Origin of the sequence: Janthinobacterium sp. BJB301, assembly GCF_002735685.1 — a bacterium.
In the GTDB taxonomy this organism is placed as follows: domain Bacteria; phylum Pseudomonadota; class Gammaproteobacteria; order Burkholderiales; family Burkholderiaceae_D; genus Janthinobacterium; species Janthinobacterium lividum.
The window spans coordinates 454612-512282 of sequence record NZ_PDZJ01000001.1 but is presented as its reverse complement, the minus strand read 5'-3'; the positions used below and the strand labels follow the sequence as shown (position 1 = coordinate 512282).

At 57.5% G+C, this 57671-nt stretch carries 36 protein-coding genes, 1 tRNA gene and 2 pseudogenes (1 of these 39 running past the window's edge); 20 read left to right on the top strand and 19 right to left on the bottom strand.

Annotation, left to right across the window (positions count from 1 at the left end; all coding sequences use genetic code 11):
* Positions 1–1602 carry the 5' portion of a hypothetical protein gene (locus CSQ91_RS02300; RefSeq protein WP_143450925.1) on the bottom strand. The gene continues 660 nt to the left of window position 1, outside the view, so 1602 of the gene's 2262 nt are visible here — the first part of the coding sequence; the start codon lies at positions 1600–1602; its stop codon lies beyond the left edge, outside the window.
* A gap of 320 nt (positions 1603–1922) precedes the next feature.
* Complete coding sequence (locus tag CSQ91_RS02295) at positions 1923–2627, bottom strand: hypothetical protein (RefSeq protein ID WP_099387257.1); 705 nt, start codon at positions 2625–2627, stop codon at positions 1923–1925.
* A 542-nt stretch (positions 2628–3169) separates the two neighbouring features.
* Here CSQ91_RS02295 and CSQ91_RS02290 point away from each other — a divergent pair.
* Entirely contained in the window at positions 3170–4411 is a 1242-nt protein-coding gene (locus CSQ91_RS02290; protein ID WP_180278318.1) for an RES family NAD+ phosphorylase, read from the top strand.
* Positions 4412–4687: 276 nt separating this feature from the next.
* Positions 4688–5671, top strand: coding sequence for a reverse transcriptase family protein (locus tag CSQ91_RS02285; protein WP_099387255.1), 984 nt, complete (start codon positions 4688–4690; stop codon positions 5669–5671).
* A gap of 169 nt (positions 5672–5840) precedes the next feature.
* On the opposite strand, the gene CSQ91_RS02280 is transcribed toward CSQ91_RS02285, so the two are convergent.
* Positions 5841–7556 carry an ATP-dependent nuclease gene (locus tag CSQ91_RS02280; protein WP_180278317.1) on the bottom strand — a complete coding sequence of 572 codons (1716 nt, stop codon included), beginning with the start codon at positions 7554–7556 and terminating at the stop codon, positions 5841–5843.
* Between the two features lie 250 nt (positions 7557–7806).
* Complete coding sequence (locus CSQ91_RS28485; protein ID WP_143450924.1) at positions 7807–9360, bottom strand: esterase/lipase family protein; 1554 nt, start codon at positions 9358–9360, stop codon at positions 7807–7809.
* A gap of 372 nt (positions 9361–9732) precedes the next feature.
* Here CSQ91_RS28485 and CSQ91_RS28480 point away from each other — a divergent pair, with 372 nt between their 5' ends.
* Positions 9733–11130, top strand: a complete 1398-nt coding sequence (locus CSQ91_RS28480) for an AlbA family DNA-binding domain-containing protein (RefSeq protein WP_143450923.1) — start codon at positions 9733–9735, stop codon at positions 11128–11130.
* 255 nt (positions 11131–11385) lie between these two features.
* On the opposite strand, the pseudogene CSQ91_RS02270 reads toward CSQ91_RS28480, so the two are convergent.
* Positions 11386–11896 (bottom strand): annotated as a pseudogene (locus tag CSQ91_RS02270) (IS66 family transposase); the annotation flags it as partial.
* A gap of 311 nt (positions 11897–12207) precedes the next feature.
* Here CSQ91_RS02270 and CSQ91_RS02260 point away from each other — a divergent pair.
* Complete coding sequence (locus CSQ91_RS02260) at positions 12208–14454, top strand: hypothetical protein (RefSeq protein ID WP_143450922.1); 2247 nt, start codon at positions 12208–12210, stop codon at positions 14452–14454.
* A 376-nt stretch (positions 14455–14830) separates the two neighbouring features.
* On the opposite strand, the gene CSQ91_RS28475 is transcribed toward CSQ91_RS02260, so the two are convergent.
* A complete protein-coding gene (locus CSQ91_RS28475) occupies positions 14831–15766 on the bottom strand; it encodes a hypothetical protein (RefSeq protein ID WP_143450921.1) in 936 nt (311 codons plus the stop codon).
* Positions 15767–16595: 829 nt separating this feature from the next.
* On the opposite strand from CSQ91_RS28475, the gene CSQ91_RS02250 reads away from it, so the two are divergent.
* Genes CSQ91_RS02250 through CSQ91_RS02240 form a run of 3 tightly spaced genes read left to right on the top strand, consistent with a single transcriptional unit; the run spans position 16596 to position 20964 of the window.
* On the top strand, positions 16596–17495 hold the full coding sequence (locus CSQ91_RS02250; protein WP_099387250.1) for a TnsA endonuclease N-terminal domain-containing protein: 900 nt from the start codon (positions 16596–16598) through the stop codon (positions 17493–17495).
* On the top strand, positions 17489–19711 hold the full coding sequence (locus tag CSQ91_RS02245; RefSeq protein WP_257217317.1) for a transposase: 2223 nt from the start codon (positions 17489–17491) through the stop codon (positions 19709–19711). The genes CSQ91_RS02250 and CSQ91_RS02245 overlap by 7 nt, the downstream gene beginning before the upstream one ends.
* Complete coding sequence (locus CSQ91_RS02240; protein ID WP_099387248.1) at positions 19708–20964, top strand: AAA family ATPase; 1257 nt, start codon at positions 19708–19710, stop codon at positions 20962–20964. The genes CSQ91_RS02245 and CSQ91_RS02240 overlap by 4 nt, the downstream gene beginning before the upstream one ends.
* Here the strand turns inward: CSQ91_RS02240 and CSQ91_RS02235 are convergent.
* On the bottom strand, positions 20961–22340 hold the full coding sequence (locus CSQ91_RS02235; protein ID WP_099387247.1) for a TniQ family protein: 1380 nt from the start codon (positions 22338–22340) through the stop codon (positions 20961–20963). The genes CSQ91_RS02240 and CSQ91_RS02235 overlap by 4 nt on opposite strands.
* A gap of 141 nt (positions 22341–22481) precedes the next feature.
* Positions 22482–22709: a helix-turn-helix domain-containing protein gene (locus CSQ91_RS02230; RefSeq protein ID WP_257217195.1), complete on the bottom strand. Its 228-nt coding sequence runs from the start codon at positions 22707–22709 to the stop codon at positions 22482–22484.
* A gap of 418 nt (positions 22710–23127) precedes the next feature.
* Here CSQ91_RS02230 and CSQ91_RS02225 point away from each other — a divergent pair, with 418 nt between their 5' ends.
* Together CSQ91_RS02225 and CSQ91_RS02220 are read left to right on the top strand one after the other, a co-directional pair.
* Positions 23128–23619: a helix-turn-helix transcriptional regulator gene (locus CSQ91_RS02225; RefSeq protein ID WP_099387246.1), complete on the top strand. Its 492-nt coding sequence runs from the start codon at positions 23128–23130 to the stop codon at positions 23617–23619.
* A gap of 373 nt (positions 23620–23992) precedes the next feature.
* A protein-coding gene (locus tag CSQ91_RS02220) for an IS3 family transposase (RefSeq protein WP_099388536.1) occupies positions 23993–25155 on the top strand; the annotation gives its coding sequence in 2 pieces (ribosomal slippage) (positions 23993–24248 and positions 24248–25155; 1164 coding nt in all).
* Between the two features lie 88 nt (positions 25156–25243).
* Here the strand turns inward: CSQ91_RS02220 and CSQ91_RS02215 are convergent.
* From CSQ91_RS02215 to CSQ91_RS02195, 5 genes and pseudogenes are all read right to left on the bottom strand, one after another.
* Positions 25244–29281 (bottom strand): hypothetical protein, encoded by a 4038-nt coding sequence (locus tag CSQ91_RS02215; RefSeq protein WP_099387245.1) that lies wholly within the window; start codon positions 29279–29281, stop codon positions 25244–25246.
* Between the two features lie 13 nt (positions 29282–29294).
* Positions 29295–29666 (bottom strand): DUF6375 family protein, encoded by a 372-nt coding sequence (locus tag CSQ91_RS02210; RefSeq protein WP_218963709.1) that lies wholly within the window; start codon positions 29664–29666, stop codon positions 29295–29297.
* Positions 29667–29698: 32 nt separating this feature from the next.
* On the bottom strand, positions 29699–30616 hold the full coding sequence (locus tag CSQ91_RS02205; protein WP_099387243.1) for a radical SAM protein: 918 nt from the start codon (positions 30614–30616) through the stop codon (positions 29699–29701).
* Between the two features lie 593 nt (positions 30617–31209).
* Positions 31210–31473 (bottom strand): annotated as a pseudogene (locus CSQ91_RS29395) (transposase); the annotation flags it as partial.
* Between the two features lie 39 nt (positions 31474–31512).
* Positions 31513–32574 carry a TniQ family protein gene (locus tag CSQ91_RS02195; RefSeq protein ID WP_099387241.1) on the bottom strand — a complete coding sequence of 354 codons (1062 nt, stop codon included), beginning with the start codon at positions 32572–32574 and terminating at the stop codon, positions 31513–31515.
* A gap of 191 nt (positions 32575–32765) precedes the next feature.
* Here CSQ91_RS02195 and CSQ91_RS02190 point away from each other — a divergent pair, with 191 nt between their 5' ends.
* From CSQ91_RS02190 to CSQ91_RS02155, 7 genes are all read left to right on the top strand, one after another.
* Positions 32766–33146, top strand: coding sequence for a GntR family transcriptional regulator (locus tag CSQ91_RS02190; RefSeq protein ID WP_034784016.1), 381 nt, complete (start codon positions 32766–32768; stop codon positions 33144–33146).
* Positions 33143–34015 (top strand): ABC transporter ATP-binding protein, encoded by an 873-nt coding sequence (locus CSQ91_RS02185; protein WP_099387240.1) that lies wholly within the window; start codon positions 33143–33145, stop codon positions 34013–34015. Before CSQ91_RS02190 ends, CSQ91_RS02185 begins: the two co-directional genes overlap by 4 nt.
* Positions 34012–35013, top strand: coding sequence for a hypothetical protein (locus CSQ91_RS02180; RefSeq protein WP_099387239.1), 1002 nt, complete (start codon positions 34012–34014; stop codon positions 35011–35013). Before CSQ91_RS02185 ends, CSQ91_RS02180 begins: the two co-directional genes overlap by 4 nt.
* 759 nt (positions 35014–35772) lie before the next feature.
* Positions 35773–42867: a hypothetical protein gene (locus CSQ91_RS28835; RefSeq protein ID WP_180278316.1), complete on the top strand. Its 7095-nt coding sequence runs from the start codon at positions 35773–35775 to the stop codon at positions 42865–42867.
* A 179-nt stretch (positions 42868–43046) separates the two neighbouring features.
* The gene (locus tag CSQ91_RS02165; protein ID WP_180278315.1) at positions 43047–44270 is read left to right on the top strand and encodes a TolC family protein; all 1224 of its coding nucleotides are present in this window, start codon (positions 43047–43049) and stop codon (positions 44268–44270) included.
* A gap of 28 nt (positions 44271–44298) precedes the next feature.
* Positions 44299–46443, top strand: a complete 2145-nt coding sequence (locus CSQ91_RS02160) for an ATP-binding cassette domain-containing protein (protein WP_217494300.1) — start codon at positions 44299–44301, stop codon at positions 46441–46443.
* Entirely contained in the window at positions 46440–47609 is a 1170-nt protein-coding gene (locus CSQ91_RS02155; RefSeq protein ID WP_099387237.1) for an HlyD family type I secretion periplasmic adaptor subunit, read from the top strand. The genes CSQ91_RS02160 and CSQ91_RS02155 overlap by 4 nt, the downstream gene beginning before the upstream one ends.
* Positions 47610–47647: 38 nt before the next feature.
* Here the strand turns inward: CSQ91_RS02155 and udk are convergent, their stop codons facing one another.
* Both udk and CSQ91_RS02145 read right to left on the bottom strand, forming a co-directional pair.
* The gene (gene udk, locus CSQ91_RS02150; protein WP_092610270.1) at positions 47648–48292 is read right to left on the bottom strand and encodes a uridine kinase; all 645 of its coding nucleotides are present in this window, start codon (positions 48290–48292) and stop codon (positions 47648–47650) included.
* Between the two features lie 59 nt (positions 48293–48351).
* Entirely contained in the window at positions 48352–48855 is a 504-nt protein-coding gene (locus CSQ91_RS02145; protein WP_099387236.1) for a DUF2199 domain-containing protein, read from the bottom strand.
* A gap of 192 nt (positions 48856–49047) precedes the next feature.
* On the opposite strand from CSQ91_RS02145, the gene CSQ91_RS02140 reads away from it, so the two are divergent.
* A complete protein-coding gene (locus CSQ91_RS02140) occupies positions 49048–49497 on the top strand; it encodes a DUF4240 domain-containing protein (RefSeq protein WP_099387235.1) in 450 nt (149 codons plus the stop codon).
* 7 nt (positions 49498–49504) lie between these two features.
* A complete protein-coding gene (locus CSQ91_RS02135) occupies positions 49505–49873 on the top strand; it encodes a tetratricopeptide repeat protein (protein ID WP_034784007.1) in 369 nt (122 codons plus the stop codon).
* A gap of 15 nt (positions 49874–49888) precedes the next feature.
* On the opposite strand, the gene CSQ91_RS02130 is transcribed toward CSQ91_RS02135, so the two are convergent.
* From CSQ91_RS02130 to rnr, 4 genes are all read right to left on the bottom strand, one after another.
* Positions 49889–50587 carry a YceH family protein gene (locus CSQ91_RS02130; RefSeq protein ID WP_070260269.1) on the bottom strand — a complete coding sequence of 233 codons (699 nt, stop codon included), beginning with the start codon at positions 50585–50587 and terminating at the stop codon, positions 49889–49891.
* A 10-nt stretch (positions 50588–50597) separates the two neighbouring features.
* Positions 50598–51347 (bottom strand): serine O-acetyltransferase, encoded by a 750-nt coding sequence (gene cysE, locus CSQ91_RS02125; protein ID WP_099387234.1) that lies wholly within the window; start codon positions 51345–51347, stop codon positions 50598–50600.
* A 120-nt stretch (positions 51348–51467) separates the two neighbouring features.
* Positions 51468–52211, bottom strand: a complete 744-nt coding sequence (rlmB, locus tag CSQ91_RS02120) for a 23S rRNA (guanosine(2251)-2'-O)-methyltransferase RlmB (RefSeq protein WP_034784003.1) — start codon at positions 52209–52211, stop codon at positions 51468–51470.
* A gap of 15 nt (positions 52212–52226) precedes the next feature.
* Positions 52227–54773 carry a ribonuclease R gene (rnr, locus tag CSQ91_RS02115; protein ID WP_099387233.1) on the bottom strand — a complete coding sequence of 849 codons (2547 nt, stop codon included), beginning with the start codon at positions 54771–54773 and terminating at the stop codon, positions 52227–52229.
* A 387-nt stretch (positions 54774–55160) separates the two neighbouring features.
* On the opposite strand from rnr, the gene CSQ91_RS02110 reads away from it, so the two are divergent.
* Together CSQ91_RS02110 and CSQ91_RS02105 are read left to right on the top strand one after the other, a co-directional pair.
* Positions 55161–55245 (top strand) — tRNA-Leu (locus tag CSQ91_RS02110).
* A 233-nt stretch (positions 55246–55478) separates the two neighbouring features.
* A complete protein-coding gene (locus tag CSQ91_RS02105; protein ID WP_099387232.1) occupies positions 55479–57662 on the top strand; it encodes a heparinase II/III domain-containing protein in 2184 nt (727 codons plus the stop codon).
* Positions 57663–57671 lie beyond the last annotated feature (9 nt).

The following is a 57671-nucleotide window of genomic DNA, read 5'->3' as shown; positions in this document are numbered from 1 at the left end:
GCCGCAAGCGATCGCCGCAGGGTTCTGCATGGTCGCGCTGAGCCGCGGGCCGTCATCGCTGCCGGCGCGACCGGCAATCCCCGCATAGACCTCGAGCTTGCCAGTTGGCGCCAGCCGGCGCAGCACCTTGTTGGCTGCATCGAGCAGATAAGTATTCCCGCTGGGGTCGCTGCACATGGCCGATGCCTTAAGAGTACCCACGCGGGCCACAGCGCCCACGCCGTCCACCTGCCCCGCATCACCCGCCATGGCAGGCACAGTCGAAATCCTGTTCGCGGCATCTACCCGGCTCAAGCGCTGCAGGGTGAAATCATAGACCAGCATACTGCCTGAATCTTCGAGCAATATGTGCGTTAAGTTTTTCCACTCGACATATTTTCCCGTCGCGTCAGGCACGTGCCGCCCTACCACTGTCGTCACTTCACCATCGGGCGTCATGCGGCGGATAGATTCGCGGTCGGCCAGCAACAAATTGCCGCTGCGCTCGAACACCATGCCCCGCACGCGCGTGAAACTGGCATCAGTACCCTTGCCGTCATAGCCTGACGTTATTGGACTTCCCGCGACCGAGGTCGCCACGCCATTGGCAAGGCGATAGACCTTGTTGCCTCTACCATTACTCAAGTAAATGACACCGTTGGCATCAACTGCCATATGGCCCACCGACTCGCCAATCATTTTATTGATGGAACTGACCACGCCGTCTGGCGTCACTCTGCGAATCTGAGCCGGCCCGTCATCGACGAGCAGCAAATCTCCATTTCGGTCCATTGCCATGCTGGTGATCAATCCAAACTGGGCTTGCCCCCCCGTCCCATCAACATACCCGGGTACGCCGTCCGGCCCGGCCTGTGTCGCGCTGCAATTGGCGCGTCGCTGCCCAGCCAAGGTACTGACCACCCCGTCGGGCGTAATTTTTCGCACCAGTCCATTGCAGTTATCGGCCACATACAAGTTCCCCTTGCCATCGATCGCCAGCAGCGCGAGACTGCCCCCCAAGTAAAAAGTCGCGCTGGCGGCAGGCCCGTCAGCGGCACCAGACTTGCCGGGTATGCCAGCATGGATACTGAGACGACCGTCAGGGGCGAGCTTGTGGATCACGTGTGCGGACGCATCGGCGATGTAATAATTGCCCGCGCCATCCCGCACCATGCCATCGACACGCTGGATCTGTTCCTGCACGCCCGCCAGCAAGATGGGCAGGCAACGCACGGCCAGGGTGCTGACATCCGCGCTGCCCATGGTCGCCGCGCCTTGCGCGATGCTGCAGCCCAGACCAGCGGAAGCGCTGTCGACCTTGCCTTGATACGCCGTGCCCGCCGCCAGCTTGCCGGCAAAGCTGAAGGGACCGTTGGCCGTGACGGTCAGCTTTTCCGTGCCGTTCGCCAGCACGACGCTGGCGCCAGGCAGCAAGCCGCTGACCGTGCCGCCCAGCAGATAGCGCGGCGTTTCGACCGGCGCCACCGGTGTCGGAGGCGTGGACGTGCCGCCGCCGGAACCGCCGCCACAGGCGCTCAACAGCGCCAACAGTGCGGCGCCGCAGCCGGCACGCCTGAACAAGTTCTGTACTTCTCCAAAGCAATTTATCATTTCTGCTTTCATGGTTGTGGCGACATGCGCGCCAAAAGTTATCAAGTAAGATTTTTAAACACGCAACATTATAGTTTCCTTATTATTCTCGCCAAATATAGTCGTAAATTGTTCCGGGGCAAGAATCGACATTGCCGCGCCAAACGATTTCCTTAAAGTCGTAAATCGACACCTTGGCAGACTTCAATTTAGCGGAACTTCGTATAATAAAGTCGTAAATAAAGTCGTAAATGACACGTAAATGCAGTTCACCCGGAGCAAGCTCCCCAGCCTTGGACAGCCTTCGCCCCTCCCGGGCACTGCGCTCTTACTAAAGCGCGCTTCAAAGGAGGTCAGTAGTCAGACATCGACATGTGGCCCTGACGGATGCGGCTGCCTGCTCTGCAGTACCTGACGATGTATGTCAGATCGTGCAGTTCAGAAATCAAAGGTATTCCGGCGACGGAAACCTTAGCGTCTTCCACGTCGATTTGCAAACCGTACCGGCCGTTGGACATATGCTTCAACAAGCTCTCTTCTCGCAGCCGCTTCAATTGCGAAGAGTGCAGCCAGAATAAAGTGACATCTGCCGCACTGAAATCGTAAATGGACAGGCGACCCTGGCGTCTGAGAGCCCGTCCCCCGAGAGAGGCGCGGGCCTCCCGGTGCATCATCAGGTCTCGATCCACTGCGATGACTGCATCTGGATCGTCGCCACGCTCATAAGATCCAGGATCGGAGCTTCCGCGCAGGTTTGACAAAAGAACAAAAACGCAATACCGGTGCTCGCCCTTGCATAAAAAGTCAAGCTCGTCGGCATCCATAGCTACAAATGCGCCGGTCTGGTCTAATAACGTGCTCTTTACTTGGATCTCCGCATTCAATGGGTCTTCATTGTTGAATCGGACCCTCGCGGTGTTGGTTAACATCCAGTCAATACCGACGTCGGGTGAGACCTTCTGAGCTTCGTACCCGTAGAAATAGAACAAGCTGCAGACGTGGTGCTCGGCAAACGTACCCTGAAAGAATTTTTCCCAGTTTTCGTGAGTTATTGGCATGTGAAATGAAAATTTAGTTTAGGGCGGCACTGCACGTTGCCTCGACTGGATTTCTGCCACAGGGCTTCAGAGCATCAGTCGTAGTGCCCTTGAAAATGGCCGTCCTCCGGCGCACGGCACCGATCACCGAGAGGTGAATTCTACCCGGAAATTACTCTCAGGAAATTTCATTAATTTACGCTCCCGCGAGTTGGTCTTTTTTACGAGCAGAGACTAACGGACTAGATGAAACGCGGCTCTGGCGCAGGCTTGTAGGCGTACGCGGAGTATCTGCTATCCACATTTCGGTGACAGAGAACCACGGCATTTGGCTTGTTTCCAAAGCGTGGTGCTTGAACAATGTTCCGAACACCAAGCATAACCATGGCCGATAAAACCACCTGCGAACATGGTGCCGTTGTATTTTGTTACCCGTTCGACTGCCGAGCAGACAGCCGAATTTTCGGGCGGAGCTCAAGATGGTGCTGAATTTACGTTTAAGATTTTCCTCCAGCACGTCAGTTGTGTTATGTTGAATGAAACGATTTCACGGTGAGATACGAATGACCAAGGGAATAAAGTCACTACGCGGAATTTTTGGTGAGGCTGATGATACCAATGAGATTATCTGCAGTGAGTGTGTTCAAGAGCCTTTTTTGATCGAGCACATGATCGTTCCTGTATCGGTGCTGCGCGCCTGCATTGGATGTGGAAAGACTGTGAATCGGGCCTTCATTTCGGGAGCTATTGCATCGCTTTGCCGCACAACGCTCGAAACCTATTTCGAAATCGACCACGGAATTTACCCTGGCTACGAGCTCAGCTTGGTGGATGTGCTGAGGCGAGCACTTTATTGCAATAATGTTACCGCATTAGAATCGGTTGCTAGCCTTTTAGAAGTTGAAGGAAGTGGGGATGATGAATCTGATCAGTTCTTCTCATTAGGGCAGGAATACCGCAGAAAAAGCTCTCCCTTTGATGATGAAGAGCATGAACGGTGGTATGTGCTTGGAGATTGGCATACCGTTGCTAACCAACTTACACACGGTCGAAGGTTTTTTAACCAGAGCGCACAAGTGCTTTTCCATGGGATTGTGCGCGAAGCTTTGTCCGCTGAGGACCATATCGTTCCAGGGCTACGTCCTGTCGTGAAGAAGGTGCCTGAAGGGAGCGAATATTTTCGGGCGCGAGTTTCGCGAAATTTCAAAGAACGGCAGAGTTTCTGCAGTTTTCCAACGGAGCACTTGGGGGCTCTACCCAAAGAAGTAGCAGCGAACAACAGGATGAGTGCTGCTGGGATACCACATCTGTATCTTTCAGCGGACTTAAGGACGTGTGTCGCAGAGGTCAGACCCTCAATTGGCGACGAGGTCGTGGTTGGAAAATTCACCACCACGAAGAACCATATAATTTTTGATCTGACTGCATTTTCTAGGCAATTTAACCACAAGCCTATTAGTTTCTTCGATCCGTCACATGAGGAGCGCCATCTTCTTCGTTTACTACTCTCGCACCTTCACGTCGAACTAGGACGACCGGTGAAGATACACGATACTGACTATGTGATGACCCAAGCACTTGCAGAGTACATCCGATTTGAATGCGGCGAAAAATTCGATGGAATCGCCTTTGAATCCGTTCAAAATTCGGGCGGGGTGAACTATATGCTCTTCGATAGTGGTACCGACGAGGAACAGGGGTGGCCCGATTGGAAACCAAAATTCAACGTTCAAATAAGCAGTTCGAATGTGTCGGTCGTCAAGATCAGCGCCCTTTCATATTCGATGACTGATCTAGCACCGTAACCGTGCTGAGTTATCGTTTGCTGTGGTCAAATAATTCCGGACACAACGTTAGATTCACGTGCTCTCCTCATAAGATGGATTTCCCACCTATCGAGGAATACTGGGAAATTAGACCACAGCATTACTGGTGCAAAGATGAATAATGTTGCATCGCAAAGTCGTCCCTGCTATTCTCTTCAGTGGCAACGGTGAGATGACTGGTCACAGAAAACTCTGTGGGTTCGAGTCGAACCCGTCCCTCATGGCCTCCCTTTATCCATCTCGTCGTTGCCTCTCATGACCAAAGCCAAATTGAAAGACCTCACGACGCTGGACGATGTGGCACGCGCCTGTGGTATCGAGCCGGACTTCATTTTGGGTTTTGTAAAAAACACAATCCAAAAGGACTACTTTTATGTTGTGAAGATGGCTAAGCGAGGCCGTCGACGTAAGGGAGAGTATAGAGTTGTATTTCAGGCCCGAGAAAAGCGGCTTTCAGATTTTCATCGATCCATTTCAATGATTGTCTCTAACAGTGCGTGCTTCGGCGATCATGTCCAAGGGTTTCGGAAGAAACATTCCGCGCGTACAAATGCCGAACATCACCTCGGCGCAGCCATTTTATTGCATGCTGACATTAAAGGGTTTTTTGACGCAATCACCACAGCACAAGTGAAAACTGCGCTCATCTCTGAGGGAAGTCCACCTCCAGTTGCAGAGCTAATTGCTAAGGCATGTACCATCGATGGATTCCTACGCCAAGGCACACGGTGCAGCCCAGTTCTGGCAAACTTGGTGTGCGTCGCCATGGATCAGTCTTTTCTGCGTCTGGCCCGTTCCCACACTTGCAACTACACACGATATGCAGATGATTTGACGTTCTCCGGTGAGCGTGTTCCGTGTGATGAGGCCGTACGCGAAATACTGGCGGCAGATGGATTCGCGCTCCGGGATGGTAAGTGTTACCGCCAGTTTCGCGGCAAGACTCAGTACGTCACAGGGCTGACGGTAGCTGACCCAAATCGACCTCGACTCCCCAAGCAACTCAAGCACGACCTACGTACGACAATGTATTTCATTGAGCGTCATGGCTTAGCCGACCATTGGGAGAGGATAGGAGAAGAGCATCCGATGAAGAAGGAGGCTTGGCTCCAGGGGATGCTTCGGTACGCATGGTCAATCGAACCGAACTTGGTGCGACGCTGGCAGTATATCCTCGATAGAGCGTTTACCGAGAGAGCTCCATACATAATAGACATTACCGACGAAGACTACGGCTGAGGAGGTTGCTCACACGCGGCCTAACGCCGGAAGCCCTGAGGCAACTTCAGCATGTCAGGCTGCTGCAGAAGGCGTCATTTTACCAGTCCGATTGGCATCAACGCTGGCCGCAAGCGCAGCGTTTAGCCGCTGGTGACTTAGTTTAACTGTACAGGACGAAATAGCGATGCTATACCAGCAGTGCAGCAAGCTCTGGCGAGCGCAATGCCTCTGAAATCGAGAAAATTCGATCCGGAATTCCACGGTCTCGGAGGACGTCGCGTACTCCCTTCATAAGCAACTTTCCATGAATGGCTTGAGTAAACGCGCCGGTCATGAGGCGAGCGCACTCCACAGCGATATCTCCAGCATTGGGTTGCTGCCCCTCAGCCCTAAGGTTATTGCAACGTGTATTTATGTATTTCTTCATTAGCTCATCGTGACGGACGGCAAAGGCGGTTTCAATAATCGACATAGCCTCTGCCACCTCGATAGCACTGCTTTGCGCTAAATGCTCCGCGGTCATGAAATACGACTCTAAATCGTTTCCAGCGGGGATGAAAAAACGTACATTTAGTGCCGCGAACTTTGCTTGGTACGCATCCAACGCAGGCTCGCTTAGAAAGTCTCTATCCCTATGAAGAATGAAAATCGCATCATTGTGTCGAACTCGAAGCTGACGAATAAGCGCCGCAGCAGTTGCAAGTTGAGTGCAACCTGAATAAGAAATTATATCGCACTCGTCCAAATCGACCCCATTTGCCTCAAGAAAAATCTTAAGTATTCCGTGATCCTCATCTTCTGTAAACACGATGAAGCGTGGATTTCCGAGCCGCTCCCCAACATTTAGAGCCCCAATTTCCAGCAACGCCTTGACTTGATAGTCTTCAACGTTCGGTTGGACATCCCCGTTTTTAAGCCAAACCAAGCGGGCGTTGTCCCACAATGCTTCGACTAAATGGCGGCTATGAGTAGAGATAACAATGTTCAAGCCACCGTGCGACGCATTTATTAATTCGTTCGCCAACTGTTTCTGATTGTTCGGATGAAGATGACTATCGGGTTCGTCTAACAAAAGAATCTTCGGAGCGAAGAGATTAATGTACGAAAATATTTGGATCGCCTGTAGAACACCGGTGCCACAAGCGTCGATCGGATAAGTTACGCCATCTCGAACAACTTTACATTGGATCATTTCGTCCGCATCCGCATCGAAAGAAACATCCAGCTGGTATTCAGGAAAGATTCGCCCAATTTGCGCTTGAAATCGCTGCCATTTACCCTCGTCTGCTTTTAATTGCAAGAGAATGTTTCGAAAAACCCCGTTCGAGTCACCCTTTGCAGCTGCTTTACGAACAACTAGCTTGGTCTCAAACTCTTCCTCCGAAGGGATACCCGCCAAACCCGTAACTAGCGCACTATATGGACTGACAATTGATTGAAGTTGTACCCCCAATGGCTGACCAATCAGCTGAAGACTAACATTCTTGTTACGCCCTTTTCGGACAATTACTTTTGTTTCAAGCTCTCCATCGGTATAAGTAATGTTGATTGCTTCTGCTTCCGGCTCGCGAAGCTTGCCGTTCGGCCCAAGTGAGAGAACATCCTTAATGGGGGAGTAGACAAGGTCGTTTTGGCCGATTGAGGTAGCCAAACGGCCATCGCCCCAAACACCGCCTTGCATGGCCGATGTTTGAGCTACTGAAGCACCAAATTGAATAGCTTGCAGGACTGAGCTTTTCCCAGCGTTGTTCCCACCAACAAGCAAAGTGAGACCATCGATCTCAAGTGGCACGTTCTGTAAGCTCTTGAATCGTTCAATTAAGACCTTCATAAATCCGAAATCCTTTAAAAGTAAAAAATCAAGCGCCATTACTCGTGCTAGAAACAATGGCGGGATACTCATTTCGCCAGCCATCAACGGCCATACCGCCTCACTACTGCTGACAATTGCTGACAATTGCTGGAGAATACCACCTTGCCCAAGCGAAAAAGCGTGAATTATAACTGAGTATGCATATCGCAATTAACGTTCATATTAGGAGACGGCTAAGGCTCGCAAGTCTAAAAGTTTCGGCGCCAGCGACTAGGGGTGTTACTGCGCGTACAAGCCCCCCCATGTGTATCAGATTTAATCCGTCGATGAGACAATCCGGCTAAGGCAACGGATTCGAGTCGCGCGTGTGCTTCTCGCCAGTTGCCACATTCTCGGCATATCGCAAGCGCGTTCGAATTCCCTCAAAACGTTGTGCAGCTTCCTCGCTGCCAAGCCTGCTAAGATGGTCACTTGATAGAAACGCAAGCAAGGCCGCCAACTCTTCTAGAGGGGCATACTTCCGGGCACCCAACACCGGTACGTTGACGTCACGATGAAACTTCGCTCGAATTTCTGCCGCAGCTTGCTTCACATACGGAGATATGTCGAAGTCATTAACATGAACCTGCTCAAATGACTCGCCCAATTTACTGAGTCTATGAACTAAAGGCGATACTATCAGTTTGCGTGTGCAATCCTCCGTCGAGAGTTCGCTAAATGTTCTTTCGGGGCAGAAGTACAAGTAAGCCGAAAAGGACATCGTCGCTAATTCAACAAGAGCTAAAGAGCTTAAAATTGGATTTAGGACTAATTCTCTTACACTGGCGTTTCGAAGGTGATTTTTTGCAGCTGCGCTTATAAGTGGGTTTTGCGCTAGCCGCTTGCAAATGCCTTCAACCTGCTGCCGCAGCCTGTCGGGCGCGTCCGTCACCAGGCATATGCTGGTGTAAACTTGGTCTCGAACATCAGCGTCTTTTATGCCATAACAACGCGCAAACGCAAGATGAACTTTGTGAGGCGGCACTTGGTCTGGGGAAATGGCTTCCATTTGTTGAGAATTTGGCATAACCGATGCAACATCCGATGCCCAACGTTCAAGCGATGCTGTCTCGACTTCGCGAACAAAAGACACCATCGACGAATGTATGGCAGCTGAACGGTCACAGGGCTTCGAAATTGTAAAATGATTCGCCTCAACGGGAATGCCTACTTCTCCCGGAATGTGCGCCTCAGCGCTCGTAGGCGATACAATGGTCACGCCCGGGAGGATTCGACCCAAGGCCCATATACGCAATCTCACCGGCTCTGTTTCAATAAAGACCCGTGTTTTGATCTTTCTATCTGCGAGAAGCTTAAGAAAATATTGATTAAGGGTTTCCAGGTTTGCGTTATCAAGTCGTAAGTCACTCATTTGCGGGTTAGCTCTGGCAAGATGGCTCCATGCTGCCAAAGTGGCCAAGCGAGAACCGAAATGGGGCGTGCCAACGAATGCGATGCCCTTGATGTTACGTACAAGCTTTGCATGACGCTCGACCTCCCGTGACATGCCATGTTGCAGAGCCGTCTTGATGAGTAGGCCACCCAAACTGTGTCCAACAAGTATAAGCGGTCCGTCCATCAATGCAGGTTCGTTGCATAGACGTTCGAGCGCTGCTGTAGCTTGCCGAGGTAGAGCCATGGAGTCAGACTTCCAACGCGTGGCCGCTGCACCATAGCCAAGCACCCATACCGGACAGTTAAGATCCTCACCGATCCATTTCGGCCAAAGCTTGGTGGGGTCGGAGGAGTCGCTCATCCACGTTTTCTTGATATCGCCGTCTAAGCCGTGAATGAAAACCAATCGTGCCCTGCCAGTCGCATCGGTCGGATTGTGAATCTGCAGCAAATCGGCCATTTGTTCCTCTCTCTATATTATGGACAGTGTTACACAAACCACGCCCCCCCGGCAGATTTGAGGTTCATTTTAGAATGGCTAATTCTTGCAACATCCTGTGCGTAACGCCCTCCGTGCCGCCGAGACCTTCGCTTCCTCTGTGCTCCACGCGACCAGCCACGCACGGGCCAGACACCCGTTTTTGCTTGCCAAAACACTTATCGAGAAGGCAGGTATCGCACCAATCTATTTCCACGCGCGACCATCGCATATTCCCCTGCCTCATTCCCCTAACATGGGTGATCGCATGAAGTCTGCAGGCAACTGAAACCGATTATAATTTGTCGTGCATTTGCCAAAAACGAACTACTTTACCGATTTGTGAGAATTCTTATGAATGCCAGTCCGGACCGAATCGACGCTCTCTTGCAACGTCCCGCAGAGAGCCTAAATGTCGAGTTGAAAAACTGGATAGACCCTCGTACTCCAGAGGGACAGGCAAAAATTATCAAGGCTGTTTTCGCGCTCAGAAATCGAAATGGAGGGTTTCTAATTATCGGCTTCAACAACTCATCACTACAGCCTGATCCATATATTTTGGACGAATCCCAGCAAGTCCTTTTCCATCCCGACCGTGTTCAAGAATTGGTATCTAGACACGTTCATGACCCCTTTGAAGTGACTGTCGAAGTTCGATCCGTTGACGGACAGGACCATCCGGTTATTGTTGTGCCAGAAGGCGTAAGAATCCCAGCAAGCGTTAAGACCGCATTGTCCGGCCCAGGGAACAAGCCACTATTGGTATCTGGTGATATTTACTTCCGAACTCTCAGCGCTAACGGCATTCCGAGCAGTGCAAAAATGCATTCTCGAGACCTTCCGGGACTTCTAGAAATCTGCTTCGATAACCGCGAGGCAGACATTGGACGATTTCTGCGGCGGCAACTTGGCACGAGCGAGACTGCTAAGTTGGCGACGATAATTGGCCAAACATTACTGCCTAAGGAAAAATTATTGGACCGCGCATACGCTGTAATTGAAAACGGTAAAAAGGCATTCGAAGCCGCGCTGCAAAGACAGCCAATAACGGAAGATCGCTTGCTAGTACTGAACAACCTCACTATGGCAGTTGGTATGGCGCTTGATCCAAAAAAATTAGGCGCCCTCCCGACCCAGGCGTTTTTGAACAGCGTAGCTGGATCCAACCCTCAATACACGGGCTGGCCGGTGTGGCTCGACGGGCGGTCTATGTCAGTTCAAGACCGGCCCTACGTCGTGGACGGCTGCTGGGATACTTTGATCAATGCGCTTGAAGATCACTGGTCGAACCACCTAGAATTTATGCGCTTTAACCCAGAAGGTGAATTCTTCCTCAGGCGCGCCATGCAGGATGACTTTTCAGACAAGATCGCGGCTGGAACGGCCCTCGATCCAACACTAATGGTCTATCGAGTAGCCGAAGTACTGGCAGTTGGCATTAACATAGCTCGGGCAATCGGTTGGACGGAAGACGACAAGGCCGGCTTTTCCTTCGAATGGTCTGGATTAGATGGCCGAAGGTTAGTTGAATGGGCAGATCCAATGCGATTCTTCGGTGGCGGTGGTAGGGGGAAATCCAATTCCAAGACCGTCAGATCGTTCGTTGATATCCCGTTAGATACCCCCCATTCGGCATTAGCACCACACGTCGCGACGATAGTGGGCCCTCTCTTTGCCGCCTTTGACGGGTACCAAATGGCCGCGAGTCACATCGAAGATTGTGTACAACGCCTCATCGAAAGGAAGATGTAGCGCTCAATGAGCGTATGAAGACCCTGCCCCCCCCGTGGGACGATGCCGACATGCTCGTCTGGGGCCTGCATCGCCGGGATGTGCTGGTGTTCATTCCGATCGGAGCGGAACAGTGGTGCGCCATCTGCCGAGACACGCTCCCATTTACATGCCTTGGTGGCCCAAGCCGAACGTAAGCGTAAAGCCAGCGCCGTCTTGAACCGGGTGTTGATTTGCTTGATGATGGCATCACACCGCTGGGAAGCGGCGTGTTGTTTAGGCTGAAGGGAGCTGCCCGGCGCGGTTCCAGGGCAGCAAGTCGTCAACCCGGTTGACCAGATGGTCGGCGATGTTGGTCAGCATACGGCGCAGCCAGGCCTCAGGGGGCAACACGACCCAGCTTGGCGGTGCTGATCAGCGAGAAGATCGAGGCCGCCCGTTCGCCACCGCTGTCGGCACCGGCGAACCGGTAGTTGCGCCGGCCAATGGCGATACCGCGCGGCGCGCGTTCGGCGGCCGCGTTATTGATCTCGATGGCGCCGTTGTCGAAGTAGCGCGTCAGCGCCGGCCACAGGTTCAGGGCATAGAGGATGGCCGCCGCCGTGTCCGACTTGCGGGACAGCGTTTCCAGAGACGTGCGCAGCCAGCGCACCAGGTTATCGAGCAAGGGGCATTCCTCTGTCTGCCGCACTGACTTGCGCTGGTCCGGCGGTTTGCCACGGATTTCGGCTTCGATCAGATTCAGCTCGGCGATGCGCCGCAGCGCTTCGGTTGTCAGCGGTGTTGGCGCCGACCTAAAACTGACCCACCGGTGGGTCAGTTTTAGGTCGGCGCCAACATCCTAATCACAATATGTCTGCTTTGTCCCTATATAACCAAGCCAGTGTCACCTCAGCTTACTCGAAATATCTTCTTTCTTTTAAGTTGCGTAATGCCGATGTCATCGAATGTGCCTGACACCTTCAGCGATTCCTCATACTTAGGGAAGCTAGACACCATGTCGCAGAAATAGTTGTGGTACGACGCAAGCCAAGTGAACTTCGATAACACCTTACGAGATACAGCATTGGCTAACAATGCTACCTCTATCTGTTCCTTATGCTGACGACGAAGATTCTTAACATCAATGAAATCTCCCTCGTCCCCTTCGATGACGCACTCCGTCAAATAATTTATAAAATAGCAAAATACAGTGTACCTATTTTATTGCTGTACAGGCAAACAATAGTTGGGTTATCCTTGCCAGCAGAAAACAATGCCTACCCATTAACGACAACCCGGCAAGAATCGATTATGACTGAGCGCGAAGAAGTAGTAGAACCAAAAAATCCAATCAAAGAAGCTGTTCGTCAATTGAACTGGAATAAGTTTAAGTCAATCCTTGAAGCATATCCTGCGCCTCAAGATCTCTTTGACGACATGCTTATGATTGTATGGCACGCGGATTCAATGGTAAGACGGCGCCCGGGAGATGATGGAATAAAACGTGACGAATTTTTAGAATCCTTTGGTAGCTATTTCCACAGTCTTGGCGTTGCAAGAGCAGAGAAACTTGTGGCAGAAATGCGTTCCAAACTGCTGAGGATTGATCAAGGCTACGTTGAAATCCATTCAGTTGTTCCCAAGATGAAATCCGCAGAGCTTACTCCGCAGGATAGGATCGCAGGCGCTTTTGCCGCGCTCGACTATGCTACTCGTAGAACCATTGAAGATACGAACAATAAGATTGAAGACGTCGGCCATTTTGGCCCTGAAAGAAACTTAATCGATTCGGACAATAATCAGTACGACCCAAACGCTGTTACGCATGGTCTCACTGTCGCAGCGGGTGATGTAATTATGTTGGAGGCTTACAGGAACAAATGGTTCGACGACACGAAGCGTGTGGTGCTCCCAGACTTCGAGAAAGCAAATGCCGACGCGGCAAACTGGGCTGTTGCCAATTTGTACAATGCCAATATGTGGCGGCTCTGGAAAAACATTGATGAGAGAGTGCGCTTTTTAAATGGTAATCTAGTGGAATTGCCAGAGCTGCGGGCCGACTGGATATCGCATCTAAAATCACTAAATCCCGACGTTGCTATCCAAAAGGCTTTTGAGTTCACCCCTAGTTTCGAGGACGAAAATTTTGAGATTTTTGCAAACGAACGCTTAGATAAATTTTTGGAACAGAATCTCCATTCCATGCTTATGACGACTAATGTTGCAAAGAAAATCGCTCTCGTAAATGAATATGTTCCGTTGCCACCAAAAGGTTTAGTTTCTATTGAGGAGGCACACGCGGGCGCATCGCTTGGGCATCTTACCAAAACAGACTTGTCGAAAACGAGGGCCGGAAAACTGTTGCTGACGGAGAGATTGAGAGGATATGCAGTGTTGAAATTGCTGGTAGAGCAGCTAGAAAAAGAGCAAAAGACTTACTGTGCTCGCGTCCCTAAGTCACGCCTGCTGGATGAATTCAAACGTTGTGGTCTGACAATCGAGTCCGCCACCACTTTCATTGAGTTAGCATCTTTCCGAAGCGGCAGTCGCGATCTATATGATCAACCGCTTGTCAAAACTACCGGAGATGACTACATTCTCTTCGGTGTGTCCTTGTTAATGGCGGACTTGGTGAAAATTATGTTCTCTAGCTTGGCAAACGAGGGTTCTGTTATTAAAGACAAAGGAAAACGTTTTGAAGTAGCTACTGTCGATTTCCTTCGACAAAAAGGCTTTAATGCTCGCCAGCTAAAAGTCAAGAGGGGCGAAAAAAAAGAGCATGAATTCGATTATGATGTAGCGTTTACTTGGGGCGACCATGTTTTCTTCCTAGAGTGTAAAAATCGAGGAATTCCGCACGGCAATCCAATTGCAACCTATCATTTTAATCAGGAACTACGCAATCACGTGACGCAGGTGCGCCGATTACGGCAAGGTCTGATCGACTACCCGGATATTCTGGAGAAAGATTTCCCGGAGGCCATTGGAAAAAATCCAGTCTTCTGTGTGCTTAATGCCCTCCCCTTTTCGATAGGTCAACTTGAGGATACCTATATTATTGATGATGCTATTCTAAGAAAATTCTTCAGTTCACCATCATTAGGATTCACGTCGGGACGCATTGATGGGGAAGGGCCGCATCACCGCACCGATTTAAGAAAATTATGGTCTGGCCAAACGCCAACAGTTTCGGAATTTATCCAGTATATCAAGGCGCCACCGCAACTAGTTCTCGCGAGTAAGAGTTATGAAATGATGAACAAGGTGGAGACATTATCGCTTGATGCCTTCGTAAAAGTTATAGGCTGTTATCGAAAAGACCTGGATGCTGCGGCCATTGCAAAAATTCTTAGAGACATTTGATAAGACTGGACAAATGCAGGCTTAAGACGATCTGGTTGTTCCGTGATCGTCTGGCGCAGTTGGCGTAGACAATCAGGTATTCGATCAGGGCCAGCAACAACTGCTGTCGCAAGGCTACTTGGCGCGTTGCGGGCAGATCGTCGAAGCCTCACTGGTGCAGGCCTCAACCCAGCGCAACAAGCGGAAGGGAGCCGAGACGGTCAAGGAAGGCACGGTGCCGCTGAGCTTGAAGCCGCACAAGCACGCGTAAAAGGATGTCGATGCCAAGTGGTCCAGAAGCACTGTAAGAAACATTTATGGTACAAACTGCATGCCAGTGTTAATAAGCGCTGCAACCTAATCCATTCGTAACCACTTTGCGGCCGCCACCGAGGCGTCAAACATCGAAAGTATTTCCTGGATAAATTCTTTCCATGCATCTCTTTTTAATCAGTATGCTGGTACAAAGCTTGCGCTGTGTCGCCTCACTAAGCGGTCCTAAATCAAGATCAGGGCCAATCAAAGGGTCGAGCGAAAATTTCAAATCCAAGCCAAGTTTACCGCCTAAAATTCGGTTCATCTGATGAACTTTTTCTGACCAAGAGGATGTCCTTCCCTTGTCAGAAACTCCACGAATGGCAGTCTGATAGAGCAGTCCTGCCCAAAAGGAAAAATTATATTTCTCTATATAGAATCTTTCACCATTCCATTTTGAAAAGTGAAATATTTTTACAACATAGACTTCGAATATAGCCTCAGCTAAACCTCTTTTTGTGAAGTGCTCTCCTAACATTAATAGCACTCGAAATATGCTGCCCGCCAAGCGCCAAACCTGCTCGTAGACACCAAGTGCAACATCCATCTTCAACAAAATGGTTAAACAAGCAAGCGAATCTAGACCTGCACGGCGCTCGATTTTACTGAGGAAACGTTGCCCTCTGTGAGGGTGCAGCTCACCATCCTCCGAAAAAACTACAAGCTGGAGTCCAGGCGCAAGTTGTCGTAGCCATGTAGAGCCGTCGCGTACAACGTTGGAGGAGTCATCCAATACCTTCCAGAGCACATGGTTCAGTTCCTTGTCTGATCCGGCTACAAGTTTATTTGCTCGGGTAACCAAGGCTGCTCGAGGAGTATGCCGGCCGCTACGATATGAAATCCATTTATTCCTATGGAAAGCTGTGCCAGCCTTATTCAACTTGAACCCTTCGGGTTCGACCAAGCGCTCGACAGCATACGCCGTGTCCACTCCGGTACTTATCCGAATCCCTTCGAACCAGTAAATTGTGCGAATTTGATCGATAGCATCACGTTTTCGCTTGAAATTCTCATTCATGTCGAGTTTTGCGCCTTCTGACGAAATCAAAAATATTTTTATTAAGACGTTTAATTTCAATGAGTTGTATGATTTTACAGAGGAAAACTAGAGTAACTTGAACGAAAAATATACGACCTAGTATTTTTTGAGAGCCGGCGCTAATATTTGGTGTGACCAACCGTTACCACGAAGGTGAAATGCACCAACCTCTCTTTGACGAACCACTCGCAGTTCTCCTTGAACGAGAGCTGATGAATCGGTACGGCCCCCTTGTGTCAAACGACAACCTGCGGCTGGTGCTTGGTTACGCCTCAAAAGAAGCTTTCAGGCAGGCAGTGTCACGGAAAACGGTACCGATCGCAGTGTTCGAAATTGAAAACAGAAAAGGGAAGTTTGCCCTCATAAGGGACGTTGCCCTTTGGCTCGCAGCACAAAGGGAACGCGCTTTTATTGCGGGGACAGGCCAACCAACGAGGCCTGTTACCCATAATGACTAAAAAGAACCTAATTCCGGAGGCCGCCTATGACCTAGCCACGCAAATTTAGCAAAAAAAGCGGGGCCGTAAATGACCAAAGCCCAAGAGCGTCAACTCTCGGGCTTTGTATTTGCTGCATGGATTTTGGCTCATCCTGCATCAAGTATCGTCTCTCCAGAACCCACTGTCAACAACCTTGCCCCTTCTTTTCACGGGGCGAGTGGGTTCGTGCGTCCTCTTCCTTCACTTTACGTTTCCGGCTACGTCGCGATTCACTGGCCGCGCAGCAATACGCTTATAGCGAACCTGCGCTCGTCTTTCCCACACTTAGCGGTGAGTCACGAACAGCTCTTTGGACGATAGGAACCTTGATGAAAACCCAAAAACGATTTACCCCAGATTTGCTCGACCGCTACCGGCGCCTTGGGCGAGGCAAAGGCAGCAACGAACATTATGTGCCTTGGCATCGCGTCGGCCGCAGCGACCCAGCCAGTTCCGGCCGCTCTCACCTTCAACATTGGCGAGGTAGGCAACGGGAGCTGCTCAGTGACCTTGAGTTGGTGACATTTCTATTCTGCACAATGCTCGTCGGCATCGCCGATATTAGAGAGCAATTTCCATTGAGCTTGGAAGAAAATGAGCATGAGCTATCGCGCCCCGATGACTCGACAATTGCAGGTAAATACGCTGGTTCACTCAGCATTGCAACGGAGCTGCAGGTTAAACATCCCAAAGTGAGCGGTGGCGGACGTTCTGTAAGTTGGGTGATGACGACAGATCTGCTGCTCACCATAAGGCAACCAGACGGCAAACTTACGCTTCTGGCCATCGCCGTCAAGCCCAATCGTGCAGCTGATAAGAAACGTACCAAGGAACTGCTCGCTATCGAGCATATGTATTGGAAAGCACGCGGTGTCCAATGGCTACTTGTCACACCAAATCTTTATGATGGCCTGGTGGCAGAGACGCTTCGCAATTGTGTGTCTTGGGCACTAGAACCTCAAGTAGATGAGCCAGGAATTGACTTCGTCGCCATGGCAGCTGATAGGTTACGCGGAAAATCTATGACCGCTGCGCTGGAATACTTGGCTGCGGAGTTTGGGAGCCAGAGCAAAGCCCAACTTGCCCTTTGGCAGGCGGTCTGGTCTGGCCGCCTGCCAATCGATCTGCGTAGAAGTTGGCGCCCACACGAACCGCTCGTTCTGCTGGATCCGGCAGAATTTCGGCTACTGAATCCTATCACATCGGGGAGGTCAGCTTGGTCATGCTAATCCACAATCAAGTCATTGAAATTACGTCGGGAACGTGGGAAGGCATTTATCGCGTTGTGCTCGACGCGCCGCGCACAAACCAGACCATTCTCGCGAGACTCTCAGGCTGTACCTTCCCTAATGGGAAAACTCGGGGAAGAAAAAAGCAAGACGTGACTAAGTCTCCTAGAAAGCAGGCGCCGCTTCCTTTAGTCGGAGAACTGATCTGGGTGGGCTATGCGCAGCTCGATGACCTCAAAAGCGACAATATGATCAAGGTAGTTGACATCGAGCGCGAGCAATTCACTCTCTCAAAGTCAGATCAGGATCGGTATGTTCATCGAGTCGAGGTCATGTCAGATTTTCTCGATTTTGACACATTGAGCTCCACAATTCTAAAAGACGGCGGTGTGGCAAGCTTAGTTAATGCTGCAACCGCAAGAACAGGAGCAAGCAAGTCGCTACTCTACAAACTCTGGTCAATTCTGTGCCGCTTGGGTTTCTCTGCCGTAAGCTTAAAGCCGTGCCGATATCGATGCGGTGCTCCTGGGGTCGCACGTCCTTGCGATCCGAACGGGCGTCAGAAAGCTGGACGAAAAACGCTCGGGGAGTATGCAGCTAAAGCATCCGGAAATACGCTACCTCCCACGCAGCCCGGAATGAGTACTGAATGGCGTCAGTGGATTATGATCGCTGATAAAAAAATCCCGAGTCCAAAGCCCGATTTTCCCGCCCGCTATAAATTCATCCTGGACAGTCAATTTGTTAAGCGATATCGCATGGAGAATGGCTTGCATGTTCCTCTTGAACTTAAGCAAGGAGAATATCCTAACCGTAGTCAGGTGAAGCGGGTTCTGACTACCGACGTACCGCGACTCCAACGACTATTGGATCGGACTACCGCTGGCCACTATGCACGCAGCTTTCGAGGTATGACCGGTCGCAACTGGAAAGGCGTCGCAGGGCCTGGCCATACTTGGGCGATCGATTCAACAATCGGCGATATTTATCTCAGGTCGAGTGTCAACCGAGCCTGGATAATTGGTCGTCCTGTGGTCTACATTATCGTGGATGTTTGGTCGACCGCGATCGTCGGATTCTACGTGTGTCTAAGCGGGCCAAGCTGGGATACTGCCAAGGTAAGCCTATTCAGCGCCGCTGCGGATCCTGCATTGTTGGCTGACCTATGGCAATACGAACCAATGTTAAGTCTGTATCCCGCGCCGACGATGCCCGCAGTACTGATGTGTGACAGAGGGGAGTATTTATCGCGCGCCGCCAGCCAGACCGGCATAAAGCTAATTCCATGTCTGAGTTATGCACCACCATATCGGCCAGACCTGAAGGGACTAGTCGAAGTACTCCACCGTATTGAAAAGGACGGGCAACATCTATGGCTGCCCGGAGCTATCGATGCGCGTCGCAAAGAATACGAACTCCGGCGCTTTGATCCACGCGAAGCTGTCTTGACGGTGCGCGAATACACCGAATATTTGCACACTGTTTTTGCAGAATACAATTTAACGGCGAACCGCGCAAAGCGGATCGATACCCACATGGCATCGGCAGGTGTGATACCCAGCCCAGCGGGCCTTTGGCGCTGGGGGCACGAGGTAGGGATCGGGACGCGCAGGGCGTTTCCACAGTCAGAACTCATCAGCGAACTTCTGCCACAGCAGCGCGGAATAGTCTCCAGGAGCGGGGTTCGATTTTGTGGTTTGCACTATGAGTCGGAAAAAATCAACAAGGAGCAATGGACAGCACATGCGCGAAATTTCGGCAGCTGGAATATTGATATTAACCATTTTCCTGGATCCGTCTCTCGGGTTTGGACGCCAAACTTAGCAGGCTCTGGACTGCTGGATTTACGCCTTTCTCAACAGACCATTGCGTCCAGAGAACAAACATTCGACGAAGTGCTCGACGCATTCATGGTTGGGAAACTGAACGCCGCCGACGTCGAGCACGCCAGAGTTTTACAAGCTATGAAATCGCATCAGAGGGTTGAAGCACTTATCGCCAACGCCCGATCTCTTACTGAGGAAGCAATTGAACGGTACAGCGGAGAAGTGCCCACCATGATGGAATCCAGACAGATAGAAAACCAGACCTCAGTGACTTCCCCCACGGTACCGTCTGCTGCAGTGACTGCCACCGTTGACGAGGCGCAGCTCACCTATTTGGAGCATATGAAAGATGTCTTCGCGGCAGTCAACGCAGAAGGAGAGAGCTCATGATCTATGACCCATACGAAGGTAATCGACTGACGCAAGGTCTGGGGCCCATCTTGTCGCGTTCAGAAATTCTCACGAAGCTTCTACAATTGCCGCCCAGGCCGGCTAACCTCAAGGAGATTCCGGTTCATATACGCTTACATTACTTGATGCGTCTTCGTGACTTGCACATCCCGTCACTTGAAGGAGCAAAACTACACACGACCATCGATCTCATGCTTCGTCAAAGCTATCGTTATCGTAATCCAGATTTGGTAGACACTTGGCGCATGGTCGGTGGCGAGCCAGGCGCCTATAACACACCAAGAGCGCCTGCAAGCGCAGCCCTTGCAGTCGGTTTATCTGGAGCTGGGAAAACCGAAGCAGCACTGCGCAGCTTCAATTTATATCCTCGCCAAGTAATTCATCATGACACCTTTCCTCATATGGCCAACGGATTAAAACAAGTTGTGTGGCTTTCTACTGATGTACCAGCGACCGGCCGCTCAGCAGACTTGGCAGCAAATTTAATGATGAGCTGGGACCGTGCCACAAACGGCACACGCTTTGCCGCCGCGCTTTCCAAAAATCGCCGCAATGGCATTCAAATGCTAGATGAATGGCGACAAGTAGCCTTAAGCCATTTTCTTGGAGCCTTGCACTTGGACGAAATACAAAACCTGTTCAAAATTCAAACCCTTGAGCAGCGAGCCAAATCAAAGGAAACCGAAGAGGGCCGCGAACTACGTATTATCGAAGATGCCACCTCGAAATTGATATTGAATCTCACCAACATGTGGCAGATGCCCATATTGCTATCAGGTACCCCTGACGGCGTTGGTGCGCTGACAAAACGATTGGCAACGACGCAGAGAATTGTGACAGCTGGCTATCACCGTTTTCTTCACTTCCGAAATGCTCATGACCCAAGCTTTTGCGATGTATTTTTCCCCCATCTTTGCGAGTATCAATACGTTCTCAAGAAGCTACCCTCAACTGACGGATTCCGACAACTAATCATCGAACTGACAGGCGGTCTTCCTCGCATTATTATCGCCCTGTGGATCGCAGCTCACCGCGTCGCATTCGAACGTAAGGACGACGACCTCAGAATGGAGGATTTCAGGAAAGCATCACTCACATACCTTGCCCCTCTTGCACCCGCCATCGCAGCACTCTTGTCAAATGATCCAAAACGGATGTCTCGCTTTGAAGATCTCATGCCGCGTGACGATGGCTATTGGGCGCTTTTTTGGAGCGGCATAACTGAAATTTAAACTTTACATTTAGATGATGCCGTAAGGCACAATTCATCGTCATTGTGTACGATGTATTGTGCTCGAACTTCGCGCGGTGTACGTTGTTTGATGCGCAGAACACCGGTCCCCGGACCGCGCCGAGGGGACTTCATCTCCATCAGCAGTGCTGTAAGATTACTGCCGCTTTGTCGAATGAAATTCTCAAATTTCTCTAGTTCAACACCGGCAAGCGCAGCACTTTCAGCAAGCGATTTTTTATCCAAAAAGAAAGAAATCGCCGCTGACAACAACACCGATTGATCGTCTGGGGAGGAGATATCTGGAAGACCCAATACCCGCAAGCGAGTCAATGTGGCATTGGAATTCTTGTTACCCGATATGTAGGACATTACAGCTTTATACTGTCCTTTTGCGCGTACATATACTTTTTTAAGCTCAATGTCATCAATGAGAACACTTGGTTCGCGAGGCCTTCGTTTCCGGAGGACTGGTGAGCCAGTTGTTAGAGCCAAAATCGCGTGATCCGCTGAATCGAACAAGACACAACATGCCAAAATATAGGGTGCAACTGAGGACGCCGAAGTGGATAAATACAAGACACCATCGACTTGATTCAATGGAATCCCGAATGCCTTTTCGGCGAGCGCTGGCACTACTGTCGCAAGCCAGTCTCTAGGAAACGCCATCAAAATTTGGTCACTCAATAGCTTTTTTTCGGAGCTTCCAGCGTGCGTACTCCACCCTCGATCCAATGCACGTTCGTGCAGCACTTCTCGCGCTATTTTTACGGCTATGGGCTTCTCGAAGCTTATCAGTTTGCGTGAAATAGCCAAGAAGCGCTGGATTCCGTCGTGTTCCAAGTCCGATCCTGCCCACGCCTTATCTACAACATGACTATTTTTCTCAAATCGTGATGGGGGCTTTAAAAATGCTTCGGTGTCGTCAACATATCGCAATGGTGTTCGATGTTCCCAACAAGATGTCACGCCTGGTAACTGATGATCCCGTCTCCAGTAACTCATCCCGTGTGTTTTTTGGTCGGAGTCAACGCAATCAACGCAAAAATACGCTGCTGGGCGGGCCAACCGCATGCCGGTCAACCGTAGCATTGATTGGCTCTCTGGATTTCCGTGGGCCAGATCTGGTATATAGGAAGTAATCGCTCTACGCAGAGGTAGCGTGCTATGACTCCGGACGAATTGCGTTAGCTCCATGTGGGCAGCCCGGCTGAGTAAGTCGATGCAGCAAATTCCCTGAAGTGAAGGTTCTGCGACGCTCGCCCACTGCGCTAACAAGCATATAATTTCCGCTTCAGTTCTTAGCCCATTGGTACGAAGTAAGCGACCTAAATACGAGCGATCCAGCTCGTCGGGCAATGGCAAAAGCGCGATCATCAACTCCCGTTCTTGTTTTTAACCTACACCTTGAAAATTAAGCTACGTCCCATCACCGGCGTTTTGAAGTATCTTCGCACAACGATTTTTCACGAACACTTATCCAATGCAATGCTCCAAACAACTATTTTTACTATTGCGTTACATTGCAAGTTTTTCCTCAACTAAGCCAATCATCTTTGAAGGCGAGACTTGAAGTGCAGACGCCAGTTTAAAGATGACGCGAACCGTAGGCTGATTGATTCCACGTTCGATCAGGCTCACAAAATTTCGCTCAACGTCTGCGGCGAATGCAAGTTGCTCTTGCGACATCCCCGCTTCTTTTCTGAGCAGGCGCAGTACCTGGCCGTAAGCGATCGCTGGATCCAAGTAATTCTCCCAATATATTGGTAAGAATCTTCCATGTTGTAGACCGTGAAGTCTTCACAATATATTGGTAATTTAAAACGATGAAGTTGAAAATTCTTTTCGTCAAATAGACGTATAAGGAGCTGCAGAGAGCAGGTAAGCGTAAAGCCTGGACCGGCTGCAGGGCGGATGTCGCTGCTGGCATAATTTGGCTCCGCCATGGACTGGCCAGTATCACAGAGCTCCAGGTCAACCGAGTCGACGACCTCCGTCACTGAAACTGCGTAGCACAGCTCTCCCCACCTTAAAAAATACGCCGCGTCCCAGCGGGATGATGCCATCATTTAGCGAGTCGGCGCCAAACTCAAGACGGCGCGTCCTTTATGGCTATGTTACAAATAAATGTAAAATATTTTCTACATTCACAGAACGGTAGCTCATGAATATCTACGAAGTCGGCAGAGTAGTCCGCGTCCGTCGCCTAGCAGTCGGGTTGACGCAACAACGCTTAGCGAAGTTGGCTGGTCTGTCGCGCCAGACGGTGCAGCGACTGGAAGCTGGAACCATTAGTGACTTGAGTTTCGGGCGCGTGGTTAAGCTGCTGGGGATACTCGGACTCAATTTTTCCCCGCCATCGATCGAGGCCAGGGAGAAAAAGCGCGGCTTGTGGATGGCGGCAAAGAACGCTAGTGTCAGTTACAGCGGCGAGCTGCATAGCGACCAGTTACAGCATGCTTTGGCTACCGGCCAAGTACCGGCTAACCATAAATCCCATTTACTACACTTCCTAGACGAAACGCCCCTGCAGGTGGTTGTGATGGCGGTCGAGGAAACCGCTCATCTGGAAGCCGTCTCACCTGCGCGCATTTGGGCATGCGTCGCCCAGTTGGCCAGTCAACTCGGAAGTGTGCGCAGCGATCTCTGGCTTTAGCGGTATCGGCGTCGGCGTCGGCTCGTGTTCTAAAACGGGCCTGCTCATACTTGGTAAGCGTGGTTGACTACGGCAGCTTGACCCATCTTCTGCTTGAAGCACTCGATGAGACCGTTCAAAACAAGCCCACTGCTTTTGGCCGGCATATATTATAGAAGGCGGCAGCGACTTAACCGAGCCGCCTTATCGAATCAACCTGCATGAGCTAAACAGCCGGGCGAAAGTGGGGCGATGTGTGCCAGACTTGTGAAAGGGAAGAGCCTCCGGCGCGCAACTAGCGCGCGCGTAGCGTAGGTCGGGAGATCCCCCTGTAGTGGTTTAATGTTCCCGGACACCAATTTAGGCGAGAATGCTCGCCATGGAGAGGTGTTTGATGAGCAAGCAAAGACGTACATTTTCCCCTGAGTTCAAGCAGCAGGCAGCATGCTTGGTATTGGATCAGGGATACAGCCACGTGGAGGCCAGCCGGTCGATCGGCGTCGGAGAATCGCTAATGCGCCGCTGGGTTCAGCAGCTTCAATTGGAGCGACAAGGCGTCACGCCACAGGGCAAGGCGATCACGCCGGATCAGCAGCGAATACAGGAACTAGAGGCGCGCATTGAACGTCTTGAGCGGGAGAAATCCATTTTAAAAAAGGCTACCGCGCTCTTGATGTCGGAAGGGATAGAACGTACCAGGTAATCGATCAGATTTGTGGTGACGAATCAATCGAGTTGATTTGCGCGGTGTTCGATGTCGCGCGGTCATGCCTGTATGCACATCGGGAGCGCGTGCGACACATTGATGTTGAGCGCGTGGTATTACGTAGCCGCGTCCACGAGCTGTTCGTTGAGAGCCGAAGTTCAGCGGGGAGCCGCAGCATCATGGACATGATGCGCGAGGAAGGCACGGCCATTGGCCGCTTCAAAGTTAGTCGCCTGATGGCGGAGTTGGGGCTGGTCTGCAAGCAACCTGGCAAGCACGCCTACAAGCAGGCCACGGTGGAGCGTGTCGACATTCCGAATCATCTCAACCGTGAGTTCACGGTGGAGGCGCCAAATCAGGTCTGGTGCGGCGATATCACCTATGTTTGGGCGCAGGGGCGATGGTATTACTTGGCTGTGGTGTTGGATCTGTTCGCTCGCCGAGCCGTGGGCTGGGCATTCTCGCTACGGCCCGACGCCGACCTTGTTGTGCAAGCGCTGGAAATGGCCTACGAGCAGCGTGGTCGACCGCAGGGGCTGCTGTTTCATTCGGATCAGGGCAGTCAGTACGCCAGCCGAAAATTCCGTCAGCGATTGTGGCGCTACCGGATACGGCAGAGTATGAGCCGTCGGGGAAATTGTTGGGATAATTCACCTATGGAACGACTGTTCCGTAGCTTCAAAACGGAATGGCTGCCGTCAACAGGTTACATGACGGCACAAGAAGCACAACGGGACATCAGCCATTACCTGATGCACCGGTATAACTGGATACGGCAGCATCAGTTCAACCAGGGACTGGCACCGGCCGTCGTCGAAGAAAAACTTAATATAGTGTCCGGGATGGGTTGACCACTACACCCCCAATAAAAGGTGTCCGTCACCGGGAGGGGGATCGTGCCGCGTCCTGAATGGTGGTGCCCCCCTCGGCTGATTCAGCCTACGATTGAATCCTCAAAGCAGGCTGATAGACGTGCGTACGCTTGTGAATATGCTGATGGTTCGCATAGTACTCGTGCAGGTTATGCGCCTCAGCTGAGCGGTGATGGAAGCCACGCTCTCCCCACATGAGCCACACAAGCGTCTTGCCGGACTGCGCCAAGTAGTTATCAAGAAGATCGCGACGGAGATAACTGAATGAGCCACTAATCTGCGCGCCATACTCGCCGACTTCGCGGTACATGGACGCCACGCCTGAATCATCGTGCAAGTCCCATTTGTTGGCGCGGTACCTGAGACTCAAAGCCTCACAGAGTTTCTTAGACGGCAGGCACACTTCGCCACCCTCGTTCACCACGCTGTGGTAGCTTTCCCAGCTGTACTTCTGCACTGGGATGTCGACCGCGATGCCATTGTTTGACCATCTATCAGCGGAGACTATGCATTCGGTCCGGTCGAGCTCTTGCTCATCAGCGACAGTCAGTCCCGGAATTGAGGAGAAAGGCATCTCACCCGCATAAGTGTAGTAGTAGCTTGGCGCCTCTGGAATGGCGTCATTGCCAGGGTATTCGAGACCAGTAAACAACGTGTATAGGCGGTCGACTTCTCCGCTGTCCACGAGTACACCTCGAAGGAAGGTGAAGACCTGCCGGTCATCAGTGGAAGCGTTCTGTTCGAGGAACCCGTCAAGTACGACCCATGGTCCCGTCAACCCATCAATCTCCGAGATTTCGAGGATGCTGCGGTAGTCCGGTTGCTGACCTCTCACTACCCAATCAGCAGCATCCATAGCCTGACCGCTGAACAAGTCTGGGACCTGTAGGTCAATGCTTGCTACAGCGAGCGGGAACGTCGGGTCAATGTCCGCATCTGATGGGCGGGCGCTCCGCTCCTCGGCAAGAAGGCCCTGTGCGTATCGGACACCCCACATCTCGAAATAAGCGATCCAGCCGTACTTCTTCCCATATCGGTCGACCTTGTGCTTGTCACCGCCTAAACGAGGGCCTGAGTTCATTTTCCTGTCAACAGCTTCGAACTGCTCAGGGTCATAGCCAAGCATCAGCATTCTCGAAACGATTTCCGGCAGCACACGCCGGTACTCTGGGTTGCTATCGTCGTAGTTCGACCGATGTGGAATCAGTCTCCCCATTGTGTAGTTGCCGAAGTCCATTTTGATAGCCGCTGTCTTAGCACGTTCGATCATCATCGGCCCGTACTGCGGCATCTTCTCAAACGGACTAGGCAGATGAGCAAATGGAGGGAGAAGATGAGCTATTTCGTCCTCAGACAAGCAAGCCGGATCAACCATCCTTGCGATGGCAATCGTGCCCAGACAGTACTGCTGATATAGAGCATGCCAAGTAGGATGCGTCGCAGCAGGCGCAAACATCGCTTGATAAATCTCACGCGCGACTCTAGGCAGTGCCTCACGTAACTCCCCAGCATTGATATCGGACCAAGTATTCAGCGCAGCTCCGTAGGCCGCAGCGAACATCCGCTCGGGGACGTATGGGTCTGAGATGCAAATTGCTTCCACTGCCAGCTGGAAAAATTCCACAGGCCGCTTAACGGCAAATTCGCACAAGGTCTTGGTAGCGACGTCCCGCAGGCGTCTGGATGTCGACGTCAACGTCCACATCACCCAGCGTGCTCGCCGAATCTCTCGCTCGTCCAAACTACCCAACTTCCATCTCGTCGACAGGAATTTGAAATCGTCTTCCACTTTCTCAGACTTCTCACGAACCCACTCCGACCAAACAAGATCGCGCTGGGTATTGGGCATCGTCAGTAGCACGTCGTGCAAAAAGTCCATGTCAAACGGGTGCGCTCGCGCTGCCCTGGTACTCTGAAGTCGCTCGAAGGCAAACCTTGCGAACTGATCAGACTCCTGCATTGCCCGCGCGAACCGTTCCACCGTTTCCCGCCCGATATGCCGTGGGTCTGATTGCGCCGTCAACAATAGAGCGTTCATGATGAGGCGCTTGTCTGACAAGTCTTGCCAAAGCTGCCGCCTGCCAAGGCGATGCGGATACAGGCCAACGAGAGCACGGAAAACGTCATAGGCAAAGGTATGCGATCTAGGTTCCTGGAATTGGAACTTCGCGTTTCCTTCATCACTTTGCAGCCATTGCGCCAAGGACGGTTTAGCAAGCAGGTGGCGTGCCATCATGTGTCCGGCCATCAGGTCGTACGAAAACGCGATTCCTATGGCGCCTTCTTCAGAGGCCGTTCGAACCAGTACGCCTTCAGACTCTAAAGCGCGAATGACGCTGGCGTGCCAACTGCCCACGTCTCGAACTGCCGTGCGTGCAGCTTGACACTCCACGCTTCTCGCGTTGTCCGTCCACAGGAGAGCTGCGATCGTTAGCAGCGCATCTTGCACCTCATCCTGATAGATGCGATGCGCCGTTGGCGAAAGTTCAGCAACTCGTGCGGCAACCTTGTTGAAATGCTCTTCGAACAAACCTGCAAGCGAGCTGGGCAACGCTTCCACCCCAACAATGTGCTGACGACGAGGGTTCGCCACCTCGCAGAAAATTCTCAACGTTAATGGGTGCTGCAAGAACTCGATAGGTAGATCAGCGTCGGTAGCGTCAATCTTGTAGAACTCAAAGTACTTGTCCATGGCCGCCTGCGGGTCTTCCTGGAACCCCCTGTGCTCAATTTGCGGAAATTCCTCAGGTAGGCATATCTGCGCGAACTCATTGCGCAGAGTAACAACCAGCAGAACATGCGGAAAGCCTTTCAAAAGCTCATCTGCCCGGAAAAGCTCATCCTTCCAGCTTCTCGGGTCTTCTGCCTCATTCAGCCCATCAATGACAATTGGGATGCGTGTACCCGCACGCTGGCCCGCCGCATCGACGGCCTCCACCAGCCGATCGAAGCTCTCAGCCGACCTACCAGAAATTTTGAAGGCAGACACGAGATCATCAAGCCCCTGGCCTGCGTGCAAATTTTTACCCAGCAGCAAGACACCGCCGGGGAATTCCCCGTCTGGCTGCGTGACCTTGACGGCAAGCTCGGACTTTCCTTCACCAGCGGCCGCAAGCACGGCCACCGATCGAACGCCGATCGAACGCTCCAGACCGCGCAGTACCGATGAAACAGCGTGGATGTCTGCAACCAGGTTTGAGGCTAACGGGGCTCCGTCTGAACGCGCTCCACGCAGTTTCGAGAGGAGCCGGTTGTAGCGTACCGGCTGCGATGGTGGATTCGACGCCAGCAGTTGCTGCACGGTGTCGAAATCGCCCTTGCCGAGCGCAGCGTGCAGACTGTCAAGCAGATCAGCCAATTTGTCGGCCCGGGCCAGGAACGTGTCGACTTCGACCCTGATTTCAATTATGAGTTGCCGCGTCAGCGCAGCAATCTCCGTGCAATTTCTTTTAACGGCACTGGCAAGCTTCTTCAATGATGCCCAGGCATTCTGGCCGCCCAGACGCTTGAGTATCTTTTCCTCGGCATCGACCACAACATGAACTTCTGGCTGGTATCTGCGGCTGAACGGAGCGGCAGCGAGCTTGTACTGCTCGGCGAGTAGCATAGGTGTCAGAACAAGTTCACCAAAGTACGTTTCTCGAAGTGGAGCTCCCGGCCCAACCAGAAGATCCTCGATGTCGGTTGCCGTCAGCAGTTCTAACTTCAACTCGGGGAAGCGATCATTCTCGAGCGCGAAAAACCACTCCTGGTCTTTCTTCGTCAGCGTGTGGTGTGTCCAAAGTTTCCAGTCAGTCACATCTGGGAGATACTTACGCGTCTTCTCCATGCCCTCAATGATCGTTTTGCGGCGAGTAGCTCCCAAGTCTTGTCCGTTCGCCAAGTCATACCATTTGCATTGCCAACCAATCCAGCGTGGCGGCACGCCGAGATCACACGACTCCGTCAGCTGAAGGTGGAACTCCACGCCAGGTTGGTTTGCAAGTTGCTTGAAGCGACCAAAGCGCCCGTAGTGACGACGCACCAGAGTGCGGCAAATCTTCTCGAAGTTTTCATCCGCCGCTCCGGGCAGCTTATTGAATACATTCCAATTTGCTTCAGGCATTGGCGTTTCTCTTTCAGTTGGCGACGGTGGAATCGGACGGGTAATCGTGCGCCGAGAAAACCTCGACCTTCGCCCCAGCCTCAATGAAGAGCTTCACGAACGCGCTCACCTCAGCCTCGTCAGTCGTGACAGTGATGCGATCGCCCTCACGTTTGAGGTGATGGTCAGATATCAGCTGGTCGAGATCAGTTGGCCCTAAGATGTTGAGACTCAGGCTGCGTAACAGCGAGAGCATGTCATCTGAAAATCGCTGATCCTCTGGTTCGCCAAAGACGCTTGAATGGCTATCATCTTTCGAAACCTGGGCGCTGAGCTTTTCAATGTCCCTCTCGACCTTCTCTGCGTCTTGCGCTCGCTTGAACCTTCCAATGAGAACCAGGTTCATCGAGTGTTCAGAACCGTATCCGTTCCATATCTTCATAATTGAGTCTCTCGTTTAATCTCGAAGGTATTTCTGAGTCGCTGAAGCGCAGATAACACACCGGTGTCGCCAATCTCGGCGCCGCTGGGCGCGTAAGAACTCGCGCGCAGTATGCCGGACGCGTCTATGTGCGCATAGGCCTGAAGCCCTTGCTCATCCGGGAGTGGGTCGCACGTAGGCAGCCCTGACGCACCCGCCTCACTGACCGCAAGGCGAACCTTGCCCCTGTAGTTGGAAACCCAGACCTGAAGTGCTCTGCCGACCGCTTCGTCCGGAATTGCGATCGCTGTGGTTGCTTGCTGAGGAAGCAACAGCAATTCGCTAGCGCCGACCTTCTGTGCCAGCTCGCTCAACGCATCAAGTTCTGCAACGGTGCGCTCGTTGACCACGACGTTGATCCCAAAAGGCGAGATGCTCGCAATAGCATCCATGCCTCGGAGCAAGCTGTCAAACTGTTTCCCGCGCTGTTCTTCATAGGTACGACCGATCCCGTCAACGCTAATACGTGCGAAGTGGACGGAGCCTTTGAGGCGCTCAGCCAGCCGCGCCGTCAGCCGATGACCATGAGTCGTAAATGTGACCGCGAGTTGAGTCTCACCCGCAGCCATTTTGCAGATGTCCACGAAGTCAGGATGCAGCGTAGGTTCACCGCCGCCAAATCCGATACCGAGACACCCCTCAGTATCCAGTTCCGTTAACCAACCTAGCAACTGGTCAGTATTCAGCGACGCCTTGTGCTTCGGCGCATAGCAGTACGCGCAATGAAGGTCGCAAACATTGGTGAGTGCAATGGATACCTGACGGGGGGACATCGACCAAACTGCCTTTTCCAGGCACAACTCGTCCAGCAGGACATTCAAACCTGAACATCGATCAAAAAGATGCACTCCGTTTGGGCCGATTCTGTACTTCATAGTGCATTATCATTAAAAAAATCTATCATAAAGGGATCTTTTAACGCATAGATATTATGAACGTAGCCGTTGGCGTCCTCAAACCTCTTACATCGAGTTAGTTCTGTCAGAAATTATCTGGCCAGCACGCGATTACAACCAACGCCAAGTCTTTTACGTCGCAAAACAACTTAAATTCACGGAAATATGGATACTATACACAGAATCTTCAGCATGTGATGGCATGACTATCTCCATTTACTTGAATTGTATTTTAGAAACGAACTAGTCATCACCAATAGTCTAGTGAACTGGTGGAATTCCACTTACAGATAAAATAAGACTAGGGAATCGTCCACATGTAGGACTGAGTCGTTGCATCCAAACCGCCACATCACAGTTCATTAGATGGTGGCACTTGCTTGCTGAACCCACAGTTTGGTAAATTTGGCATCGCAATTATTGAAAGAATCAGCGACACTCGTGCGACTGGTGGCAATAGATTCAGACTTTTTATGAACGACCATTTTGCACCATCTCCAAATTAAGTAACATTGGCTTGGCAAGCCGATCATGGCCGCAGTCGCGTCAGCAACAAGGTTAGCGTAACCGCGTCAACCTGTCCTCCAGGCGCAGCTGGCTTGGTCCAAGCTGAGCATAATAATACCGGGTATGGCGCTGGCGACCGGTGCACTTGCGGGCGCTGCGTCGAGCACAGTGACTACCACCAGCTGGCTTGGCGTACTACCGCCGGCAAGCGCCTCGTCACCGAAACGCTTGCACCAACTGAACAACTGAATTGTATTGATCTGGAACTCACGGCAGATTAGCGAAACGGAGGCACCATCACTTTGAGTACGTGCCACCGCGGCATGCTTAAGTTCATCGCTTTGCTGGCGATAACCTCAAAAGTTGATTTAGTGTCGATTATGAATCTGAGACCTCGTGTGCAAATCAAACTCTCCGTTTGAATCAAGCCTTTCGATCCACGCAACGATCACAAGTATCTCCAACGGTTGTACCACACTTTTTCCATTTACGAACGTCGCCAATCTACGAGATGCCCCACCTACACTATGAGGTAATCTAGCAAACTCAGGGTGTTTTCGCAATTCAGCTAAAAACTCTGCAAAGTTTTTGCACAACTCAGCTGCTTGATGCTTGTATGCTGCTTTCACCCAGCCGGACGCGAGCAAGATATCCCTATTTCTAAGGTGGCGACAAAGACGCTCCCTGGCAGCGGCCAATTGTTTTTTCCCTTGTTCTTCGTCAGAAGTGACCGATATGATCAGGCGCGTCAACTCTCGCAACTTTTTAAATGCCTCTCTATCGGCAAAGACTTCGGAGATCGGCTGCAATTTTCCAGCTGTTGGCGTTTGCAGTAAAAATCTTTGCTGTGCCTTGGGCTTGACCGTGACCTCCTGCAGACCACAATCATGCTCCAGACAAACCCACACTCCCGGGAATTGATGGGCAAGGCGCCAGTACTGCATTCCGATTTTTTCCTGATCCTGCTCCAGACAAACCGGACATGCTTTCAGGGGATGCTTCGTACTAAAGTGTCCCGTTGCCAGATTCATCGGGGTTTTCAACATCGAGTTCAATCCTTGTCCACTGCGCTCAGCTTGAGACCCCTCACGTTCCGACGAGAAAATGCGATAGAAGCGAAATAAAGTACGCTCCTCAAGCACTTGCTCTTGCGTTCCCAGATAGCCTTCAGTTCTGGTTACGAACACATCAAGTTCAGTCCTACCATCCTGTGGCCTTCGTCCATTCAGCGTGCCGAAAAAAGCGTGGATCGTATGGATTGGATTTTGGTGTCCACGATAATAGTGATTCCTAGCTATCAGGCTGAATAGGCTCTCCCCAGGCAACCAATCAAGTACTGGCCCGGAAATTGGACACAGCTGTTCATCCAGACCGCAGAATCTGTCATTAGAGGCGGTCTCAATTATTTGTTCTCGACTATATTTGCTCATTTTCGACAATATTTAGTTGTTTGCGACTATTTTTGGTCGGAATACTTATGGATAGAAAAACATGAGTATCTTGACATTTGAATTTTCACTGTTATAGTTAACTACAACACCAACTCAATACATCACGGAGCTTCGATGCCTACAGCACTTTTTATGCGCCGCACCGCCCCGCCCTTGTGGGAGCGCATCCCATGAGCGCGGAATGGAACGACAATAGCCCCATCTACCGCCAGCTCAAGGCCAGGGTGGTGGGCATGATGCTCGATGGCGTGCTGCAGTCCGGCGACGCCTTGCCCTCGGTGCGCCAGGTGGCGGCCGATTATCAATTGAATCCCATCACGGTTTCGCGCGCCTACCAGGAACTGGTCGACGATGCCCTGGTGGAAAAACGCAGAGGACTCGGTATGTATGTCTTGGAAGGCGCCCGCGACAAATTGCTGGCCAGTGAACGCGAGCGCTTCCTGCGCGAGGAATGGCCAGCCTTGCTGGAACACATCACCCGCCTGGGCCTGGACCTCGATCAACTGCTGCAAGCGAGCCGCGACGCCGGCGCACACGGAGAGAACGCATGAATGCATTGAACAAGGACAGCGTCATCAGCGCGCGCGGCCTGCGCAAGCAGTATGGCAAGCAGGTGGCCATCAACGGCATCAGCTTCGATATCGCGCCGGGGCGCATCGTCGGCTTGATCGGCCCTAACGGTTCCGGCAAGACCACCACCCTGAAAGCCATCCTGGGCCTGACGGGTTTCGATGGCGACTTGTCGGTGCTGGGGCGCGATCCCCGCGTACAGCGCGACGCGCTGATGGAAGACGTGTGCTTCATCGCCGACGTGGCCATCCTGCCGGGCTGGCTGCACGTCGCCGACGCCATCGATTTCGTTGCTGGCGTGCATCCACGTTTCGACCGCAGCAAGGCCGAACGCTACCTGGCCCACACCAAGCTGTCGCCGAAGATGAAGGTCAAGGCCATGTCGAAGGGCATGGTGGTGCAGCTGCACCTGGCGCTCGTGATGGCCATCGATGCCAAACTGCTGGTGCTCGACGAGCCGACCCTGGGCCTGGACATCCTGTACCGCAAGCAGTTTTACCAGAACTTGCTGGAAGACTATTTCGATGAAAACAAGACCATCGTCATCACCACGCACCAGATCGAGGAAGTGGAACACATCCTCAGCGACCTGATGTTCATTCGCGACGGCAAGATCGTGCTGGCGTCGAGCATGGAAGAGGTAGGCGAGCGCTACATCGAGGTGATGGTGGGCCCGCAGCACGTCAATCCGGCGCGCGCCCTGCAGCCGATCAGCGAACGCAGCGTGTTCGGCAAGTCGGTGATGCTGTTCGACGGCGTCGCCCGCACCCAGCTGGCCGCACTCGGCGAAATACGCACGCCCAGCCTGGCTGACCTGTTTGTCGCGACCATGAAAGGATCGTACCAATGAGTATTTCCCCTGTAAACAAGATGCAATGGCTGATCCGGCGCGAGTTGTGGGAACACAAGGGCATGCTGCTGTGGACGCCTGCCCTGATCGGTGTCGTCATGACGGTGCTGGGCGCCCTGATGGCGGCTGCGACCGTCGCAAAGACCAAAATGCACACGGCGCTCATCGTCAATGGCGAGGAAATTTCCTGGAGCACCGTTTTCAATACGCGCACCTTCGGCCCGCGCCGCACGGAAATCATCGACGCCGTCGCCAACAACTATACGTATGCGGCCGCGCCGCTGTTCCTGGCGCTGGGTTTCCTCGTGTTCTTCTATTGCCTGAGCGCCCTGCATGACGACCGCCGCGACCGCAGCGTGCTGTTCTGGAAATCGCTGCCCATCTCGGATGCGCAGACGGTGCTGTCGAAAGCGGCCATCGCCCTGCTGGTCGCACCGCTGATCGTGGCCGCTGCCGCCAGCCTGACGTCGCTGGCCCTGATCCTGATCCTCAGCGGCGTGCTGGCGGCCAACGGCATCCACGTGTTTGCCGAACTGCTCGGCTCTTCCGGCCTGTACCTGGGACCGCTGCGCGTGTTCGGCTTGCTGCCAGTGTATTGCCTGTGGGCCTTGCCGACGGTGGGCTGGCTGCTGATGGTATCGAGCTGGGCCAAGTCGAAAGTCTTCCTGTGGGCCGTCGGCGTACCGCTGCTGCTGCTTATCTTGACAGTCTGGGCCGGCAAGCTGACGCAGACGGAAAGCGATGTCAGCTGGATACAGATGAATGTTATCGGACGCGCCCTGCTGGGCACTCTTCCCGGCAGCTGGTATCTGTTCGAACCGGAACTGCTGCCACGCATGCATGCCCTGGCAGAGGGAGGATCGCACATGACGCGCATCGATGTGTTCAGCAATTCCTGGTCCAGCCTGGCCTTGCCAGCCGTCTGGCTGGGCGCAGCGGCAGGCGCGGCCCTGATTTACGCCGCCATCCGCCTGCGAAGCTGGCGCGAGGAAGGCTGACAGCGCACCATCGCATCCCCGTAAAAAACGCCCCGCCCGCCGGGGCGTTTTCATTTTTCCCCTGTTACGCCGCCGAAAACAATCACTATCGTACTGCTAGTAATCAGTAATAAATTCCCTCGCCAAATAAAGACTATTCATTCGATAGCATTAATTAGATATAAAAATTACAAATAATTATTCCTATCGTATTTTATTACCAATCAAATTTGATAATCACCGGACAAAAAAGCAACAACTAGCAAATCGATAGCAAGACGATTTTTGAGATGAAAGGCGCAGAAATGCTGGCGCATGGCAACAGATTCATCCAGAAAGCCCTGTTTCGTGACAATACGTGATTATTCACTTGCGCAAAGCTTGACAGAATAGAGTCATGGAAAATGATCAAAATGAAATTGAAAGTTTCAAAATTGAAATTACCATCAGAGTGAAGGCAGGCGCGGACATCCTGTAAATATGCCATCCTGCCAGTGTGTATCGTAAAGCAAGCCAGTTACGGGCGAAGCAAAATACGAGAAATAAGCGCCATGCAAAACAAATGCAAAATTAGTATTTTTAATATCCAGGATCAAGCGCTCTTTTACGCCAGCGATTTTTTTCCAATTATGTTTTACTTGCCACTATCAACATCGGCAACACCAGAGTTCGACCACGGCCCAAGCCACGCCGGAGTAACCAAGGAAACGAAATACATTATTGATTTTTTAATATCTTAAAAAATTGAACGAATATCCAACCTCTTCCGGAGACTTTAAAATGGCCACCATCCAAAATCCAGCACAAGTTCCCGTCAATGCCGAAGGCGTTGGCGCCAAGGTCGCGACGCCCGCAAAAAAAGTCGCCAACCCGAAAAACGGCGACCGCAAGCAGTATGACGAAGATGAACTGGTGCAAGGGGCCGATGCCAGCCAAAGCATGCCGCCTGAAAATGTCGTCGAAGTCACGGGAAGCGCCGATACGGGCAATGCCGGCGCCCTGGGCGCGGCCGCCGCTGTAGCGGCAGCCGCCGCGGCAGCCGGTGGCGGTGGCAGCGGCGCCGCAGCAGGCCAGGCCGGCAACGGCAGCGCCGATCTCGGCACGCCGCAAAGCGACAACAATGGCGGCGCGGCAGGCGCGGGTGCTGGCGCCGCCGGGATCCCCAGCGGCAGTGTCGTGGATGTCGCCGGGGCATCGGCTGGCGCGGGCGCGGGTGCCGGCGCGGCAGGCGGATTGGGCGGACTTGGCGTGCTGGGCGCGCTCGGCGGACTTGGCCTGGTTGCCGCCGCGGCAGGCGGTGGCGGCGGAGGCGGCGCCGCAGCTGGCGGCTCCGGTACGGGTGGCACGGGGACAGGAGGTACCGGCACTGGCGGTACGGGTACGGGCGGTACGGGCACCGGTGGCACGGGTACGGGCGGTACGGGCACCGGTGGTACGGGCACGGGTGGCACGGGAACTGGCGGCACGGGCGGCACCGGAGGAACGGGCGGCTCGACCGGCGGCCAGGGCGGCACGGGAAATCAATCCACCACCACCGTCGTGACCGACGCGGCCGTGCTGGCCGCCGCCGCCGCGGCGGCTGCCGCCAGCAACGCCCTGGCCGATGACGCCAGCGCCGCCGCGGCAGCAGCCACGGCAGCAGCTTCGCTGGCAGCGGCGAATGCCGCCATCCTGGCCGACCAACTGGCGGCACAGGCCGCCGCAGCAGCGGCAGCAGCCTTGCTCGCTGCCAATACCGCCACCAGCGACGATACGCTGGCGGCCAGCACGGCAGCCGTCGTCCCCGGCGCGCAAGCGGCCGCTACCGCCGCCACGAATGACGACAGCGCGGCAGCCACCGCTGCCGCTGCCGCTGCCACCTCCCAGGCCGCCGCCACGTCGGCGCAAAATGCTGATGCGGCTGCCGCCACGGCCGCCGCCAACGCCGCCGCCGCACACGCCGCGGCCGATGCGGCGCAAACGCAGGCGGACCAGACCAACGCCCCGGCATTGCAAGCCATCGCCGATGCGGCCGACGTGGTCGCCGCCGCAGCCAACACCCAGGCAGCGCTGACCGACGCGGCAGCGCTTGGCGTCATCTCCGCCAATGATGCCGCCGCTGCCGCCGCCGCCACGGCGCTGGCCAATGCCACGGACGCCGCCGCGCTGGACCTGGCGGCCACCGCCGCCGCCAATGCCGCCGTCGCCGCAGGCATCCAGGCCAGCCTGACGGATGCCGCCGCCCTTGCATTGATCTCCGATGCGGATGCCGCCACCGCCGCCGCTGCCGCCACCGCGGCCGCCGCCACCGATGCCGCCGCCCTGGCTGCCGCCTCGAACGCAGCCGCCACCGCGGCAGCGAATGCGGCGGCAGCTGCCAATGCCAGCGATGCCGCGGCACTCGGTATCGCTGCCACCGCCGCCGCGAATGCGGCCACCGCGGCCAGTACGCAAGCGGGCCTGACCGATGCCGTCGCCTTGAGCATGGCAGCGGACGCCGCCGCCGGCGTTGCCGCCCAGGACGCTGCCATCGCCAACGCCACCGACGCCGTCGCCCTGCAGGCTGCCGCCAATGCCGCCGCCACGAACGCCGCCAATGCACAGACGCAAGCGAACATGACGGACGCGCCCACCCTGGGCCTGATCGCCGACGCCGCCACCGCGGCGTCGGACGCAGCACAGCTCCAGGCCGGCTTGACGGATGCGGCCGCACTGGCCCTGATTTCCGATGCCGACGCTGCCGCAGCCGCTGCAGCAGCCCTTGCCGCCAGTACCGATGCCGCCGCACTTGACGCCGCAGCAGCCCTTGCCGCCACCGTGGCGGCGAATGCCGTCGTCACGGCCAGCCTGAGCGACGCGGCCGCCCTGCAAATCACGGCCGATGCGGCAGCCAGCACGGCCGCCGGCGCCGCCACGCAAGCGGCATTGACGGACGCGGCCGCCCTGCAAGTGATTTCCGACGCCGATGCCGCCGCCGCGCTGGCCGCGCAAACGACGGCCAACCAGACGGATGCGGCCGCCCTGGCCGCTGCCGACGCGGCCGCCGCCAGCGATGCCGCCAATGCGCAAACAGTGGCCGACCAGACCGATGTCGTCGCCTTGCAGCAAGCAGCCGACCAGGCGGACGCCGATGCGGCTGCCGCCAATTCGCAAGCCAGCCTGCTGGACGTCAACGTCGCCCTGAATGCGTTCAATCTGGCCAACCTCGCCGCCCTGGCCGCCAATGTCACGGCTGGCCAGACCAGCGTGCTCGATCTGACGGCCACGGTCAATACCTTGCAGATCGGTGCCGATAATGCCGATATCTCTGCCGCCCTGTTCGATGCCACCATCCTTGCTGGCATCTCCACCGCCGATGCGCTGGCGGCAGCCGGCCTGCAAACCATCGCCGACCTGACCAATGCCGATGCGCTCATCGCCACGGCGGCCGCTGCCGTCTCGGCGGCGGAAACGGCCGCCCTGCTGGGCGGGATCGATATCTCGGCCGTCAGCGCAGCTGCCGCGGCACAGGCCGCCGCCGCGGCTGCCGCCACCACAGCCTTGCTGACCGATGCCGGCACGCTGGGCATTGCCTCCACTGCCGACGCTGCCGCTGAACTTGCCGCCCAGACTGCCGTCACCACCTTGACGGCCGCCAATACGCTGGCGCAAAACGCGCTGACCACGGCACAATTTGTTGCCAATCAGACCGACGCCGTGGCCCTGGGCCTGGCCTCTTCCGCAGCCGATGCGGCCGCAGCCTTGGCCGTCACGACTGCCGGCCAGACCGACGCCATCGCGCTGAGCCTCATCTCGAACGCCGATGCGCTGGTCGCTACCTCCGCCGCCAACCTGGCCGCGCTGACGGATGCCACGGCGCTGGGCGTGATCTCTACCGCCGACGCCACCCTGGCCGCCACCCTGCAGGCGACGGCCAATCTGACGGATGCCGCCGGCCTGGGCCTGCTCGCCACGGCCGCTGCCGCCGCCGCCAATACGGCGACGAATGTTGCCAACCTGACCGATGCGGTGGCCCTGGGTACGCTCTCGACAGCGGCCACCACCGCCGCCAATACGGCAGCCGCCACCGCCGCGCTGACCGACGCCACAGCCTTGGGCCTGGTCGCCACGGCCGACGCGGCCGCCGCTTCCGCCCTGCAAACGACGGCCAACCTCACCGACGCCGTGGCACTGGGCCTCGTGTCGACGGTCGCCAACACGGCCGCCAGCACCGCTGCCGCCGTTGCCAATCTGACCGATGCCGTGGCACTGGGCACCGTCTCGACGGCCGCCACGGCCGCCGCCAATACGGCAGCTGCCACGGCCGCCCTGACCGACGCCGTCGCACTGGGCTTGACGGCCACCGTCGACGCGGCCGCTGCCACCGCCGCACAAACAACGGCCAACCTGACGGATGCCGTCGCCCTGGGCCTGGTAGCGACCGTCAATGCCACCGCCTCCACGGCAGCTGCCGCCGTCGCTGGCCTCACCGACGCCGTCCTGCTGGGTACCGCCCACACGCTCGACGTCACGGCCGCCACCGTGGCGGCCACCAAGGCCGCCTTGACGGATGCCGCCGCCCTGACCACCGTCGCCAACAACGATGCCGCGAATGCCGCCGCCCTGGCTGCCTATTCGGCCGCCCATCCGTTCGACCTGGTGGCAGCGCTGGCGGCCACCGTCGCCGCCACCACGGCCGGCTTGTCGAACACCGCCGCGCTGGCGGCGCAAGCCGATGATGCGGCCGCCGCCTCGACCGCAGCTACGGCCGCAGCATCCCTGACAGCCCTGAACAATGCGCTCGCGGCCGACAGTGCCGCCACCGCCGCCGCCACCCTCGCCCTGACGTCCCAGGCGGCAGCCACCGCGGCGGCGCTGGACGACACGCTGGCGGCCACCGCCGCCGGCGTGGCCGCCACCTCGCTGGCAGCGGCACAGGCGGCGCAGGCAGCCGATGCAGCCGCCGCCGCGACGGCAGCGACGGCGGCCAACGCCCTGGCCGCCTTGAATGCGGCCCTGCAGGCGGATGCAAATGCGGCCGCCACGGCCGCCGCCGCCATCACGGCGAGTGCGGCCACCGCCGCCGCCGTCGCCGACGATCTGGCCGCCGCCACGGCCGCCACTGTCGCCAACGTCTCGCAAGCGGCCGCGCAAGCGGCGCAGCTGGCCGACAATGCCGCCGCCAGCGCCGCCACCATCGCCGCCAACGCGCTGGCGTCGCTGAATGCGGCCCTGGCCGACGATGCCGCGGCCGCTGCGGCTGTGCTGAACTCCACCAATGCAACGGCCGCCGCCGTTGCCGCTGCCGCCGCCGATACGGCTGCCGCTGCGGCCGCCGCCGTGGCAGCCATCTCGGCCGCCGCCACGCAACATGCGCAAGCGGACGATATCGCCGCTGCCGCCGCCGCCCTCACGGCATCCGTCTCGCTGGCAGCCACGCTGGCCGCGCAGGCCGCCGATGCGGCTGTCGGCACGACCGCGGCAGCGGCAGCGAGCGCACTGGCCGCGCTGAACCAGGCCCTGAACGACGACAGCCTCGCCGCGGCAGCAGCCACGGCGGCGGCCAACGCGCAAGCGGCACTGAATACCGCCACGACCACACTCAACGCGGCGATATTGACGGCCAGCGCCTCGCTCGCCGCCACGAATGCCGCCCTGGCCGACGACGCCACGGCGGCAAGCACGGCAGCAGCAGCGGCAGCGGCCCAGCTCATTGCCGATGCCGCGCTGTTGGCCGATGCAGGGCTGGCCGCGCTCGCAACGGCAGCCAACAATGCACTGGCAGCAGCCAGCGCCGCGCTGGCCGCCGACGATGCCGCCGCCAATGCCGCGCACACGGCCGCCATTTCGGCGGCCGCCACCCTGGCGGCGCAGCTGGCCGATACGGCAGCCCTGAATGCCCATGCCGCGCTCAATGCGGCCATCGCCAACCTGAACGCGGCGGTAACGGCCGATACCAACGCCCTGGATGCCGACAATGACAGGACGCTGAAACTGAACCTCCTCCTCACCGCCCAGGGTGCGGCCGATGACGCGGCCCAGGCCAATGCCAATGCGGCTGCCGCCCATGCGGCGCTGGCGGCGGCACAGGCCGACGATGCGGCGGCTGCCACCGCTGCCGCCAATGCGACTGCCGCGCATGCGGCGGCCGTCGCGGCGCAAAACGCCGATGCCGCTGCGGCAGCGGCAGCGGCGCAAGCGGCCATTTCCCTGGCCGCCACCCTCAATGCCCAGGCGGATGACGCCACCGCGGCAGCGGCCGCCACGGCCGCCGCCAATGCGCAACTGGCCCTGGACGCAGCCCTGGCAGCGGACGCCAACGTCGCCGCCACCGCCGCCGCGGCAGCGGCAGCCCAGCTGGCGGCGCAAAACGCGCATGATGCCGATGTTGCGGCAGCGGCAGCGGCCGTTGCCGCTGCCATCACCCTGGCAGCCACGCAAGCGGCGCAGGCAGACGACGCGGCAGCCGCGCTGGCAGCGGCCAATGCCGCCAACGCCCAGGCAGCGCACGACGCCGCCGTCGCCGACGACCAGGCAGCTGCGGATGCCGCCGCCACCGCAGCGCTGGCGCAAACGGCTGCCACGGCAGCGGCAGCCGCGGATGCTGCCGCCAGCGCCAGCGCCGCCGCCGCGGCAGCATCACTGCTCGCCGCCCAGGCGGCGCAAGCCGACGACACGGCAGCCAATCAGGCAGCGGCCAATGCCGCCGCCGCCACCGCCGCGCACACGGCCGCCATCGCCGCCGATGCGCTGGCCGTCAGCACGGCAGCAACGGCGGCCACCGCACTGGCTGCAGCCACGGCAGCGCAGAACGCCGACGACGCGGCCGACGCAGCCGCCGCCCAGGCCGCCATCTCGCTGGCGCTCACCCAGGCGGCACAGGCCGACGATGCTGCAGCAGCAGCGGCCACGGTCAACGCCAACAACGCGGCGGCAGCGGCACTTGCCGCCCATGCGGCCGATGCGGCAGCGCCGCTGGCGCAGGCGCAGGCCGCCGCTTCCCTGCTTGCCCTGCAAGCGGCGCAAGCCGACGATGCGGCCGCCGCCAGCGCGGCAGCAGCAGCGGCGCAAGCGCACGCCAATGCGAGTGCCGCGTATGCGGACGATGCGGCAGCGGCCCAGGCCAATGCCGACGCGCAGGCTGCCGACGTCGCCCTGGCACAGGCGAACGCCATCGCCGCGCAGACCGACGCCAGTGCCCTGGCCATCGTGGCGAATGCGGACGCCGCCAACGCCGCCGCCGCGCAAGCGCTGGCCGACCAGACCGATGCCGTGGCCCTCACCCAGGCTGCCGATGCGGCAGCGGCAGCGGCGCTGGCAGCGGCGCAGACAGCCGCCCTGACGGACGCCAATGCCCTGCACCTGGCAGCCGATGCGGCAGCAGCCGCCGCCCTGCAGGCGCAGGCGCAGGCGGATCTGACGGACGCCAGCTCGCTGACGGTGGCGGCGAATGCCGATGCCGCCGCAGCGGCGGCAGCCCAGGCCCAGGCCGACCTGACGGACGCGAGCCAGCTGTTCGTGCTGAGCCAGAATGCCCTGCACAACCCGCTGACGGTGGCCGACTTCAGCACCGGCCTGCCGGCTGCCGGCGGCGACGTGATCGACATGTCGGCCATCGCCGACCTGACGGCGTCGGTGGCCGTGGGCGTCAACGTGGGCACGGACTTCAGCAACAATAACCTGTTCATCTTCGACGGCACGTCCGTGTCGATCGGCGCGGCGGCCAGCGCCATCGCAGCCGACGACAGCGTCTTGTCGGGCCAGGGCTACATCGTCATCGCCGATGCGCAAAACAGCGGCGCCGTGACGGTGTATCACTCGAGTGATCTGAGCAACGCCAACGCCATCGACACGGCGCTGGTGCTGCTGAGCGGGGTGAACATCACGCAACTGACGGCGGCCAACTTCGTCGTCTGAAGCAGGGCACCCACGCCAGGCGCCGCGCCTGGCACGGCGGCGGGAGCGCAAGACAGCGCGCTCCCGCCACACCTTGAAATGCTTCAGGCCTCGGGCCGGAAAAATACGGGATGAGATTACGCGGTTTCCCAGCACTATCCTCACTGCCACGCATCGCGGCCTTGCTGGCGGCCGCGGCCATGGCATCGGTATCGTCCTTCGCCGGCGCCCAGGGCGCCACCGCCTGGAGCTTCGACCAGGTCTTGCAGCAGGCGCTGCAAAGCCATCCCGCCGTGCAGGGCAAGCGTTCGGCGCAGGCGGCCGCGCGCGCCGAACTCGATGGCGCGCAGTGGCAGCGCTTTCCCAGCCTGTCGGCAGAAGTCCCCACCGGTTCGCAGGAGACGGGCGGCGTGGTGCGCATCGAGCAGCCGCTGTGGAGCGGCGGACGCATCGACGCCGGCATCGATGCCGCCGGCAGCCGGGTCGATGCGGCCGGCGCCGCCATCGAGGAAGAACGCCTGACCCTCTCTTTGCGCGTGATCGCCGCCTACACGGAAGCGCTGCGCCAGACGGCGCGCGTGCGCTCGGCCGAGGCGGGCCTGGCCGAGCACCAGCGCCTGCTGGACATGATCAAGCGCCGCGTGGTGCAGTCGGTCAGCTCGCAGACGGACCAGCGCCTGGCCGAATCGCGCGCCTACCAGGCGGCCAACGACGTGTCGAATGCGCGCCAGGCGCTGGAAAACGCGCTGGCGCAGCTGTCGCAACTGGCCGGCAAACCCGTGCGCCTCGTCAGCGCCACGGGCATCGGCGTGGGCGAACCGCTGCCCGACGCCAGCCTGGAGCGGGTCATGCGCCAGGCCATCGCCTACTCCCCCACCCTGCACCGCCTCGATTTCGAGGCGCAGGCGGCCGATTCCGAAATCACCATGCAGCGCTCGGCCTACATGCCGAAGGTGGTGCTGCGCATGGAAAAGCCGACGGGCGGCATCAACGCCGACAACCGCACGCGCGCCATGCTGGTACTGCAGGCGCAGCCGGGCGCCGGCCTGTCGGCCAAGGCTGGCGTGGATGCCGCCGTGGCCCGGCGCGAAGGCGCGCGCGCCGCGCACGACGTGGCAGAACGCGAGGTGCGCGAGCGTTTCACCCTGGACTGGAACGAGGCCGAAGCAAGCCGCCAGCGCCTGGGCAACGCGGGCGAGGCCAGCACCACCTCGACGCAGGTATTCGAATCGTATGCGCGCCAGTACGTGATCGGCCGCAAGAGCTGGAACGACGTGCTCAACGCCGTGCGCGAAGCGACCCAGGCGCAGTTTTCACTGGAAGACACACGCGCGCAGGCCATCGCCGCCAGCCTGCGCCTGGCCGCGCAAACAGGCACCCTGGCCGGGCGCACGGCGCCGGCAGGCATGGCGCGCGCGAATTGACACCGACATGATGCACACAGGAGACAGCGTGGATACCTCCATCAAACATGGCTTGCTGACACTCATCGAGCGCGCCGCCCGCCTGACGGGCCAGCACGTGCCCGCCGCGCGCCTGGCCGACCTGCAGCGCCAGCTCGATGACGCCGACGACAGCGGCCCGCCCGCCATGGTGCTGACCACCCTCTGGCAGGCGGCCGGGCTGGAAGGCGCGGCGCGTCCGCTGCACGAGCCGACGCCGGGCGAGCTGCCATTCGCCGTCTACAGCGCCAGCACGGGCTGGGGCTTGCTGCAGTCGCGCGGCGCCGACGGCGCCTGGCGCGGCGAAGGCATCGATGGGCGCGCCTTGCAGCTGGCGACACTGGCCGGCCTGGCTTGCGTGGGCCTGCCGCGCCGCAGCGAAAAAAGCGGCGCCCGCCCCGGCGCCCTGGGCCTCGTGCGCAACGCCCTGTGGCTGAAGAAAAGCGTGTTTGTCGACGCCGTGCTGGCCACCGCGCTGGTGACCCTGCTGACCATGGCCACTTCGCTGTTTTCCATGCAGGTGTACGACCGCGTGATCCCGAACCAGAGCTTCAGCACCCTGTGGGTGCTGGTGGTGGGCGTGGCCCTGTCGATCGGCCTGGAATTCATCCTCAAGCAGGTGCGCAGCCGCATCGTCGACCACTCGTGCAATGACGTCGACCATGAATTGTCCGAGTGGTTTTTCCAGCGCATGCTGGGCATCCGCATGGAGGCGCGCCCCGCTTCCGTCGGCACCCTGGCGGCGCAGGTAAAAGGCTTTGAAATGGTGCGCGGCGTGCTGACGTCGACATCGCTGTTCGTGCTGACGGACGTGCCCTTCGCCGTGATTTTTCTCGCCATGATCACCATCATCGGCGGCTGGCTGGTGGTGGTGCCGCTGGTGGCCCTGCCGCTGGCTCTCGTGTGCGGTTTGATGTTCCAGCGCGCCATCGAAAGCCATACGCGCAAGAACCTCAACGCCAGCAACCGCAAGGCGGGCTTGCTGGTGGAAGCCGTCGACGGCGTCGAAACGCTCAAGGGCAGCAGCGCCGAATGGATGATGCAGGCGCGCTGGGCCGAACTGGTGGCCGAGAGCAGCCACGCGGAGCAGAATATCCGCGACTATGCGGCCCTGTCGCAAAACATCACGGCCGCCTTCCAGCAGCTGACCAACGTGGCGCTGATCTCCATGGGTGCGTGGTTCGTGGCCGAAAACCAGATGACCATGGGCGCCCTGATGGCGTGCACCATCATCAGCAACCGCGCCCTGATGCCCATCGTGCAGCTGCCCGCCGTGATGGTGCAGTGGGCACATGCGCGCGCCTCGATCGACGGCCTGGAGCAAGTCATCAGCCTGCCCAACGAAGCGGACAATGCGCAGTTCGCGCTGACGCCGCGCAGCCTCGATACGGGCTTGCGCTTCGAACGCATCCGCTTTACGTATGGCGGCGCGCAAAAGGTGGCGCTGGAAGTGGAAAACCTGGCCATCCGCCCCGGCGAGCGCGTCGGCCTGGTGGGCGCCATCGGTTCGGGCAAGAGCACCCTGCTGAAACTGGCCTCGGGCCTGTACCAGCCGGCCGAAGGCAAGGTGTACCTGGGCGACGTCGACATGGCCCTGCTGGCGCCGGCCGTGGTGCGCGAAATGGTCGGCTACCTGCCGCAGGAAACGCGGCTGTTCAGCGGCACCCTGCGCGACAACCTGCTACTGGGGCTGGCCGACCCGGGCGAGGAAGCGATCCTGGCGGCCGCCAAACGCACGGGCCTGATCGAGCTGATACTGGGCCAGCCACGGGGACTGGCGCTGGGCATCACCGAGGGCGGACGGGGCGTGTCGGGCGGCCAGCGCCAGTTGATCGCCGTCACGCGTTTGCTGCTGGCCAAGCCGCGCATCTGGCTGCTCGATGAACCGACGGGCGCCATGGATGCGAAGACGGAAGCGCGCATCGTCGGGCTGTTGGGCGAGCTGGCGGCCGAAGGCGTGACCATGGTCGCCACCACGCACAAGAACGCCCTCTTGCCCCTGCTCGACCGCCTGGTGGTGCTGCAGGCGGGACGGGTGCTGCTGGACGGCCCGCGCGATGCCGTGCTGGCCAAGCTGTCGGGCAAGCCGCAAGCCGTACCCGCCCCTGCCCCGGCACCGCAAGCAGCGCCGGTGGCGCAAGGAGCGGTCGCATGAAACTGGCCAAGGTCGATGCGCGGGAAGAAGCGAAACGGGGACGGGTGCTGATCTGGAGCTGCACGGCGGCGCTGGCCGGTGTCATCGCCTGGGCTTCGTGGGCGGAGCTGGACCAGGTCACGCGCGCCAACGGCCAGGTGATCGCCAGTTCGCGCAACCAGATCATCCAGGTGGCCGATGGCGGCGTGCTGGCCGAACTGCGCGTACATGAAGGCAGCATCGTGAAAAAGGGCGAATTGCTGGCCCGCTTCGACCGCACGCGGGCCGAGACGAGCTACCTGGAAAGCACGGCCAAGGCGGCCGGATTGAAGGCGGCCGTGGCGCGCCTGCAGGCGGAAGTGTTTGGCGGCGCGCCGAAGTTTCCGCCCGAACTGCAGGCGTTCCCGGAATTTCGCGCCAACCAGCTGGCCCTGTTCAGCAAGCGCCAGGGCGCCGTGCAAGCGGAAGTGAGTTCGCTGGAAAGCGCCATGAAGCTGATCAAGGAAGAGCTGGAAATGAATCTGCCGCTGCTGGAAACGGGCGATGTCAGCCGCGCCGAAGTGCTGAAACTGCGGCGGCAGGTGGTCGATATCCAGGCGCAGATCACCAACCGGCGCAACAAATACCTGCAGGACAGCCAGACGGACCTGGTGAAAGCCCAGGAAGACCTGGCCGGCGTGCTGCAGACGGTGACGCAGCGCAAGGAGCAGCTGGGCTCGACGGATATCTACGCGCCCACCGACGGCATCGTGCGCAACGTGCGCCTCACTACCTTGGGCGGCGTGGCCAAGCCGGGCGAGGAAATCCTGCAGATCGTGCCGACGGACGATGACCTGATCATCGAGGCGAAAGTCAAGCCGGCCGACATCGCCTTCATCAAGCCCGGCCTGCCCACGGCCGTGAAACTCGACGCCTACGACTACGGCATCTACGGCCGCCTGCGCGGCACCGTCAGCTACATCAGCGCGGACACCTTAAGTGAAGACAACAAGGGCAACGAGCAGCCGTACTACCGCGTGCAGATCAAGACCAGCGGGCGTAATCTGATGGGCAAGAATGGCGAGCCGATCCTGATCCAGCCCGGCATGACGGCCACCGTGGAAATCAACACGGGTCGCAAGACGGTCTTGCGCTACCTGACGAAACCGATCACCAAGACATTCTCGGAGTCGATGGGGGAACGCTGACGCAGCGGGCTGCGTCAGCCTACTTCAGCCGGCAGGCTTCAAACGGCCGGTTTCAATCGACCGATGACGCTGGCCACCTTGGCCGTGATCATGTCGACCGCGGGGCCGTTGGCACCATGCGGCAAAATGACGTCGGCATTGCGCTTGGTCGGCTCGATGAATTGCTTGTGCATCGGGCGCACGGTTTCCAGGTATTGCTCGATGACGCTTTCCACCGAACGGCCACGTTCCGTGATATCGCGTTGCATGCGGCGGATGAAGCGCACGTCGGAGGCCGTGTCGACAAAGATCTTCAGCGACATCATGTTGCGCAAGTCTTCGTCATATAGGGCGAACAGGCCTTCGATCACGATCACCGGCGCCGGCTTGACCAAGATGGTCCTGTCGGAGCGGTTGTGCAGCGTGAAGTCGTACTCGGGCATCTCGATCGCCTCGCCATTGCGCAAGGCCTGGATGTGCTGCACCAGCAATGGCCACTCGAACGCCTGCGGATGGTCGTAATTCTGCTGCCTGCGCACTTCAGGGGAGAGATGGGTTTGGTCGCAGTAGTAGTCGTCCTGCATCACGACCGAGACCATGTCGGCGCCAAAGGACGCCAGCACTTGTTGGGATACGGTGGACTTGCCACTGCCGCTTCCGCCAGCGACACCAATAACAAACGGTTGGAAGGAAATAGTATTCATGCCGAATGATACCGGAAACGTGCGCGGACCGACAGGGAGCGGCTGAAAAGCCGGGCCTGTCAATCGCCATGCATCAGCTGCGCATACAGCTCGGCCACCCGCTCTGCCGTGATGCCGTCGCGCTGTTCCACCGCCAGCGGGTGATCGGTCGGTTCCAGCTCGATGGCCGGACGCATGCCATCGTCGCGCAGGTGCACGCGGGTTTTCAGGTTCAGGGTAGCGGGATACACGGGCAGCTGCGTGCTGAGCCAGCCGAAGAAGGGGCCGATGTGCGCCCGTTTGGCATCGTTGAAGCAGGCGTCCCATGCGTCGAAGCTGTCGCCGCTCAGCGATACCCATACGCCCCAGCTGAATGGCTCATCCGCGCCATGCACGGGGATGTCGATGGTGGCGCGCAAGAAGCAGTGCGCTTCGTCGACGATGCAGGCGTCGCTGTCGAGCTGGCAGCGCGCTTCGCGCTCGGCCGGCGCCATCTGCTGGTACAGCCACGGTGCGTCGGCGCCGAAGCTGGGCATGCCCGTGTGGGTCTCGCCGCAGGAGCGGCACAGGAAGGAAAAAGTCATGTAGGAAGGACGCTTGGTCGAATTGTTTGCGGTGTTGATTACAAAGAGTTACTTGGGGAAACCGTGCGCTTGGCATTCGGGCAAGATGATATTCTAAACAAGCCCACGTTGCACAGACGGGACGCATCGCGCCGCCGGCATTGCATGCATGATCTCTTTCAGTATCGATAGACTATTTACCTGGAATAAACAATGAACGAAGAAAAATTTTGGCAGCTGATAGAGCAAATCGACCGTGAAGCCCTGGAAGACGGCGACGCCGATGCCGCGGTGGAACCATTGACCGAAGCGCTCGCCGAGTTGCCGGTCAAGGACATCAAGGGCTTCGAGGAGTGCCTGGCTCAGGCACTGTACCAGCTCGATGGCAAGGTGTTTGCGGACCATGCCGGCAACTCAGGAAAGTCGGATGACGGTTTCCTGTATGCGCGCTGTTTCGTCGTCGGCTCGGGCAAGGCCACATATGACAGCGTACTGGCCGACCCCACGCTGATGCCCGATCAAACGGACAAGTGGCTGGAAGAACTGTTGAGCGTCGCTCCCGAGGCCTGGTCCGGGAAGACAGGGCGTGACACCGATGACTGGGATTTTACCGCCAGCGTCGATTATGAAACCGGAAGCAATTCCGCCGCCTGGCCTGGCTAAGGCGGCAATGGACGCCATCGCCGCAAGCAGGGCGCATATCCAGCTGGCCGAAGGCGATGCCGGGCAATGGGAGGCGCACATGGCGGCAGCTGAAGCCGTGTTGCGCAGCGCCTTGCAAGCGGCCCGGCAAGACACGGCCCTGATCACTTGCCTGGGCGCCGTGCTGTGTGACCAGGGCAAGTACAGGGAAGCCGTCAACGTACTGGAAACGGCGCTCAAGCTCGGTTCGACGGACAGCCATACCCATTACAACCTGGGGGTGGCTCTGGCGGGACTGGCAAAACCGCGCAAGGCCATGGCGCAATTTGGCAAGGCGCAGGGCCTTGCCGCTTCCAGCCTGACCTGGACCGCCTATTTCGACCCGCAAGCCCAATAGGCGCGTGCCCGGAAATTATTCGAACTGCTTGCGGAACGCCTCGAACTGCGCCGCCAGGCCATCGAAGTCGCTGCGCAATTGCAGCACTTCCTGTTCCAGCTGGGCCACCCTGCTGCCCTGCTGCGGCGCGCTGACGGCGCCCGCAAAACCTGCCGCCGTCTCGATCTGCGCCAGCGCCTCTTCGCCGCCCAGCAGATGGCCGTAGCGCGGTTCCTTGGCGCCGGGCGCGACGGCCAGCTTGGCCACCAGCGGCGGGTATTTGTCGATCAAGAATTGCAGGCCGGCTTCCACTTCCGCCACGGACTTGAATTCATGCACGCGGCCGCTGCGGCTGCGGATCTCGCCCGCCGTCTGCAAGCCGCGCAGCATCAATATCGTCAGGATGGCCAGCTTGTCCTGTTCCAGCGACCACTTGATGCGCATGCGGTGTTCGTACTTGGCGACCCGCGCACCCGCCTGCGTGATGCCGTTGACGAACTTGCGCTGCATCAAACGCTGCAGCACGTCGTAGACGGTTTCTTCGGACAGGGCCATGACGGGGTCGCGGCTGGACAGCTGATTGCAGCCGTTCGTCAGGGCATTCAGCGACAGCGGATAGCTGTCCGGCGTCAGCGCTTCCTTTTCGGCCAGCACGGCCAGCACGCGGATCTCGAAGGGGTCGAGCAGATTGGGATTATCGCTACTCTTTTCTGCTGCGTTTGCGTCTGTAGTCATGCCTGTATCCTTAATCAACCAGCTTGTTCATTTGCTCGGAATCGAATTTATCACACTCGGGCACGCCCTGGCAGCAGATGCCCGCCGCCTTCAGGGTGGCGAGGATGGTTTCGATGCGCTGTTCCTGTGCCACGGCATGCGTGATCAAGCCTTGCAGGGCTTTCGACAGCGGATCGTCGCCGTTGGGCGTCACGCCATATGCGGCGAACAAATGGGCCGTGCTGCCCTCGCGCAGGGCGCTGACATCCTTTTGCACGATGTGCGCGGGGTTGCCGACGGCCGTGGCGCCGGACGGCACGGGTTTCAGCAGCACGGCGTTCGAGCCCACCTTGGCGTACTCGCCCACCGTGAAGCTGCCCAGCACTTGCGCGCCGGCGCCGACGATGACGCCCCGTTCAAGCGTCGGATGGCGTTTGCTGCCGCTGTGCAGCGAGGTGCCGCCCAGGGTCACGCCCTGGTAGATGGTGCAATCGTCGCCGACGACGGCCGTCTCGCCGATCACCACGCCGAAGCCATGGTCGATGAAGACGCGCCGGCCGATGACGGCGCCCGGGTGGATCTCGATGCCCGTGATGATGCGGGCGATATATGAAATGAAGCGCCCTACCCACTTCAGGTGCCGCGTCCAGCACCAGTGCGCCCAGCCATGCATGACGATGGCGTGCAGGCCAGGATAACAGGTCAGCACCTCCCAGCCATTGCGGGCGGCAGGGTCACGTTCAATGATGCTGTTGATATCTTCGCGCAGGTGGTGGAACATAATGACAATGAATAAGGTGGAACGCAAATGGTAGCGTATTCGGCGGCGTGCTGCCGGGGAGGCAGATAAACAACCGCCGCCTCAAGGGCGGCGGCATATCAAAGAAGCGCTACAAAATTTTTAGCCTTCTTTCGCGATGCGCTGGCGGCGGGCTTCGTAGAGACAGACACCGGAAGCGACCGATACGTTCAAGCTCTCGACGGAGCCGAACATCGGGATGCTGACGAGGATGTCGCAGGTGTCGCGCGTCAAACGGCGCATGCCTTCGCCTTCGGAACCCATGACGAGGGCCGTCGGACCCGTGAAATCGGCTTCGTACAAGCCTTTTTCGCCGTCGTCGGACGTGCCGATCAGCCAGATGCCGCGCTCTTTCAGTTCACGCATGGTGCGCGCCAGGTTCGTCACGGTGATGTACGGAACGGTTTCGGCGGCGCCGCTGGCGACCTTGGCGGCCGTGGCATTCAAGCCCACGGCGCGGTCCTTCGGCACGATCACGGCATGCGCGCCGACGCCGTCGGCCACGCGCAGGCAGGCGCCCAGGTTGTGCGGGTCGGTGATGCCGTCGAGAATCAACAGCAGCGGCGGGCCGTCGATGGCGTCCAGCAGCTCATCGAGATTGCGCGCCAGCGACAGCTGCGAGGCAAACGCGATCACGCCCTGGTGGCGGCGCGTACCGACGATCTTGTCCAGACGCGACGAGTCGACAGGCATGACGCGCACGTTGGCAGCCTTGGCGGCGGCGATCATGTCCTTCATGCGGCCGTCGACGCGGCTGGCATCGACGAAAATTTCTTCCACGGACGACGCTTCATGACGCAGACGCGAGGTGACGGCGTGGAAGCCGAAAATCATTTTATTCTTCATTTGTTATCGTTTCTTTTATCGCTTGTTCTTGCTTGATTTTGATACAGTTTTTGCTGCACGTGGTGCCGCCGCAGCGGGTGCCGCGGCTGGTTTCTTGCTGCGCTTAGGTTCGGCGGCCTTGGGGGCTTCCTTCAACGCTGCCTTGACTGCAGGCTTGGCTTGCGCCTTGGCGCCATTGGAACGGCCGCCGGAACCCTTGCCGGCCTTGCCGCCGTTGTTGACGCTGGCCTTGATCTCATGGCGCTGCTCGGTCGCAGGACCGGGCTTGACCATGGATTTCTTTTCGCCCTTGCGCTTGCCGCCAGCTTGCTTGGCTGGCGCTTCTTCGCCCGCCAGTTCCGCATCGGTAACCAAACGCAGGTCGATCTTGCGCGTTTCCAGGTCGACACGCGCCACTTGCACCGTCAGACGGTCGGTCAGCTGGTAGCGCTTGCCCGTGCGTTCGCCGCGCAATTCATGGCGCGCATCGTCGTACTGGAAGTAGTCGGTGCCCAGCTCTGTGACGTGCACCAGGCCTTCGACAAACAGGGTGTCCAATTGCACGAAGACGCCGAAGGTGGTCACGCCGGTGATGGTGCCGGTGAACTCTTCGCCCAATTTGTCTTGCATGAAGTAGCACTTCAGCCAGGCTTCCACGTCGCGCGACGCTTCGTCGGCGCGGCGCTCGTTGGCCGAGCAATGCACGCCCAGCGCGTCCCAGATCGTCAGGTCCGTCTTCTTCGGCTTGCCGTCGGCCTTGTCCTTCGCTTGCTGCTTGCGCGTGGCGTTCGACACGTTCGTGTTCAGCACGGTCTTCTCGGACAGCTTCGGCTCGTATTTCTTGCCTTGCAAAATGGCCTTGATGGCGCGGTGCGTCAGCAGGTCGGGATAGCGGCGGATCGGGCTGGTGAAGTGGGCATATGCCTCGTACGCCAGGCCGAAGTGGCCGATATTGTCCGGGCTGTAGACGGCTTGCTGCATCGAGCGCAGCAGCATCGTTTGCAGCAGGGCCGCGTCGGGACGCGCCTTGATCTGCTGCATCAGGGTCTGGTAATCGGATGCAGATGGCGTGTCGCCGCCCGTCAGGTTCAGGCCCACTTGCTTGAGGAAGGTGCGCACTTGCGTGAGCTTTTCCTTGGTCGGGCTGGCGTGGATGCGGTAGGTGCCTGGGTGCTTGTTGCGCAGCAACAGATCCGCCGCACAGACGTTGGCCGCCAGCATGCACTCTTCGATGATCTTGTGCGCTTCGTTGCGCGTGCGCGGGATGATCTTTTCGATCTTGCCGGCGCTATTGCAGACGATATACGTTTCCGTCGTCTCGAAGTCGATGGCGCCCCGCTCCGTGCGTGCTTTCAGCAAGGCGCGGTAGACGGCTTCCAGGTTTTGCAGGTGCGGCAGGATGTCCGCGCGGCGCGCCGCTTCGGGTCCCTTGGTGTTGCCCAGCACGGCGGCGACTTCGTCATACGTGAGGCGCGCGGCCGAATGGATGACGGCCGGGTAGAACTGGTAAGCCTTCAGCTCGCCCTTGTCGCTGACGACGGCGTCGCAGACGAGGGTCAGACGGTCGACGGCCGGGTTCAGCGAACACAGGCCATTCGACAGTTTTTCCGGCAGCATCGGGATCACGCGGCGCGGGAAGTAGACGGACGTGCTGCGTTCGAGCGCATCGGCATCGAGCGCGTCGTTCGGCTTCACGTAATGGCTGACGTCGGCAATCGCCACGATCAGGCGGAAGCAGTTGGCGCGGCCAATCTTGACGGGTTCGCAATACACGGCATCGTCGAAATCGCGCGCGTCCTCGCCATCGATGGTGACCAAAGGCACGTCGCGCAGGTCGACACGGTCTTTCAGGTCGGCGGCGCGCACTTCGAAGGGCAGCTTTTCAGCTTGCTTGAGGGCGGCGGCGGAAAAGACGTGCGGCACGTTGAATTTACGCACGGCAATTTCAATTTCCATGCCGGGATCATCGAGCGCACCGAGCACTTCGACGATCTTGCCGACAGGCTGCTTGAAGCGCATTGGTTGCTCGGTCAGCTCGACGCTGACGATCTGGCCGGCCTTCGCCTTGCCCACCGAACCGGTCACCAGGATGTCCTGGCCGATGCGCTGGTCTTCCGGCGCCACGACCCAGGTACCGTTTTCCTGGATCAGGCGGCCGATGACGTGGGTATTGGCGCGGTAGGTGACCTCGACGATCGTACCTTCCGGGCGGCCGCGGCGGTCCGTGCCGACGATGCGGGCCATGACCTTGTCGCCATGCAGTACTTTCTGCATTTCTTTCTCAGGCAGGAACAGGTCGGCGCTGGCGTCGTCGGGAATGACAAAGCCGAAGCCATCGCGGTGGCTGGTAACGCGACCGGCGACAAGCGCGCTCTGGTCGGCCAGGCTGAAAACACCGCTGGCGTCAGACTTGAGCTGGCCGTCGCGCTCCATCGCCTTCAGGCGACGGACCAGGACATCCATGGAATCGGCATGCACTTGCAGCGTTTTCCCGAGAGACTGCGGGTCGAGAGGCGCGTTGACGCTGCGGAATATGCCGAGAATGTCCTCCCGGCTGGGGATGGTGTGGGTATTTTGGCTCAAAAGTATTTCTATAGTTGTTATTGACAGTGATCAAACGGAAGACAAAGACCGATGACATCACCGTCAATATTGACACGGTGATGTCCGGTAGTGTACCGGAGGACGCCTTGGTTTGCCTAACGGACAGCGTAGCGGAAACCGGACAAGTGCCCCGCCGATGAAAAAAAGGAGAAAAGCTGCGCAATGCATTTGACTTCGGCAAATATTGCTCTATAATCTCGGTCTCTTGCAGCGACAAACCTTCACAGGAATGCAGTTGCAGGAAAGCGGTACAGGGTTGATGTGCAGTATGGAGCGAAAGCTCATCTGGCGCAAAACTCTTCAAGCCGTTATAATAGCAGAATTGTTGCGAAGTTATTTTGCGACAAGTAATAGAGCAGCATCAGTGCCCACGTGGCGGAATTGGTAGACGCGCATGGTTCAGGTCCATGTGCCTTCGGGTGTAGGGGTTCGAGTCCCTTCGTGGGCACCATTACCTAATTCGCAAAAAAGCCGCAAACTTTCACGAGTTTGCGGCTTTTTTCATTTCCGCAGCACGGCACCAACCCGCCCGGGCAATTATCAAAAAAGAACATTTTTGCTCCATTCAATAGTATATTGACATCTCCCCATGTCACGCATCGCGCGTGACTGGCAACAGCATTACGGAGAGAAGTCATGACATGCAGGCCAGGCAAACACCAACGGATTCTTTTCAACAGCTTCATGGCATTAAGCCTCGGCGCTGGCGCCAGCCAGGCGGCGGACTGGGTAAGCACCCGCTCCAGCAGCCCTGAAATCGTCAAACCGGCACCGGAACAAGTGAAATTGCAGGTGCAAAATCCGCCGTCCTTTGCCTGGCCGCGCCATGCCAGCTATCCGGCGCAATATGTCGTGGAGATTTTGCCGGTTGGCGGCACCGCGAGCAGCCACACCGTCTCGCGCAATTTCCTGCTGCCATCGAGCGCACTGCCGCCCGGCGAGTATGAATGGCGCGTCAGCCCGCTTTCCACGCCCCGCGACTGGTCCGACAAGCGTCCATTTACCATCGACAGCAATTCACGCAATTTTGTCGTTCCCGAATCGTCCGATATGGCGGCGACCGTGCGGGCCCACCCGCGCCCGCGCCAGTTGCCAGCCTCCTTCGCGCAAGCGAGCGCCTGGGATGCCGCCATGGAAAGCAAGCGGCGCCCCTTCCTGAACCGCCTCGTCAGCGAAGTCAATCTGAATACCACGGCCGTGGCCAGCGTCAACGATGGCATGTGGACCACGCCCAACGATGGCGGCCAGTACAACCGCATCGCCAATGCCGCCGGCGCCGTGATCCGGCAAATGGAAGCGGCCGCCTTGCTATTTCGCCTGACACAGGAACGCAGGTATCTGGATGAAGCCATACTGCGCGGCGACCAGCTGGCCGCGCTGAGCCCGGATGGACCCACCAGTTATAAAGCGCAGGACCAGGTGGCGCGCATGATTGCCCTGGTACTTGCCAAGGGGGCCGACTTCCTGTGGCTGGATCTGGATGCGCCCCGCCGCGCGCACTGGCTGTCGGTCGCCGCGCAGCGGCTGACGCCCATTTACGCGGACCTGTCCATCGCCGGCGGACGCCTGGACCAGTCCCCCATGGACTCGCACGGCGTCGAGGCACTGGGCTACCTTGCCGCCGCCTCAACCCTGCTGCTCGACGCCAGGCCGGAAGCGCAAGCCTGGTTCGACTTTGCCGTGCGCTCGTACATGCATATCGTCCACGTCTGGAGCGGCCCGGAAGGCGGCTTTGCCAACGGCTCGGCGTATGGCCAGTACACCACCGATATACAGTTGCAACTATGGCAGCCGCTGGCCGAAGCCACCGGCGTCAACCTGTTCAACAAACCGTGGGCAGCGGGATTTTCCAGCTATTTCATGCAGTTCATCCCACCGAACGCCCCACGCCACGTCTTCGGCGATGTCCACGAAAGCAAGCCGGACCCGGCCCCCCTGAAGGCGTATGTGGCACGGCAAGCCACGCCAGCGGCCGCCTGGTACAGCAGCCAGCCGGGCGCGCAGGAAAATCCCATCACCCTGCTACAGGCGCCCTACCCACTGCCTGCCGACACGGTCGCGCCCGAAGCACCGCCCAACGCCATGCTCTTTCCCAGCATTGGCTGGGCAGCCATGCACAGCGACATGAGCAACGCCGCCCGCACTTCCGTCTACTTCAAATCGAGTCCGTTCGGCGCCTTCAATCACAGCCACGGGGATCAAAACAGCCTGGTCATCAACAGCGGCGGCAAGCCACTGCTGATCGAAGCCGGCTACCAGGACTACTACGCATCGCCGCTGTCGCAAAGCTGGTACCGCCAGTCGCGCGCCCACAACGCCATCACCTTTGATGGCGGGAAAGGCCAATTCATCGCCGGCCACTACGAGATGCGCTACAAAAACGGCAAGATCACGGCATTCATGCACGGCACGGACCTCGACTACGTGGAAGGCGATGCCAGTGCCGCCTACAGCAACGACTTGAGCCTGGCCAAGCGCCAAATATGGTATTCGCGCTCGAACGACGTGGTGGTGGTGCTCGACAAGCTGAACTCCGCAACGGCCCGCACTTTCGAATGGAACATGCATGCGCTCAACACCCTGTACCTGTATCCGAATGGCCGGGCCAGCATAGAAAATGGCACGGCTTCGCTTTGCCTGCAATCATTACGGCCAGACGAGGAACAATTGTCCAGCTTTAGCGCCCCCAATCCGCCCAAGGAGGCAAGCCAGCAGCACGCCGCCTACGTCAAGACCACCCCGGCCATGGCGGCGGAGTTCCTGATCGTGCTCGATATCGGCTGCAAATCGGTGCCAACCTCCCTGCAGACAGTGCCTGGCGGACGCTTGCTGCAGATCGGCACGCAAACCATCACCCTGCCGCAATAAGCGCCAAAT

Excerpts from the sequence above, each read along its gene's own strand:
- CSQ91_RS02295 (WP_099387257.1), bottom strand. The coding sequence starts at position 2,627 with ATGCCAATAACTCACGAAAACTGGGAAAAATTCTTTCAGGGTACGTTT.
- CSQ91_RS02290 (WP_180278318.1), top strand. The coding sequence starts at position 3,170 with ATGACCAAGGGAATAAAGTCACTACGCGGAATTTTTGGTGAGGCTGAT.
- CSQ91_RS02285 (WP_099387255.1), top strand. The coding sequence starts at position 4,688 with ATGACCAAAGCCAAATTGAAAGACCTCACGACGCTGGACGATGTGGCA.
- CSQ91_RS02280 (WP_180278317.1), bottom strand. The coding sequence starts at position 7,556 with ATGAGTATCCCGCCATTGTTTCTAGCACGAGTAATGGCGCTTGATTTT.
- CSQ91_RS28485 (WP_143450924.1), bottom strand. The coding sequence starts at position 9,360 with ATGGCCGATTTGCTGCAGATTCACAATCCGACCGATGCGACTGGCAGG.
- CSQ91_RS28480 (WP_143450923.1), top strand. The coding sequence starts at position 9,733 with ATGAATGCCAGTCCGGACCGAATCGACGCTCTCTTGCAACGTCCCGCA.
- CSQ91_RS02260 (WP_143450922.1), top strand. The coding sequence starts at position 12,208 with ATGCTGACGACGAAGATTCTTAACATCAATGAAATCTCCCTCGTCCCC.
- CSQ91_RS28475 (WP_143450921.1), bottom strand. The coding sequence starts at position 15,766 with ATGAATGAGAATTTCAAGCGAAAACGTGATGCTATCGATCAAATTCGC.
- CSQ91_RS02250 (WP_099387250.1), top strand. The coding sequence starts at position 16,596 with ATGAAAACCCAAAAACGATTTACCCCAGATTTGCTCGACCGCTACCGG.
- CSQ91_RS02245 (WP_257217317.1), top strand. The coding sequence starts at position 17,489 with ATGCTAATCCACAATCAAGTCATTGAAATTACGTCGGGAACGTGGGAA.
- CSQ91_RS02240 (WP_099387248.1), top strand. The coding sequence starts at position 19,708 with ATGATCTATGACCCATACGAAGGTAATCGACTGACGCAAGGTCTGGGG.
- CSQ91_RS02235 (WP_099387247.1), bottom strand. The coding sequence starts at position 22,340 with ATGATCGCGCTTTTGCCATTGCCCGACGAGCTGGATCGCTCGTATTTA.
- CSQ91_RS02225 (WP_099387246.1), top strand. The coding sequence starts at position 23,128 with ATGAATATCTACGAAGTCGGCAGAGTAGTCCGCGTCCGTCGCCTAGCA.
- CSQ91_RS02215 (WP_099387245.1), bottom strand. The coding sequence starts at position 29,281 with ATGCCTGAAGCAAATTGGAATGTATTCAATAAGCTGCCCGGAGCGGCG.
- CSQ91_RS02210 (WP_218963709.1), bottom strand. The coding sequence starts at position 29,666 with ATGAACCTGGTTCTCATTGGAAGGTTCAAGCGAGCGCAAGACGCAGAG.
- CSQ91_RS02205 (WP_099387243.1), bottom strand. The coding sequence starts at position 30,616 with ATGAAGTACAGAATCGGCCCAAACGGAGTGCATCTTTTTGATCGATGT.
- CSQ91_RS02195 (WP_099387241.1), bottom strand. The coding sequence starts at position 32,574 with ATGAGCAAATATAGTCGAGAACAAATAATTGAGACCGCCTCTAATGAC.
- CSQ91_RS02190 (WP_034784016.1), top strand. The coding sequence starts at position 32,766 with ATGAGCGCGGAATGGAACGACAATAGCCCCATCTACCGCCAGCTCAAG.
- CSQ91_RS02185 (WP_099387240.1), top strand. The coding sequence starts at position 33,143 with ATGAATGCATTGAACAAGGACAGCGTCATCAGCGCGCGCGGCCTGCGC.
- CSQ91_RS02180 (WP_099387239.1), top strand. The coding sequence starts at position 34,012 with ATGAGTATTTCCCCTGTAAACAAGATGCAATGGCTGATCCGGCGCGAG.
- CSQ91_RS28835 (WP_180278316.1), top strand. The coding sequence starts at position 35,773 with ATGGCCACCATCCAAAATCCAGCACAAGTTCCCGTCAATGCCGAAGGC.
- CSQ91_RS02165 (WP_180278315.1), top strand. The coding sequence starts at position 43,047 with ATGGCATCGGTATCGTCCTTCGCCGGCGCCCAGGGCGCCACCGCCTGG.
- CSQ91_RS02155 (WP_099387237.1), top strand. The coding sequence starts at position 46,440 with ATGAAACTGGCCAAGGTCGATGCGCGGGAAGAAGCGAAACGGGGACGG.
- udk (WP_092610270.1), bottom strand. The coding sequence starts at position 48,292 with ATGAATACTATTTCCTTCCAACCGTTTGTTATTGGTGTCGCTGGCGGA.
- CSQ91_RS02145 (WP_099387236.1), bottom strand. The coding sequence starts at position 48,855 with ATGACTTTTTCCTTCCTGTGCCGCTCCTGCGGCGAGACCCACACGGGC.
- CSQ91_RS02140 (WP_099387235.1), top strand. The coding sequence starts at position 49,048 with ATGAACGAAGAAAAATTTTGGCAGCTGATAGAGCAAATCGACCGTGAA.
- CSQ91_RS02135 (WP_034784007.1), top strand. The coding sequence starts at position 49,505 with ATGGACGCCATCGCCGCAAGCAGGGCGCATATCCAGCTGGCCGAAGGC.
- CSQ91_RS02130 (WP_070260269.1), bottom strand. The coding sequence starts at position 50,587 with ATGACTACAGACGCAAACGCAGCAGAAAAGAGTAGCGATAATCCCAAT.
- cysE (WP_099387234.1), bottom strand. The coding sequence starts at position 51,347 with ATGTTCCACCACCTGCGCGAAGATATCAACAGCATCATTGAACGTGAC.
- rlmB (WP_034784003.1), bottom strand. The coding sequence starts at position 52,211 with ATGAAGAATAAAATGATTTTCGGCTTCCACGCCGTCACCTCGCGTCTG.
- CSQ91_RS02105 (WP_099387232.1), top strand. The coding sequence starts at position 55,479 with ATGGCATTAAGCCTCGGCGCTGGCGCCAGCCAGGCGGCGGACTGGGTA.